Annotated in this window: 54 protein-coding genes, 2 tRNA genes, 1 pseudogene and 1 riboswitch (2 of these 58 only partly in view); of the genes and pseudogenes, 36 read left to right on the top strand and 21 right to left on the bottom strand. The window is 68.4% G+C overall.

The window, feature by feature from the left end:
• From QM841_RS32970 to QM841_RS32920, 11 genes are all read left to right on the top strand, one after another.
• Window positions 1–628, top strand: partial view of a copper transporter gene (locus QM841_RS32970; RefSeq protein WP_280784906.1) — the 3' portion only. The gene continues 323 nt to the left of window position 1, outside the view; 628 of the gene's 951 nt are visible here — the last part of the coding sequence; its start codon lies off the left edge, out of view; the stop codon is at window positions 626–628.
• A 141-nt stretch (window positions 629–769) separates the two neighbouring features.
• Window positions 770–2,545 (top strand): CTP synthase, encoded by a 1,776-nt coding sequence (gene pyrG, locus QM841_RS32965; RefSeq protein WP_283335178.1) that lies wholly within the window; start codon window positions 770–772, stop codon window positions 2,543–2,545.
• Between the two features lie 13 nt (window positions 2,546–2,558).
• Window positions 2,559–3,227 (top strand): NUDIX domain-containing protein, encoded by a 669-nt coding sequence (locus QM841_RS32960; protein WP_105422606.1) that lies wholly within the window; start codon window positions 2,559–2,561, stop codon window positions 3,225–3,227.
• Between the two features lies 1 nt (window position 3,228).
• Window positions 3,229–4,155 (top strand): site-specific tyrosine recombinase XerD, encoded by a 927-nt coding sequence (gene xerD, locus QM841_RS32955; protein ID WP_283335177.1) that lies wholly within the window; start codon window positions 3,229–3,231, stop codon window positions 4,153–4,155.
• 58 nt (window positions 4,156–4,213) lie between these two features.
• Window positions 4,214–5,218, top strand: coding sequence for a ParA family protein (locus QM841_RS32950; RefSeq protein WP_016880789.1), 1,005 nt, complete (start codon window positions 4,214–4,216; stop codon window positions 5,216–5,218).
• On the top strand, window positions 5,219–6,094 hold the full coding sequence (locus QM841_RS32945; RefSeq protein ID WP_283335176.1) for a segregation and condensation protein A: 876 nt from the start codon (window positions 5,219–5,221) through the stop codon (window positions 6,092–6,094).
• Entirely contained in the window at window positions 6,091–6,783 is a 693-nt protein-coding gene (gene scpB / locus QM841_RS32940; protein WP_283335175.1) for an SMC-Scp complex subunit ScpB, read from the top strand. The genes QM841_RS32945 and scpB overlap by 4 nt, the downstream gene beginning before the upstream one ends.
• A gap of 16 nt (window positions 6,784–6,799) precedes the next feature.
• Window positions 6,800–7,861, top strand: a complete 1,062-nt coding sequence (locus tag QM841_RS32935; RefSeq protein ID WP_280784901.1) for a pseudouridine synthase — start codon at window positions 6,800–6,802, stop codon at window positions 7,859–7,861.
• Window positions 7,858–8,547, top strand: a complete 690-nt coding sequence (cmk, locus tag QM841_RS32930; RefSeq protein WP_009473592.1) for a (d)CMP kinase — start codon at window positions 7,858–7,860, stop codon at window positions 8,545–8,547. The genes QM841_RS32935 and cmk overlap by 4 nt, the downstream gene beginning before the upstream one ends.
• Window positions 8,544–9,971, top strand: coding sequence for a ribosome biogenesis GTPase Der (gene der, locus QM841_RS32925; protein WP_011594125.1), 1,428 nt, complete (start codon window positions 8,544–8,546; stop codon window positions 9,969–9,971). Before cmk ends, der begins: the two co-directional genes overlap by 4 nt.
• An 86-nt stretch (window positions 9,972–10,057) precedes the next feature.
• Window positions 10,058–10,134: transfer RNA gene (locus QM841_RS32920), tRNA-Pro, on the top strand.
• Between the two features lie 65 nt (window positions 10,135–10,199).
• Here the strand turns inward: QM841_RS32920 and QM841_RS32915 are convergent.
• Window positions 10,200–10,961, bottom strand: a complete 762-nt coding sequence (locus QM841_RS32915; protein WP_283335190.1) for a L,D-transpeptidase — start codon at window positions 10,959–10,961, stop codon at window positions 10,200–10,202.
• A gap of 183 nt (window positions 10,962–11,144) precedes the next feature.
• Here QM841_RS32915 and QM841_RS32910 point away from each other — a divergent pair, with 183 nt between their 5' ends.
• Window positions 11,145–12,023 (top strand): sigma-70 family RNA polymerase sigma factor, encoded by an 879-nt coding sequence (locus tag QM841_RS32910; protein WP_283335174.1) that lies wholly within the window; start codon window positions 11,145–11,147, stop codon window positions 12,021–12,023.
• A 266-nt stretch (window positions 12,024–12,289) separates the two neighbouring features.
• Here QM841_RS32910 and QM841_RS32905 read toward each other — a convergent pair.
• Window positions 12,290–13,510: pseudogene (locus QM841_RS32905) on the bottom strand (MFS transporter); the annotation flags it as partial.
• A 154-nt stretch (window positions 13,511–13,664) separates the two neighbouring features.
• On the opposite strand from QM841_RS32905, the gene QM841_RS32900 reads away from it, so the two are divergent.
• Window positions 13,665–14,105: an SRPBCC family protein gene (locus QM841_RS32900; RefSeq protein WP_283335172.1), complete on the top strand. Its 441-nt coding sequence runs from the start codon at window positions 13,665–13,667 to the stop codon at window positions 14,103–14,105.
• A 6-nt stretch (window positions 14,106–14,111) separates the two neighbouring features.
• On the opposite strand, the gene QM841_RS32895 is transcribed toward QM841_RS32900, so the two are convergent.
• Window positions 14,112–14,747, bottom strand: coding sequence for a TetR/AcrR family transcriptional regulator (locus QM841_RS32895; RefSeq protein WP_280784895.1), 636 nt, complete (start codon window positions 14,745–14,747; stop codon window positions 14,112–14,114).
• A gap of 209 nt (window positions 14,748–14,956) precedes the next feature.
• On the opposite strand from QM841_RS32895, the gene QM841_RS32890 reads away from it, so the two are divergent.
• From QM841_RS32890 to gcvP, 15 genes are all read left to right on the top strand, one after another.
• Window positions 14,957–15,760, top strand: coding sequence for an SDR family NAD(P)-dependent oxidoreductase (locus QM841_RS32890; RefSeq protein ID WP_105422626.1), 804 nt, complete (start codon window positions 14,957–14,959; stop codon window positions 15,758–15,760).
• A 40-nt stretch (window positions 15,761–15,800) separates the two neighbouring features.
• A complete protein-coding gene (locus QM841_RS32885; protein ID WP_280784894.1) occupies window positions 15,801–16,922 on the top strand; it encodes a DUF5938 domain-containing protein in 1,122 nt (373 codons plus the stop codon).
• A gap of 34 nt (window positions 16,923–16,956) precedes the next feature.
• Window positions 16,957–18,477 (top strand): AMP-binding protein, encoded by a 1,521-nt coding sequence (locus QM841_RS32880; protein ID WP_283335171.1) that lies wholly within the window; start codon window positions 16,957–16,959, stop codon window positions 18,475–18,477.
• Between the two features lie 72 nt (window positions 18,478–18,549).
• Entirely contained in the window at window positions 18,550–19,167 is a 618-nt protein-coding gene (locus QM841_RS32875) for an NUDIX hydrolase (protein ID WP_025432828.1), read from the top strand.
• A 42-nt stretch (window positions 19,168–19,209) separates the two neighbouring features.
• Window positions 19,210–20,268: an SMP-30/gluconolactonase/LRE family protein gene (locus tag QM841_RS32870; protein WP_283335170.1), complete on the top strand. Its 1,059-nt coding sequence runs from the start codon at window positions 19,210–19,212 to the stop codon at window positions 20,266–20,268.
• Between the two features lie 115 nt (window positions 20,269–20,383).
• On the top strand, window positions 20,384–21,007 hold the full coding sequence (locus tag QM841_RS32865; protein ID WP_280784892.1) for a CDP-alcohol phosphatidyltransferase family protein: 624 nt from the start codon (window positions 20,384–20,386) through the stop codon (window positions 21,005–21,007).
• Window positions 21,007–21,870 carry a DUF881 domain-containing protein gene (locus QM841_RS32860; RefSeq protein ID WP_283335169.1) on the top strand — a complete coding sequence of 288 codons (864 nt, stop codon included), beginning with the start codon at window positions 21,007–21,009 and terminating at the stop codon, window positions 21,868–21,870. Before QM841_RS32865 ends, QM841_RS32860 begins: the two co-directional genes overlap by 1 nt.
• Window positions 21,871–21,902: 32 nt before the next feature.
• Entirely contained in the window at window positions 21,903–22,265 is a 363-nt protein-coding gene (locus tag QM841_RS32855) for a small basic family protein (protein ID WP_005264197.1), read from the top strand.
• Between the two features lie 7 nt (window positions 22,266–22,272).
• Window positions 22,273–23,019: a DUF881 domain-containing protein gene (locus tag QM841_RS32850; protein WP_283335168.1), complete on the top strand. Its 747-nt coding sequence runs from the start codon at window positions 22,273–22,275 to the stop codon at window positions 23,017–23,019.
• Window positions 23,020–23,061: 42 nt separating this feature from the next.
• On the top strand, window positions 23,062–23,466 hold the full coding sequence (gcvH, locus tag QM841_RS32845) for a glycine cleavage system protein GcvH (RefSeq protein WP_105422642.1): 405 nt from the start codon (window positions 23,062–23,064) through the stop codon (window positions 23,464–23,466).
• 319 nt (window positions 23,467–23,785) lie between these two features.
• Window positions 23,786–24,286, top strand: coding sequence for a glycogen accumulation regulator GarA (garA, locus tag QM841_RS32840; protein WP_280784890.1), 501 nt, complete (start codon window positions 23,786–23,788; stop codon window positions 24,284–24,286).
• Window positions 24,283–25,023, top strand: a complete 741-nt coding sequence (gene ftsR, locus QM841_RS32835; RefSeq protein ID WP_105422644.1) for a transcriptional regulator FtsR — start codon at window positions 24,283–24,285, stop codon at window positions 25,021–25,023. The genes garA and ftsR overlap by 4 nt, the downstream gene beginning before the upstream one ends.
• Window positions 25,024–25,165: 142 nt before the next feature.
• A complete protein-coding gene (locus QM841_RS32830; protein ID WP_105422646.1) occupies window positions 25,166–25,639 on the top strand; it encodes a bifunctional nuclease family protein in 474 nt (157 codons plus the stop codon).
• 284 nt (window positions 25,640–25,923) lie between these two features.
• A complete protein-coding gene (locus QM841_RS32825; RefSeq protein WP_037229402.1) occupies window positions 25,924–26,544 on the top strand; it encodes a MerR family transcriptional regulator in 621 nt (206 codons plus the stop codon).
• A 69-nt stretch (window positions 26,545–26,613) separates the two neighbouring features.
• Window positions 26,614–26,737, top strand: a riboswitch (glycine riboswitch).
• A 174-nt stretch (window positions 26,738–26,911) separates the two neighbouring features.
• The gene (gene gcvP / locus QM841_RS32820) at window positions 26,912–29,764 is read left to right on the top strand and encodes an aminomethyl-transferring glycine dehydrogenase (protein WP_283335167.1); all 2,853 of its coding nucleotides are present in this window, start codon (window positions 26,912–26,914) and stop codon (window positions 29,762–29,764) included.
• A 45-nt stretch (window positions 29,765–29,809) separates the two neighbouring features.
• Here gcvP and QM841_RS32815 read toward each other — a convergent pair whose 3' ends face one another.
• The 9 genes from QM841_RS32815 to QM841_RS32775 form a co-directional block, all read right to left on the bottom strand.
• Window positions 29,810–30,964, bottom strand: a complete 1,155-nt coding sequence (locus tag QM841_RS32815; RefSeq protein ID WP_280784888.1) for a metallophosphoesterase — start codon at window positions 30,962–30,964, stop codon at window positions 29,810–29,812.
• Window positions 30,961–32,748, bottom strand: a complete 1,788-nt coding sequence (locus QM841_RS32810; RefSeq protein WP_283335166.1) for a substrate-binding domain-containing protein — start codon at window positions 32,746–32,748, stop codon at window positions 30,961–30,963. The genes QM841_RS32815 and QM841_RS32810 overlap by 4 nt, the downstream gene beginning before the upstream one ends.
• A 135-nt stretch (window positions 32,749–32,883) precedes the next feature.
• Window positions 32,884–35,067, bottom strand: coding sequence for a malate synthase G (locus tag QM841_RS32805; RefSeq protein ID WP_283335165.1), 2,184 nt, complete (start codon window positions 35,065–35,067; stop codon window positions 32,884–32,886).
• Between the two features lie 134 nt (window positions 35,068–35,201).
• Complete coding sequence (locus QM841_RS32800) at window positions 35,202–36,167, bottom strand: sulfite exporter TauE/SafE family protein (protein WP_280780024.1); 966 nt, start codon at window positions 36,165–36,167, stop codon at window positions 35,202–35,204.
• Window positions 36,168–36,429: 262 nt separating this feature from the next.
• On the bottom strand, window positions 36,430–37,674 hold the full coding sequence (locus QM841_RS32795) for a saccharopine dehydrogenase family protein (protein WP_283335164.1): 1,245 nt from the start codon (window positions 37,672–37,674) through the stop codon (window positions 36,430–36,432).
• 35 nt (window positions 37,675–37,709) lie between these two features.
• On the bottom strand, window positions 37,710–38,114 hold the full coding sequence (locus QM841_RS32790) for a DUF2784 domain-containing protein (protein WP_283335163.1): 405 nt from the start codon (window positions 38,112–38,114) through the stop codon (window positions 37,710–37,712).
• 76 nt (window positions 38,115–38,190) lie between these two features.
• Window positions 38,191–38,607 carry a universal stress protein gene (locus QM841_RS32785; protein WP_009473568.1) on the bottom strand — a complete coding sequence of 139 codons (417 nt, stop codon included), beginning with the start codon at window positions 38,605–38,607 and terminating at the stop codon, window positions 38,191–38,193.
• Window positions 38,608–38,712: 105 nt separating this feature from the next.
• The gene (locus tag QM841_RS32780; protein ID WP_283335162.1) at window positions 38,713–40,167 is read right to left on the bottom strand and encodes an SDR family NAD(P)-dependent oxidoreductase; all 1,455 of its coding nucleotides are present in this window, start codon (window positions 40,165–40,167) and stop codon (window positions 38,713–38,715) included.
• A gap of 72 nt (window positions 40,168–40,239) precedes the next feature.
• Window positions 40,240–40,325 (bottom strand) — tRNA-Leu (locus QM841_RS32775).
• A 111-nt stretch (window positions 40,326–40,436) separates the two neighbouring features.
• Here QM841_RS32775 and QM841_RS32770 point away from each other — a divergent pair.
• Together QM841_RS32770 and QM841_RS32765 are read left to right on the top strand one after the other, a co-directional pair.
• The gene (locus tag QM841_RS32770; protein WP_283335161.1) at window positions 40,437–41,789 is read left to right on the top strand and encodes a M20/M25/M40 family metallo-hydrolase; all 1,353 of its coding nucleotides are present in this window, start codon (window positions 40,437–40,439) and stop codon (window positions 41,787–41,789) included.
• A 34-nt stretch (window positions 41,790–41,823) separates the two neighbouring features.
• Window positions 41,824–42,354 (top strand): YbhB/YbcL family Raf kinase inhibitor-like protein, encoded by a 531-nt coding sequence (locus QM841_RS32765; protein ID WP_283335160.1) that lies wholly within the window; start codon window positions 41,824–41,826, stop codon window positions 42,352–42,354.
• Window positions 42,355–42,430: 76 nt separating this feature from the next.
• On the opposite strand, the gene QM841_RS32760 is transcribed toward QM841_RS32765, so the two are convergent.
• Genes QM841_RS32760 through QM841_RS32750 form a run of 3 tightly spaced genes read right to left on the bottom strand, consistent with a single transcriptional unit; the run spans window position 42,431 to window position 44,762 of the window.
• Complete coding sequence (locus tag QM841_RS32760) at window positions 42,431–43,501, bottom strand: quinone-dependent dihydroorotate dehydrogenase (RefSeq protein WP_283335159.1); 1,071 nt, start codon at window positions 43,499–43,501, stop codon at window positions 42,431–42,433.
• A gap of 10 nt (window positions 43,502–43,511) precedes the next feature.
• Window positions 43,512–43,751 carry a DUF5703 family protein gene (locus QM841_RS32755; protein ID WP_005243088.1) on the bottom strand — a complete coding sequence of 80 codons (240 nt, stop codon included), beginning with the start codon at window positions 43,749–43,751 and terminating at the stop codon, window positions 43,512–43,514.
• Window positions 43,752–44,762 carry an NHL repeat-containing protein gene (locus QM841_RS32750; RefSeq protein ID WP_283335158.1) on the bottom strand — a complete coding sequence of 337 codons (1,011 nt, stop codon included), beginning with the start codon at window positions 44,760–44,762 and terminating at the stop codon, window positions 43,752–43,754. It abuts the gene before it with no gap.
• A 185-nt stretch (window positions 44,763–44,947) separates the two neighbouring features.
• Between QM841_RS32750 and QM841_RS32745 the strand changes: the two genes are divergently transcribed.
• Window positions 44,948–45,301, top strand: a complete 354-nt coding sequence (locus tag QM841_RS32745; protein ID WP_005243085.1) for a hypothetical protein — start codon at window positions 44,948–44,950, stop codon at window positions 45,299–45,301.
• A gap of 10 nt (window positions 45,302–45,311) precedes the next feature.
• On the opposite strand, the gene QM841_RS32740 is transcribed toward QM841_RS32745, so the two are convergent.
• The 5 genes from QM841_RS32740 to QM841_RS32720 form a co-directional block, all read right to left on the bottom strand.
• Complete coding sequence (locus QM841_RS32740) at window positions 45,312–46,190, bottom strand: heme ABC transporter ATP-binding protein (protein WP_283335157.1); 879 nt, start codon at window positions 46,188–46,190, stop codon at window positions 45,312–45,314.
• Complete coding sequence (locus QM841_RS32735) at window positions 46,187–47,260, bottom strand: FecCD family ABC transporter permease (protein WP_037229443.1); 1,074 nt, start codon at window positions 47,258–47,260, stop codon at window positions 46,187–46,189. Before QM841_RS32735 ends, QM841_RS32740 begins: the two co-directional genes overlap by 4 nt.
• Window positions 47,257–48,297: a heme/hemin ABC transporter substrate-binding protein gene (locus QM841_RS32730; RefSeq protein ID WP_283335156.1), complete on the bottom strand. Its 1,041-nt coding sequence runs from the start codon at window positions 48,295–48,297 to the stop codon at window positions 47,257–47,259. The genes QM841_RS32735 and QM841_RS32730 overlap by 4 nt, the downstream gene beginning before the upstream one ends.
• A complete protein-coding gene (locus QM841_RS32725; RefSeq protein ID WP_283335155.1) occupies window positions 48,294–48,980 on the bottom strand; it encodes a biliverdin-producing heme oxygenase in 687 nt (228 codons plus the stop codon). The genes QM841_RS32730 and QM841_RS32725 overlap by 4 nt, the downstream gene beginning before the upstream one ends.
• Before the next feature lie 98 nt (window positions 48,981–49,078).
• The gene (locus QM841_RS32720) at window positions 49,079–50,008 is read right to left on the bottom strand and encodes an aldo/keto reductase (RefSeq protein ID WP_280780035.1); all 930 of its coding nucleotides are present in this window, start codon (window positions 50,006–50,008) and stop codon (window positions 49,079–49,081) included.
• 236 nt (window positions 50,009–50,244) lie between these two features.
• Here QM841_RS32720 and QM841_RS32715 point away from each other — a divergent pair, with 236 nt between their 5' ends.
• From QM841_RS32715 to mshC, 5 genes are all read left to right on the top strand, one after another.
• Window positions 50,245–51,090 (top strand): undecaprenyl-diphosphate phosphatase, encoded by an 846-nt coding sequence (locus QM841_RS32715; RefSeq protein WP_043788485.1) that lies wholly within the window; start codon window positions 50,245–50,247, stop codon window positions 51,088–51,090.
• Between the two features lie 40 nt (window positions 51,091–51,130).
• Window positions 51,131–51,829, top strand: a complete 699-nt coding sequence (locus tag QM841_RS32710; protein WP_011594100.1) for a histidine phosphatase family protein — start codon at window positions 51,131–51,133, stop codon at window positions 51,827–51,829.
• Between the two features lie 176 nt (window positions 51,830–52,005).
• Entirely contained in the window at window positions 52,006–52,599 is a 594-nt protein-coding gene (locus QM841_RS32705; RefSeq protein ID WP_005243068.1) for a DUF3090 domain-containing protein, read from the top strand.
• A gap of 3 nt (window positions 52,600–52,602) precedes the next feature.
• Window positions 52,603–53,406 (top strand): SCO1664 family protein, encoded by an 804-nt coding sequence (locus QM841_RS32700; protein ID WP_283335154.1) that lies wholly within the window; start codon window positions 52,603–52,605, stop codon window positions 53,404–53,406.
• 73 nt (window positions 53,407–53,479) lie between these two features.
• Window positions 53,480–54,727, top strand: a complete 1,248-nt coding sequence (mshC, locus tag QM841_RS32695; RefSeq protein ID WP_283335153.1) for a cysteine--1-D-myo-inosityl 2-amino-2-deoxy-alpha-D-glucopyranoside ligase — start codon at window positions 53,480–53,482, stop codon at window positions 54,725–54,727.
• 42 nt (window positions 54,728–54,769) lie between these two features.
• Here the strand turns inward: mshC and QM841_RS32690 are convergent, their stop codons facing one another.
• A protein-coding gene (locus tag QM841_RS32690; protein ID WP_283335152.1) for a TIGR02680 family protein crosses the window boundary here: on the bottom strand, window positions 54,770–57,671 show its 3' portion. The gene runs 1,256 nt beyond the window's last position; the window shows 2,902 of its 4,158 coding nt (coding positions 1,257–4,158); its start codon lies beyond the right edge, outside the window; the stop codon is at window positions 54,770–54,772.

Here is a 57,671-nt window from a genome sequence, read left to right as displayed (position 1 = left end):
GGCAGGTGGGTCGGTGACCGGCCGGGTGTCGTTGACCGATTCGTTCGTGGACGCGACGGGCGGTGACCGGCTCCGGACGGTCGTCAACAATGTGATCCCTGCGGGTGTCACGTTGAAGACCGGGGCCGTCGACCAGGGCAGCCTCGCAGGCGACCTGCTCGGTTCGGTCCTCATGCTGGGTAAGGAGACGGGCCAGCCGCAGAGTTCCGCACAGGAGATGGCGCTCGCTCTCGAGACCCTCCGCGGTGCGGGATTTGTCAGCTACGACGACGGTGCGGTCCAACCGGCACAGGTCGCGGTGGTGCTGACCGGCGACCGCGACGTGGAGGACGGTGTCAGCGGCAACCGCGGCGCGGTGGTGGCCCGGTTCGCGGGCGCGCTGGATTCGCGCGGTGCCGGGGCGGTTCTCGCCGGGCGTCCGGCGTCGGCGCAGGGCAACGGTGCGGTCGCCGTCGCGCGGGCCGACGCGGCCCTCTCCGCGGCGCTCACGACGATCGACAACATCGACCGGGAAGCGGGCAAGATCACCGTTCCGCTCGCGCTGCAGGAGCAACTGAACGGCGGCGCCGGCCGGTACGGCACCGGGCCCGGCACGACCGGAGTCACCGTCGGGGCCACCCCGGCGTAGCGCGCGTCACATCGGGGCGGGCAATCGCGGCGCGTTGTTTCCGGGACGTACGACAAGGTGTTACCGTGAAGTCCCGTGGGTCGGCAGGCCCCAGCATTGCTCGAACAGACCAAGCCCTGCACAGTCGTCACGGGAGCCCCTTTGCCACAGTCACGCACTCATTCGCGTACCGCTACCAAGCACATCTTCGTGAGCGGCGGCGTCGCCTCCTCACTCGGCAAGGGCCTCACAGCCTCGAGCCTCGGGCAATTGCTCACCGCGCGGGGAATGCGCGTGACCATGCAGAAACTGGATCCGTATCTCAACGTCGATCCGGGCACGATGAACCCGTTCCAGCACGGTGAGGTCTTCGTCACCGAAGACGGCGCCGAGACCGACCTCGACGTCGGCCACTACGAGCGCTTCCTCGACCGCGACCTGTCCGGTCAGGCGAATGTCACCACCGGCCAGGTGTATTCGACGGTCATCGCCAAGGAGCGGCGCGGTGAATACCTCGGCGACACCGTCCAGGTCATCCCGCACATCACGGACGAGATCAAGAGCCGGATCCTCGCCATGAGCGGACCGGACCTCCAGGGACACCAGCCCGACGTCGTCATCACCGAGATCGGTGGCACCGTCGGTGACATCGAGTCGCAGCCGTTCCTCGAGGCCGCCCGTCAGGTGCGCCACGACGTCGGTCGCGACAACGTCTTCTTCCTCCACGTCTCCCTGGTTCCGTACCTGGCGCCGTCGGGTGAGCTCAAGACGAAGCCCACCCAGCACTCGGTCGCGGCCCTGCGGAACATCGGTATCCAGCCCGACGCGCTGATCCTGCGCTGCGACCGCGAGGTACCCCCCGCGCTGAAGAACAAGATCGCGCTCATGTGCGACGTCGACGTCGACGGCTGCATCTCGACCCCCGACGCGCCCTCGATCTACGACATCCCGAAGGTGCTGCACAGCGAGGGCCTCGACGCCTACGTGGTGCGTCAGCTGGGTCTGCCGTTCCGCGACGTGGACTGGACCGTGTGGGGCAACCTGCTCGAGCGCGTCCACCAGCCGCGCGAGACCGTGCGGATCGCCCTGGTCGGAAAATACGTCGACCTGCCGGACGCCTACCTGTCCGTCACCGAGGCGCTGCGCGCCGGCGGCTTCGCGAACCGCTCGAAGGTGGAAATTTCCTGGGTGCCGTCCGACGCGTGTGAGACGGAGGCGGGCGCGCAGGCCGCCCTCGGCGACGTCGACGGCGTGCTGATTCCCGGCGGCTTCGGAATCCGCGGTATCGAGGGCAAGCTCGGCGCGATCCGGTACGCCCGTCACCGGAAGATCCCGCTGCTCGGACTGTGCCTCGGCCTGCAGTGCGTCGTGATCGAGGCTGCGCGCAGCGTGGGTCTCGACGACGCCAACTCCGCCGAGTTCGAGCCTGAGACCACGCACCCCGTGATCTCCACGATGGCCGACCAGGAAGACGTCATCGCCGGCGAGGCGGACCTCGGCGGCACGATGCGCCTCGGCGCGTACCCGGCCGTCCTCACGAAGGGGTCCGTGGTGGCCCGCGCGTACGGCAGCGAAGAGGTGTCGGAACGTCACCGTCACCGCTACGAGGTCAACAACGCGTACCGCGACCGGATCGCGAAGAGCGGACTCCGGTTCAGCGGAACCTCGCCCGACGGTCACCTCGTCGAGTTCGTCGAGTACCCGGCCGACCAGCACCCGTTCTTCGTCGCGACGCAGGCGCACCCCGAGCTGAAGAGCCGTCCGACGCGTCCGCACCCGCTGTTCGCGGCGTTCGTCGACGCGGCGCTGAGGCACAAGCTCGAAGAGCGGCTTCCCGTCGACGTGCACGGTGAGGAGCGGGCCGCCGTCGCTACCGATGACGAACTCGCCGACTCCGCCGACCGCGACGAGGTCGCGTCCGTCGACAGCGCGGGATAGGGCGAGACCGACCATGACCGACACCGGCCGGCACGAATTCGAGACCCTCGACTCGCGCGCCGTCTACAGCGGCGCGATCCTCGCCCTGCGCGTGGATCACGTCGCGATGCCGGACGGCCGGACCGCCGAACGCGAGGTCGTCGAGCACCACGGCGCCGTCGCCGTCGTGGTGCTCGACGACGAGGACCGGGTGGTCCTGATCCACCAGTACCGGCACCCGGTGGGGCGCCGGTTGTGGGAGATCCCGGCGGGCTTGCTGGACGAGCCGGGGGAGGACCCGGTCGACGCGGCCGGGCGCGAGCTGGCGGAGGAGACCGGGCTCGGGGCCCGTCGCTGGTCCGTTCTCGTGGATGTCGTTCTCTCACCCGGGTTCACGGACGAGTCGGTGCGCGTGTTCCTCGCCGAGGACCTGTACGAGGTGGACCGGCCCGACCCGGAGGACGAGGAAGCCGACCTCGAGATCGAGCGGATTCCGCTCGACGAGGTCGTGTCGATGGTGCTGAACGGGACCATCGTCAACGCCACGGCCGTGGCCGGAGTGATGGCACTCGCCGCTGCCCGGTCCCGCCCGGGCGGTGTCGGCGAACTCCGCGACGTGACCGTGCCCTGGGTCGATCGCCCCGACAGGTTCAGCGAGAGGAAACGCTCGCGCGCCGGCGGGGACGAGGCCGCGCGGGCATGACATGGTGATTGCGCGGCAGGTGGATTCGTACCTCGACCACCTGTCCGTCGAGCGCGGAGCCGCCCGCAACACCCTCGGCTCGTACCGCCGCGACCTCGAGCGGTACACGCAGTTCCTCGCCGACCGGGAGGTCACCGACATCGGCCGGATCCGCGAACAGGATGTCAGCGACTTCGTGATCGCGCTGCGCACCGGCGATCCGAATCGTGAACTGCCGCCGCTGGCCGCGAGCTCCGCGGCCCGCGCCCTGATCGCGGTGCGCGGATTCCACCGGTTCGCCGCGGCCGAGGGGATGACCGCAGTGGACGTCGCCCGGGACGTGCGGCCACCGTCGCCGGCGAAACGGCTCCCCAAATCGCTGCCGGTCAACGAGGTGCTGGCGCTGCTGGAGGCGGTCGGCGGCAGCGGACCCGCCGACGGTCCGCGGGCGGTCCGTGACCGCGCGCTCCTCGAACTGCTGTATTCGACGGGCGCCCGCATCTCCGAAGCCGTGGGCCTGGACGTCGACGACGTCGACACCGAGACCCGGTCGGTGCTGCTGCGGGGCAAGGGCGGCAAGCAGCGGGTGGTGCCGGTGGGCCGGCCCGCCGTCGAATCCCTCGACGCCTACCTGATCCGGGGCCGGCCGGCGCTGGCATCACGCGGAACACCCGCGCTGTTCCTCAATGTCCGCGGCGGACGCCTGTCCCGCCAGAGCGCATGGAAGGTGCTGCAGACCGCGGCGGACGCGGCGGGCATCTCGTCGGCGGTGTCACCGCACACGCTCCGTCACTCGTTCGCGACGCATCTGCTCGACGGCGGCGCCGACGTCCGCGTCGTCCAGGAGCTGCTGGGGCATGCCTCGGTGACGACCACCCAGATATATACGCTGGTGACAGTGGGTGCGCTGCGCGAGGTGTGGGCCGGAGCGCACCCCCGGGCGAGGTGACGGAAAGCGTGTCGAGGGGAAATTTCACGGTACGAGGCGGTAGCGTTCGTATAACGATGTGGGATCGGCAGCGATCATCGAGAGAACAGGGGATCATCGGACCGTGGTGACACCGCAGCCGCCAGCGGCGGAGTCAGAGCACTCGCAACAGGAGGGCGACATGTTCGACGTGCGGCAATCCGAACCCGCAGCCTTGTTCGAGGACGCTGCCGTGGTCGTGGAGGAGGAGCTCGGGCCCACGGGACGGCCGACACGTGCGGTGCCGGAACCCGCCCCGCTGCCCTCGCACGGCCCGGCCAAGATCATCGCGATGTGCAACCAGAAGGGTGGCGTCGGCAAGACGACGTCGACCATCAACCTGGGAGCGTCGCTCGCCGAATTCGGCCGACGTGTCCTGCTCGTCGACCTCGATCCCCAGGGGGCGCTGTCCGCGGGGCTCGGCGTCGCGCATCACGACCTCGAACTGACCGTCCACAACCTGCTCGTCGAACCCCGCGTCGCGATCGACGACGTCCTGATGCGGACACGCGTCGAGGGCCTCGACCTCCTGCCGAGCAACATCGACCTGTCGGCGGCGGAGATTCAGCTCGTCACCGAGGTCGGGCGGGAACAGACGCTCGGACGGGTGCTGCATCCGGTGCTCGACCGGTACGACTACGTCCTGATCGACTGCCAGCCGTCCCTCGGTCTGCTCACCGTCAACGCGTTGGCCTGCGCGGACTCGGTGATCATTCCGATGGAGTGCGAGTACTTCAGCCTGCGCGGCCTGGCGCTGCTCAACGACACGGTCGAGAAGGTCCACGACCGGCTCAACCCGCGGCTCGAACTCGCCGGCATCGTCGTGACGATGTTCGACTCGCGGACCCTGCACGCGCGTGAAGTGATGGCCCGTGTGGTGGAGGTGTTCGGGGACCTCGTGTATGACACCGTGATCAACCGCACCGTGCGCTTCCCCGAGACCTCGGTCGCCGGGGAACCGATCACCACCTGGGCGCCGAAATCGACCGGCGCCGAGGCGTACCGTGCTCTGGCACGCGAGGTCATTCACCGGTCCGGCCGGTAAGTGGTGAATACGCAAGACATTTCGGCTCCACCGCAGACCGAGGACCCGCAGGCCCAGGTAACGCAGGCCGAGGATCAGCAGGCGCCCGCGGTCAAGCCCGGCTTCCGGGTGACGCTGCGGAATTTCGAGGGACCGTTCGACCTGCTCCTGACCCTGATCAACCAGCGACAGCTGGATGTGACGGAGGTCGCGCTGCACCAGGTGACGGACGACTTCATCGCCTACACCCGCTCGCTGGGCACGGAGATGGGTCTCGATCAGACCACGGAATTCCTGGTGGTCGCGGCGACGCTGCTCGACCTGAAGGCGGCGCGTCTACTCCCGGCGGGCCAGGTGGAGGACGCCGAGGACCTCGCGCTCCTCGAGGCGCGCGACCTGCTGTTCGCCCGGCTGCTGCAGTACCGCGCGTACAAGCAGGTGGCGCAACTCTTCGGTGAGCTCGAGGCGGCCGCGTTGCGCCGGTACCCGCGTTCGGCGGCACTGGAGGACCAGTTCACGAAATTGCTGCCGGAAGTGTTGCTCGGGGTCGACCCGCAGCGGTTCGCGGAGATCGCCGCGACCGTGTTCACACCCCGCCCGAAGCCCACCGTGGGACTCGACCATCTGCACGACATGCACGCGGTGTCGGTGCCCGAACAGGCGGCGCGGATGCTGGAACTGCTCCGCGAACGGGGAGCCGGGGAGTGGGCGACGTTCGGCGACCTGGTCGCGGAGTGCGAGGTGACCACCCTGATCGTGGCAAGATTCCTCGCGCTGCTCGAGCTGTATCGCGAGCAGTCGGTGTTGTTCGAACAGCCCGAGCCACTCGGGGAATTGCTGGTGAGCTGGACCGGGGAAGGCGCACACGCCTCGGTGACCGAGGAGGATTACGGATGAGTTCGGCCCCGTTCGACGAGTCGGACGACCTGGGCGCCCTCGACGCAGAACTCGAGCTGTCGGACACCGAACTCGAAGCTGTTCTCGAGTCGCTGCTGCTGATCGTCGACTCTCCCGCCGGAGCCGAACAGCTCGCCTCCGCGACCGGCGCTTCTGTGAATCGCATCACGGACGTGCTGAACCGCATGTCCGCCGAGCTCACCGCCCGTGGCAGTGGGTTGGACCTCCGATATGCCGGTGACGGTTGGCGTCTCTATACGCGCACCGCGTACGCGCCCTACGTGGAACGACTCCTACTCGACGGTGCGCGGTCCAAACTGACGAGGGCGGCGTTGGAAACTCTGGCCGTGGTGGCATACCGTCAACCGTTGACCCGCGCACGGATCAGTGCGGTGCGCGGCGTCAACGTGGATGGTGTGGTGCGCACACTTCTCGCTCGCGGATTGATTGCCGAAGCCGGCGTCGATCCCGATACCAACGCCACGCAGTATTCGACGACGGAGCTCTTCCTGGAACGGCTCGGCTTGGCGTCTCTCGCCGATCTTCCCGCCTTGGCTCCGCTGTTGCCGGACGTGGATCTGATAGATGACATCAGTGACAGTCTGGAATCTGATCCACGATTTGCGAGAATGAATAAAGCTACGGCTTCCACAGCAGAGTTGGACACCGGGCTGGACACCGAAGACTGACAGGGATAGTACAAAAGTGAAGAAACCCGCTCGCCGAGATGGCACACCGGATCGCAACAACAAGAAGCAGCGCCCCACCAGGTCGGAGGCCGGGGGTCGCTCGGACAGGTCGGAAGCCGGAGGGCGACCGAGCCGCTCCGAGACCGATCGGCGTCCGTCCAGGTCGGACGCCGTCAAGGGGAAGTCGGGCAGGCCCGACGCCGCGGCCGCGAAGAACAAACGCGGCAAGCCCAAGTCGGCCAAGCCGCAGCGCGCCCAGGCCCACGCGCCCAAGATCAGCAATGCCAAGCCGGCCCGGCACCAGTACGCCGACGCCGCCGATCGGCCCGCGGGCCCGCCGCAGGGCGACGGCATGCGACTGCAGAAGGTCCTCGCCCAGGCCGGCGTCGCGTCGCGCCGTGCAGCCGAGGAACTGATCTCGCAGGGTCGCGTCGAGGTCGACGGCCGCATCGTCATCGAGCAGGGCCTGCGCATCGACCCCGAGAACGCGGTGGTGCGCGTGGACGGCGTCCGGGTCGTCGTGCAGAAGGACCTTGTCCACCTCGCGCTGAACAAGCCCCGCGGCTGGCAGTCGACGATGTCGGACGACCTGGGTCGCCCGTGCGTCGGCGACATCGTCTCCGAGCGGGTCGCCGCAGGTCAGCGGTTGTTCCACGTCGGTCGCCTGGACGCGGACACCGAGGGGCTGCTGCTGCTCACCAACGACGGTGACCTGGCGCATCGGCTCATGCACCCGTCCTTCGAGGTATCGAAGACGTACCTGGCGACCGTGTCGGGTGCCCTCGAACGCGGCGTCGGAAAGAAGCTCAAGGAGGGTGTCGAGCTCGACGACGGTCCGGCGAAGGTCGACACGTTCACGCTCCTCGACATCAACGAGGGCAAGTCGCTCGTCCGCGTCACCCTGCACGAAGGCCGCAAGCACATCGTGCGGCGCCTGTTCGACGCCGTGGGACACCCCGTCATCCGGCTCGTCCGGACGGACATCGGCGCGGTCGCTCTCGGCGACCAGCGTCCCGGCACACTCCGCGTACTCGGTCGAGGCGAGGTCGGCGGTCTCTACGGGGCGGTGGGCCTGTGAGTACCTCGAAGCTGGTCGTCGCGATGGACGGCCCCTCTGGAACCGGGAAGTCGAGCGTCTCGCGGATGCTGGCGCAGCGCCTCGACGCCCGCTACCTCGACACCGGCGCCATGTACCGCATCGCGACGCTGCATGCGCTGCGCAAGGGCGTGGACCTCACCGATCCCGCCGCGATCGCCGACGCGACCGCCGGTCTGCCGTGGTCGATCGGCACCGACCCGGCGGGTGAGCAGGTCCTGCTCGACGGGGAGGACGTGGGGGAGGAGATCCGCGGCGACGCGGTGACCAAGGCCGTCTCGGCTGTCTCCGCCGTACCGGCCGTGCGTGAACTGCTCGTCGCGGCGCAGCGTCGTCTCGCGGGCGAGGCAGAACGGATCGTCGTCGAGGGCCGGGACATCGGCACCGTCGTGATCCCGGACGCCGACGTGAAGATCTACCTCACCGCCTCGGCGGAAGCCCGGGCACAGCGCAGGAATGCGCAGAATCTCGCGGAGGGGCGAGGCGACGACTACGCGGCCGTGCTGGCCGACGTGCAGCGTCGTGACCACCTCGACTCCACGCGCGCCGTGTCGCCACTGCGGCCGGCCGACGATTCCGTGCTTGTCGACACCAGCGAACTCGGAATCGACGACGTGATCGGCAGGTTGCTGCTGGTGGTAAGCGAAAGAACTGGAGCAGGGCAGTGACCGAACAATTCACCACCGAGTTCGCAGGCGACGGCACCTGGAGTGAGGAATCCGACTGGGAGGTCCTCGACCTCGAAGACGGCGGCGACGGAGAGTCCCACGTCCCGGTTCCCACCCTCGCAGTGGTCGGGCGCCCGAACGTCGGCAAGTCGACGCTCGTCAACCGGATCATCGGCCGACGCGAAGCCGTGGTCGAGGACATTCCCGGTGTCACCCGGGACCGCGTCTCCTACGAGGCGAACTGGAGTGGCCGCCGCTTCATGGTGCAGGACACCGGCGGCTGGGAACCCGACGCCAAGGGTCTGCAGCAGTCGGTGGCCCGGCAGGCGGAACTGGCGATGCAGACCGCGGACGCGATCCTCCTCGTCGTGGACGCCGTGGTCGGCGCCACCGCAACGGACGAGGCCGTGGCCAAGGTGCTGCGCCGGTCCAAGACCCCGGTTCTGCTGGTTGCCAACAAGGTGGACGACGGCCGCACCGAATCCGAGGTGGCCGCACTGTGGTCGCTCGGTCTCGGACAGCCGCACTCGGTGAGCGCGACCCACGGCCGCGGCACCGGCGATCTCCTCGACGAGGTGCTCGCCGCGCTCCCGGAGACCCCGCGTGAAGGCATCCCCGGCGGCGGGCCGCGACGCGTGGCTCTGGTCGGGAAGCCGAACGTCGGAAAGTCGAGCCTGCTGAACAAGCTGTCGGGCGACGAGCGTTCGGTGGTCCACAACGTCGCGGGCACCACCGTCGATCCGGTCGACTCGATCGTGGAGCTCGGCGGCAGGCCGTGGCGTTTCGTCGACACCGCCGGTCTGCGCAAGCGGGTCAGCCACGCCAGCGGCGCCGAGTTCTACGCGTCGCTGCGGACGAAGAGCGCCATCGAGGCCGCCGAGGTCGCGATTCTGCTGATCGACGCATCCGAGCCGATCTCGGAGCAGGACCTGCGCGTGCTGAGCATGGTGGCGGACGCCGGCCGGGCCCTCGTCATCGCGTTCAACAAGTGGGATCTCGTCGACGAGGACCGGCGCCTCCAGCTCGACCGAGAGGTCGACCGGGACCTGGTGCGGGTGCCGTGGGCGCAGCGCGTCAACATCTCGGCGCAGACGGGGCGCGCGGTGCAGAAGCTCGTCCCCGCCCTGGACACCGCACTGGAGTCCTGGGACAAGCGCATTCCCACGGGCCGGCTCAACACCTGGCTCAAGGAAGTCATTGCCGCCACTCCGCCGCCGATGCGTGGTGGCCGGCTGCCTCGCGTGATGTTCGCCACGCAGGCCGGAACACGCCCGCCGACGTTCGTGCTGTTCACGACCGGGTTCCTCGAGGCGGGCTACCGCCGGTTCCTGGAGCGGCGTTTGCGCGAGGAGTTCAATTTCGACGGCAGCCCCGTCCGCATCTCGGTGCGGGTGCGGGAAAAGCGTGAGCGGCGAAACCGTTGATCCGACAGAATGCGCTCTGACCAGGCGATTAGCGTTACGGACTGCCCCTGATGTAATCTCATCGAGCACCTGAACGAGGGTGTGGACGGGCTGTGGCGCAGCTTGGTAGCGCACTTGACTGGGGGTCAAGTGGTCGCAGGTTCAAATCCTGTCAGCCCGACCAGATGATCAGAAAAGGCGGTTTCCCGGAGACGGGAAGCCGCCTTTTCTGTGTCTCCGGCCCGCTACTCAATCGGTGACGATGACCGGGTCGCCGATCTTCGCGTTGTCGTAGAACCACCGGGCGTTCTCGGTGCTGAGATTGATGCAGCCGTGGCTGACGTTCTCGAAGCCCTGAGAGTTCACCGACCACGGTGCGGCGTGCACGAAGATCCCACCCCACGTGATGCGGGTGGCGTACTCGACGTAGAGGCGGTAGCCCTCCTCGTCATCGATCGGGACGCCGTACGTCGACGAATCCATGATCATGTCGCGGAATTGTTCGATGACGGGGAACGTCCCGAGCGGTGTCTCGTATCCGGGTTTGCCCATGGACGCCGGCATGGTCTGCACGACCTGATCGTTGATGCTGACCGTGAACTGGTGGGTCGTCGTGTTCGCGACGGCGACGAGTGCGTCACCCACCTGGAACTGCGACCTCGCGCCCGCGGTCTCGACGGTCACCCGGGTGTGGGCCGGCCAGAAGTGTGCCGGCGTCCACTGCACGGTGCGGTCGTCGATCCAGGAGAACTGCCCGGGCACCGCTGTCGACGGGGTGATCCGGACACCACGCTCGGCGAGCACGCGATCGGGCACTGGTGACGTGAACCGGACGACGACAGGATGCGCGATGCCGACGACCTGCCCGCTCGCGGGGGAGAGTGTCGGCGCGACGACCTTCCCGGTGACTGCCGGGGCGTGCGCCGACGCGGTGGCGCTCACCCCGCACACGGCCAGTGCCGCGAGTACCGAGACGAGAAACAGACGTCCGACCTGCTGCGCTTTCCACATGCCGTCCAGCCCTTCAGAGACTGTGAGCGTCATTTCAGTTAACCACGGCGATATCGGACAGCGGAACCAGGGAAACTGGATGCATTGCGCGCATCAGAGGGACACGGACGACGCGCCGTCGTCACATCGGCCGCGTTTCGCCGGTCACACAGTTGACGGACCGAGACCGAGGGGATGTGACCGATGAACGAGAACGACGTGCTGGCGCAGCAGTTCGAGTCCCATCGCACGCACCTGCGTGCAGTGGCCTACCGGATGCTCGGCTCGATCGGCGAAGCCGAGGACGCCGTGCAGGAATCCTGGCTGCGACTGAGCCGCACCGACGCCGACACCGTCGAGAACCTGGGCGGCTGGCTGACCACGGTGGTGGCGCGGGTGTGCCTGAACATGCTGCAGTCACGCAGGACACGGCGGGAAGATCCCCTGGACGCGGCGGTGCCCGACCCGATCGTGACCCGCGCGGACGGCGGCGACCCCGAACACGAGGCGGTGCTGGCCGATTCCGTGGGTCTTGCACTGCTCGTCGTTCTCGGCACGCTCGCCCCCGCGGAGCGACTGGCGTTCGTGCTGCACGACATGTTCGCGGTGCCCTTCGAGGACATCGCCCCGATCGTGGAGCGAACCCCCGCGGCCGCCCGGCAACTGGCCAGTCGCGCACGCCGGCGTCTGCAGGGAGCCCCGGTTCCCGACACCGATCCGGTCCGTCAGCGTGCGGTCGTCGACGCGTTCCTGGCGGCCGCGAGGAGCGGCGACTTCGACGCGCTCGTGGCGGTGCTCGACCCGGATGTCGTGCTCCGCGCCGATACCGGAGCATTGCCTGCAGGCGCCTCCACGATGGTGCGCGGCTCGGAGACCGTCGCGGGCCGGGTCCTGGGGTTCGCCCGGTTGGCTCGGTTCGCGCATCCGGCGCTCGTCAACGGTGCCGCCGGAGTGGTCGCGATCTCCGACGGGCAGTTGCTGTCGGTCATGGGCGTCACGATCCGGCGCGGGAAGATCGTCGAGATCGACATCCTCGCCGACCGTGAGCGCCTCGCCGGGCTCGTCGTCGAGAACCTCGACTGACGAGCCCGCCGGGGTCAGTTCGTGCGGTGCTCGCCGTCTCCGTGTGCGTTGCCGGTGCGCAGGCCGATCACGGCTGCGGCGACGAGGAAGATGCTGCCGGTCAGCAGTGCTCGCTGGAAGCCGAGGGTGAGTGCCTCGGGCACAGGCGAATTCGCCTCGAGCAGATGCTGGGAATGCGAGGTGGCGATCGCGGCGAAGATCGCGAGACCGAGTGCGCTGCCGACCTGCTGGGAGGCGTTCAGCAACGCTGCCGCGAGCCCTGCCTCGCCGGCAGGCACACCGGCGTTGGCCGCGGTCGTGACGCCGACGAAGACGGCGCCGAGACCGAACGACACGATCATCAGTCCGGGCAGCAGATCGCTGAGATAGGAGCCGTCGACGGGGATCCGGGACAGCAGGTACAGGCCGGCCGAGGCCACCAGCGCTCCCACGACGACGACGGGACGGGTTCCGGTCCGGGTCAGCAACTGGGAGCACACCCCGGCGGCGACCCCGACCCCCAGGCAGAGCGGGAGGTAGGCCGCACCGGTCTGGATGGGGGAGTAGCCGAGAACGTTCTGCATGTAGAGGGTGAGGAAGAAGAACATCGCGATGAGACCCGCAAAGGCGATCAGTCCTGTGACATTCGCGGCGGCAAGGCCCCTGACGCGGAAGATCGACAGCGGCAGCAGGGGGTGCGGGCTGCGCTGCTCGTTGATCACGAACGCCACGATCAGCACGAACGCACCGGCGAACCCGGCGATCGTGCGAGCGCTGCCCCATCCCTGGTCGGGTGCCTCCACCAGGGCGTAGACGAGCAACAGCATCCCGCCGGTGCCGAGCACACTGCCGGCGACGTCGAAGTTCGCGAACCGGGCGCGGCGCCGGTCGCCGGGAATGAGCGCGAAGACCGCCGGAAGCACGAGCGCGCACGCGACAGGGTTGACGAACAGCACCCATCGCCAGCCCGGTCCCTCGGTGAGCACGCCGCCGAGAAAGACACCGACGGCGGAAGCGAGACCGCCCACCCCGGCCCAGACGCCGAGTGCGGTGTGCCGTTCGGGGCCCTCCTCGAATGTCGTCGTCAGAATCGACAGCGCGGCCGGAAGCATCAGTGCCGCACCGACACCCTGCGCGAGTCGTGCGCCGATCAGGACCTCCGCGCTTCCGGCGAAACCGCCGATCAGCGATGATAGCCCGATCACGACGGTGCCGGTGACGAGCACGCGACGGCGACCGAGCAGGTCGGCCAGGCGGCCGCCGAGCAGCATGAAACCGCCGTAGGTGAGGAGGTAGGCGCTCGGGACCCATTGCAGTTCCTGAACCGAGATGTCCAGGTCGCTGCGCATGTCGGGCAGGGCGATGTTGACGATGGATGCGTCGACGAAGTCGAGAAATGCCACGGCGCACAACAGCGTCAGCGTGAGTGTGCCGCGGGCGGTGGAGAGAAACGGGCGTGCCGGGGTCGATCGCCCGACCCGGGAGGTGTCGCTGACCGAGATGTCCATGTCGAAGTCTTCCTGTGCGCAGGGTCCTTGCGGGGAGACGCCGCGTTGCGCGCCGTCACTTCTATGACCGTCGGCCCGGTGGCGATGTGACCGCGCCGCGGCTACGTCGCGAGTAACGTCGGAACCCGGCAGGTCACGGAAACGGGAGGCTGGCATGGCTGGACGGTTCGAAGGCACTGTTGTGATCGATCGCCCCATCGAGGAAGTGTTCGAGTACCTCGCCGCCGGGGTCAACGACCGGGACTTCAGTCCCCGGGTGCAGGAGATCGTGAAGAAGACGGACGGTCCGCCCGGTGTCGGCACCCTCTTCGTCAGCACCGTCAAGGACGCCGGGATGACCACGAAGCGGGAGTTCGAGATCACCGAATTCGAGGCGCCACAGAAGATTCGCTGGGCGGAGCGTTCGAAGAATACCGTCACCGCGAAAGAGGGTGGTTACGACCTCGAACCCTCGGGGGCAGGCACCAAGGTGACGATCTTCAACGTGCTGGAGGGCCACGGAATCGGAAAGCTGATCGCACCTCTCGCGCTTCGGGCGGCCCGGAAGGACGCACCCGATTTCGCGCAGCGAATCAAGGCCGCAGCCGAGAAGTGACCGGCCCTACCGTGCCGGAATGACGAGCGCCAGTACCTGATCGACGTTGTCCGCGAGGCTGTCCGCCGCCGTGTCGTCCCCCGACAGATACTTCGCGAGGCTCTGCTGGAACAGTCCGTCGAAGACCGCATACATGGTGGCCGGGGCGACGGTGATCGTGCGCCCCGCCAACTCCGCGTACCGGGACACGATGCGCCAGATCATGTTTTCGAGGCTCTTGTCGATCGCGGCGACGTCTGCGCGGAACGATTCCTCGAACAGCGACTGCGAGCGGAGGTCGTACCAGAGGCGATGCATGGTGGCCTCGTCGCGGAGCGAAGCCACCAGCACCCGGCCGAATCCCGCCTTCAACTCCTCGGGAGTCTGCGCCGTGGCGACCACCCCGTCGTATCGCGTGACGCACCGGGCCTTGTAGTGCCGCACGCAGTGCGTGATCAGATCGACCTTGTCGCTGAAGTAGTAGTGCAGGACGCCGTGGGAGAACTCGGAGTTCTGGGCGATCTCCCGGAGACTGGTGCGGGCGTAGCCGAGTTCAGAGAGGGTCTGCAACGCGGCCTCGGCGAGCTGATCCCGGCGCTCGGCGAACTTGTCGACCTGGCGGCGCGAGACCCGATCGGCGTTCTTCTCGGCGACGGGTGTCACGGCATTCTTCCTGTTCGGCTCGCACGGTCCAGCACGGTGAGCATCAGTCTAGCCCGCGTTCCTTGACGACTGTGTAACAAAAACTTGACAGTCGTCAAGAGAATTCTTGACAGTCGTCCAAAGTCGAATACTCTGTGATCCACACCACATCGCGGACTCGATCTCGTGACGTGGTTTCCGCGAATCGTCCCGTACGAAGGCAGGTCGGAATGAGCGTCAGTGATCTTGCAGGACGGAAAGCGCTGGTCACCGGTGGTGCGAAGGGGTTGGGCGCCGGTATGGCTGCCGCCCTCGCCGACGCCGGTGCGGCGGTCGTGATCGGCGACGTCCTCGAGGAGGAAGGGCGCGCGACTGCCGATTCCGTCGCGAAGTCCGGCGTCGACACCGGATTCGTGAAACTCGACGTCACCGACGACGGCAACTGGGAGCGCGCCGTCGCTGCCACCGTGGAGCAACTCGGCGGACTCGACCTCCTCGTCAACAACGCGGGCATCGAGATCTCGTCACTCGTGGTCGACATCGATCCCGCCGACATCCGCCGGATGTGCGAGGTCAACATTCTCGGTGTCGCGCTCGGTCTGAAGCACGGTCTGCGCGCGATGCGCCCCGGAGGCGCAGCGGGATCGGGCGGGGCGATCGTCAACGTCTCCTCGGTCGCCGCGACCATCCCGTTCCCGGGCATCGCCGGCTACTCCGCCACCAAGTCGGCCGTCGACCGGCTGACCCGGGTCGCGGCCCAGGAGGCAGGCAAACTCGGGTACGGCGTCCGCGTGAACTGCGTGTACCCCGGGCTGGTCGCCACGGAGATGGGACTCGGGCTGGCCGCCGACATGGAGCGGCTCGGACTGTGGCCCAGCGCCGACGCCGCGGTCGCCGACGTGATCGGCCTGACGCCTCTCGGGCGTCTCGGCGAGGTCGCGGACATCGCCGACACCGTCGTCTTCCTGGCCTCCGACGCCGCTCGCTTCGTCACCGGAATCGGCCTGCCGGTCGACGGTGGCATGGGCATGTAACCGATCTCCCGAACTTTTCTCACATACCGAAAGGCATCTCATGACCGACAAGAAGCCCGTCATCGTCTACGGAGTCTCCGGATACACCGGGCGCCTCGTGTGTGAATACCTGCGCGAGTTCAACATTCCGTTCGTCGCCGCGGGCCGGGACAAGAAGCGGATCCAGGAAGTGCTCGACCGGATTCCCGGCCTGGACACCGTCGACCACGAGGTGGTCGAGGTCGAGCACACCGTCCCGGCCCTGACGGAATTGTTCAGTGGTGCAAGGGTTGTCAGCAACATGGTCGGCCCGTTCATCAAGCACGGTGCCGTCGTCGTCGAGGCGGCTCTCGCCGCGGGCTGTCACTACACCGACACGACCGGTGAGCAGGACTGGGTTCTGGACGTGCAGGCGAAGTTCGGCGACAAGTTCGCGGAGAAGGGTCTGCTGCTGTCACCCGGTGTCGCGCAGATGTACACCACCGGTGAGATCGCCGCGAACATCGCGCTGGAGACGCCGGGATTGGACACCCTCGACATCCTGGTGTTGTGGAAGGGCTTTCCCACCTATGCGTCCACGCAGACGATCTTCACGATCCTCAAAGCCGACTGGTACTACCTGGAACAGAACCGGTACGCGAAGTGGGACCCAGGTACCACGTTCGAGGTCGTGGTGCCGGGGCAGCACCAGATGGCCCTCGCGCTGCCGTGGGGCGGCACCTGCCATCCCGTGTGGTTCAAGGACGATCCACGGGTGGCGAACGTGAAGGCGGCAGGCGGCGTGTTCGACCGTTCCGTGATGGAGGGTGTCGTCGCGACGCAGAAGATGGTCGAGGAGCAGATCAAGACCCTTCCCGCGGACGAGCAGGACGCGGCGCTCGCGGAGATCGCCGGCTCCGTGCAGGCGGGAATGCCGCCGCGGGAGAACCCACGGGTCAACACGTCGCTCGACTCCGTGTACGCGTCGGGGCCGCTGGGGCGGGCGCACTGTGTCATCCACGGCAACTGCAACTACAAGCAGACGGGTCTCCTGCAGGCGTACGCCGCGTACTCCCTGTTGCAGCAGCCTCCGAAGCGGACGGGTCTCGCGTCGGCGTGCCAGGCGTTCGGGCATCGCGAACTCCTGGGAGTCCTGCGGAGCTTCGGCCTCGTGATGGAGCCGGTTCTCACCGTGCAGAGCTGATCGTCCCGGCCGCGACCTCGAGGAGAACCGCACCATGCGTTTGACCGACTACCTCGACAAGGGTGCCTCGCTCGGTCCGTCGTCGCCGTGCCTGACGATGGGTGACCGGACGCTGTCGTACGCCGATGTACAGGACCTGAGCCGGCGCGTCGCGGCCGCGCTGGCCCGGTCGGGGATCGCCGCCGGTGACAAGGTGGCCGTCCTGTCCGGCAACGATCCGACCGCGTTCTCGTGCGTCTTCGGGATCAGCCGGGCGGGGGCGGTGTGGTGCCCGATCAACCCGCGGAACGAGGCGGCGGAGAATCGGGACCTGCTCGCCCTCTTCGACTGTCGCTGCTTGATCTTCCAGAAGGCGTTCGCGCCCTTGGTCGATCGGATCCGTCGGCAGTTGCCGCTGCTGACGACGCTCGTGTGTCTCGACGGCGACGAGGAGTACGCCCACCCGTTCGACGACTGGCTGGGTACCGAACGTCTCGACGTCGAGCCGGTCGACGATCTCGCACTGATCGTCGGCACCGGCGGGACGACGGGGAGGCCGAAGGGGGTGATGCTCACCGGCCGGAACATCGAGACAATGTCTGCGCTGACCCTGATGAGCTACCCGTTCGACGGCAGACCGGTCTACCTCGCCCTCGCGCCTTTGACGCACGCGGCCGGTGTCCTGTGTTTTCCAATTCTCGCCCTCGGTGGACAGGTGGTCATCATGCCCACGCCCGACCTGGGGCAGTTCCTCGCGCACATCGACCGGGACCGCGTCACCCACACCTTCCTTCCGCCGACCCTGATCTACATGCTGCTGGACCACGCCGACCTGGAGGCGACGGACCTGAGTTCGCTGCAATGCTTCTGGTATGGCGCGGCACCGATCTCGCCGACCCGGCTCGAAGAAGCGCTGACCCGGATCGGGCCCGTGATGGCCCAGCTGTTCGGGCAGAGCGAGGCGCCGATGATGATCGCGACGATGGCGCCGAAAGACCATTTCCACGCCGACGGCTCGGTCGCGACAGCCCGGCTGAGCTCCGCAGGCAGGCCCTCCCCGCTGGTCACCGTCGCCATCATGGACGGGCAGGGGGCCCTGCTGCCTGCCGGTGAGCGAGGCGAAGTGGTCGTGCGCAGCTCGCTCGTCATGACGGGGTACTACAAGAATCTTGTTGCGACGCAGGAGGCGTCGGCGCACGGCTGGCATCACACGGGCGACATCGGGTACCTCGACGACGACAACTTTCTGTACATCGTCGACCGGTCCAAGGACATGATCATCACCGGCGGATTCAACGTCTATTCCGTCGAGGTGGAACAGGCGCTCATGGCGTACCCCGGAATCCAGGACTGCGGGGTGATCGGGCTCCCCGACGAGAAATGGGGTGAACGTGTCGTCGCCGTCGTCCAGTCCCGAGCCGGAACACCGATCGAGGCCGACGCACTCACGGCGTTCGTGAAAGCGCGCATCGGCAGCGTGAAGACCCCGAAGGAAATCCTGGTCTGGCCCGATCTGCCTCGTTCCACACTGGGGAAGGTGCTCAAGAACGAGATCCGGCAGCAATTGCTCGGCTGACGGCCGGCGCGGGGTTCGAAACGCGGGGGATCGGAGCGTGGGTTTCGCCGCGACTGGCGATACTGTCGGGTGATGGTGAATGGGCACGCACTGAGCAGGGAACGGCTCGCCGACGCGCTGGCACGGTTCGAACCACGGATCGTGGACCCGACGAATCGGCGGTCCGCGGCGGTCGTGATCGCCGTGATGAACGATGGCGCCGACGGTCAGGCCGTTCCGCTGACCATGCGCCCGAGCAAGATGCGTGCGCATCCGGGGCAGTTCGCGTTGCCCGGCGGCGGAGTGGATCCGGGGGAGACCGGCGAGGACGCCGCCCGGCGCGAGCTGCACGAGGAACTCGGCCTCGACGTGGAGCCGTCCGCGGTGCTCGGCAGGCTCGACGACTACGTCACCCGCTCCGGGTACGTCATCACCCCGTTCGTCGTGTGGTCGGACCAGCCGATCACGTCGCTCGTCCCCAACCGCGAGGAAGTGGCGGAAGTGTTCTCCGTGGGCGTTCCCGAGATCGACGCGGAGCCGCGGTTCGTCGAGATCCCCGAATCGTCGAAACCGGTGATCCAATGGCCGTTCCGCCGTCACCTCGTGCATGCCCCCACCGGCGCGGTCGTGTACCAGTTCCGGGAGGTCGCGCTGCACGGGAGACACACGCGCATCGACGGATTCGACCAGCCGGTGTTCGCCTGGCGTTAGCGAGACCATATCGACCGGCGGACACGACTAATCTCACAGTTCGTGACCCTCTTCGAGTCTCTCGCCCGCAAGCTCGACCGCACCGGTGTCGACCCCGTCGTCTGGCACGCCCCGCCGCCGCCGACGCTCACGGGAGTGCTCGCTCCCAACAGGGTGCTCGACGACGCGCACCGCTGGACGCTCCCCGCCGGAGAAGGCCCGGAGGACGTCGCCGTCGATCACGACGGCCGGGTGGTCACCGGAGGCAACGACGGCCGGATCTGGCGGTTCGACAGCCACGGACACGCCACCGAACTCGCGAACACCCACGGGCGCCCCCTCGGGGTCGAGGTCCTCGACGACGGCAGGTTCCTGATCTGCGACGCCGAGCGCGGTGTGCTGCGGGTCGACGACAAGGGACGCGTCGACGTGCTCGCCGACGCCGCGGCCGGGCGCCCACTCGTGGCGTGCAACAACTCGGCGGTCGGCCGGGACGGCATCGTGTACTTCACCGACTCCTCGGCGCACTTCACGATCGCCGACCACCGCTACGACCTTCTCGAGCACCGCGGGACCGGCCGTCTGCTGCGTCTGGACCCGCGGACGGGGGAGACCGACCTCCTCGCCGAGGGACTGCAGTTCGCCAACGGTGTGGGACTGGCCTCGGACGAATCGTTCGTCCTCGTCGCCGAGACCGGCTCGTACCAGATCTCCCGCGTCGACCTGACCGGCCCGTCGCAGGGTGCGGCGTCGGTGTGGGCCGCGAATCTGCCCGGCATACCGGACAACATGACGTCCCAGACACGGGACGGCCTGTTCTGGGTGGCGCTCTACAGCCCGCGGATGCGCTTGCTCGACCTGCTCGCGCCCTATCCCACGCTGCGCATCGTCGCGGCGAATCTGCCGGAGGCCGTGCAGCCGAATCCGGAGCACGCCGGCTGGGTGATCGCCCTCGATCACCGCGGCGAGATCGTGCACAGCCTGCGCGGAGGCAAGGGCAGCTATTCCCCCGTCACAGGTGTGCGGGAGCACGACGGGTGGCTGTACCTGGGAAGTCTGACCGCGGACGCCGTCGCGCGCGTCCCGGCCCCACCGCGACCGGACGTTGCGCGGGGCGAGTGACACGGCCGGACGGACGGGACGATCGACTGAACACCATCCCGGTTGTGGAAGAGTGGCGAGAGCGGTGCGACGAGCGCCCGAAAACAGGTCCGCACTCGACGCTGGGGAGATTTTGGTGAATTCGGTGGACCGGGACACTGTGCGGTCGGACCGGATCGTGACCGTCCCGAACCTCCTGAGCGTGGTTCGACTCCTCGGCGTGCCGCTGTTCGTGTACCTGCTGCTCGTCACCCACTCCGACGGGTGGGCACTCGCGATCCTCATGATCAGCGGCTTCACCGACTGGCTCGACGGCAAGCTGGCGCGGATCCTCGACCAGTCGTCGAAGCTGGGTGCGCTGCTCGACCCCTTCGTCGATCGCCTCTACGTCGTCACGACGCTGGTGACGTTCGTCCTGCGCGGGTTCATCCCGTGGTGGGTCGCGGCGATCCTGATCGGCCGCGACGCCGTTCTCGCGCTGACGCTGATCATCTACCGACGGCGCGGGCTGCCACCCCCCGACGTGATGTACCTCGGCAAGGGTGCCACCTTCCTGCTGATGTTCGCGCTGCCGATGACCCTCGCGGCGCACGGTGACTGGAGCATCGCGACCGTGGCGCAGCCGCTCGGCGCGGCGCTCCTGATCTGGGGCACGGTGCTCTACGTGTGGACCGGGCTGCTCTACACCGTGAACGCGCTGACCGTCGCGCGCACCGTTCCCGTGCGAGGACCGGGCGGCGACGAACACGAGGTCCAGTGATGAAACGGACAGATTCCGGAATCCGCAGGAATCCGGTGCCGTCCCTGCTGCAGTCCCTGATGAACGATCATCTGGACCCCGGGTACGAGGGTGCGGCCGAGGATCGTGAACAGGGACATTCACGGCAGACACGGGTCGGTCAGCAGGTGTGGATCGCGATCGGCGCGCTGCTCGTCGGGCTCGTGCTGTCGGTCGCCTACCGCCAGGCCACCGAACGCATCCCCGGCACCGAGCAGGTGCGGTCCGAACTCCTGAGCAAGGTGCAGGACGCAGAGGATCGGGCGGGCGCCCTCGCCGCCACCCGGGACACGCTGTCGACACAGACCGACGACGCGCGCGCCACCGCGCTGGCCGGCGACGCCCGAGGCGCGGCACTGCTCGACGAGCTTCGCGGCCTCGAGGGGGATGCCGGAGTCGAGGCCGTGCACGGTCCCGGCCTGACCGTGACGTTGACGGACCCCGCAGCCAAGCCCAACCTCTCCGACTCGTCCCAGCGCAGTGTCGGGGGGAAGGCCGTGGTGCTCGACCGCGACCTCCAGTCGGTCGTCAATTCGCTGTGGGCGAGCGGCGCCGAGGCCATCGCGGTCGGCGACGTGCGGATCGGCCCGTCGGTGACGATCCGCCAGGCGGGTGGCGCGATGCTCGTGGACAACCAGCCGGTGTTCTCGCCGTACGTGGTCTCCGCGATCGGCCCGCAGGGACCGATGCAGACCGGATTCGTGGTGAGCGACGCCTATCTGCGGATGTCCAGCGTGGCGCAGCTGTACGGCATCGGCTTCGCGGTGGCGGAGGCCGACGATCTCCACTTGCCCGCCGCCCCGGCGCGGGAAGTGCGGGCAGCCCGGGAAGTGGGAACACGATGACAACGGCGGAGTCGAATGGAGGAGTCACACGAATGAAGGCAGCACTGAAGGGCGGATCCGCGATCTACGGGGTGCTCGCCCTGATCGTGGGCATCGTGCTGGGCGTGGTGTTCAGCCCGCAAGTGCCCGACGCCGTGCAGCCCTACCTGCCCATCGCCGTCGTCGCCGCGCTCGACGCGGTGTTCGGCGGACTGCGCGCGTACCTCGACGAGATCTTCGACTCGAAGGTGTTCGTCGTCTCGTTCGTGTTCAACGTCCTGGTGGCCGCCCTGATCGTGTGGCTCGGTGACCAACTCGGTGTCGGAACCCAGCTGTCCACCGCGATCGTCGTCGTGCTGGGCATCCGCATCTTCGGCAACGCGGCCGCGCTCCGGCGACGTCTGTTCGGGGCGTGATCGCGGCGTGAGCGGACACGAGGGCAGACACGAACTGCACGGGAACGAACCGGCGACGTCGCAGCGATCGCACGTCGTCTTCGCGCTGCTGGCCGCGCTCCTGCTCGGTGGGCTGGGAATCGCGATCGTCACGCAGGTGAAGAACACCGGGTCCGGTGACACCCTCGACTCGGCGAGCCCGGCCGATCTCCTGGTCGTCCTGGACACGCTGAACCAGCGGGAGGCGGCCCTGCGGCAGGAGATCGCATCGCTGGAACAGACCTTGGCAACGTTGCAACAGAGCGGCAGTTCCGGAGCGGCGCTCGACGAGGCGCAGGCCCGGTTGACGGCGCTGTCGATCCAGGTCGGCAGCGCACCGGCCACCGGTCCCGGGGTGACGATGCGCATCACCGACCCCAACAAGGGAGTCGGCTCCGAGGTCCTGCTCGACCTCGTGCAGGAATTGCGTGCCGCCGGTGCCGAAGCCGTCCAGATCCAGGGTGCGGACAGCCCGCCCATCCGGATCGGCGTCGACTCCTGGGTGTCCGGTTCGGCCGGCGGCGTGTCGGTGGACGGCCGGAAGGTGAACGCCCCCTACGGCGTGGTCGCCATCGGTGATCCGCCGACTCTGGCGGCGGCCCTGAACATTCCCGGCGGGGTGGTCGACACGGTCGCGCGCAGCGGCGGACAGCTGACGATCGAACAATCGCAGCAGGTCACGATCGCCGCCTTGCGGGAGGCGAAACCTCGCCAATACGCTCAGCCCGGAAATTGATCTTCGCATCCGCCCGCGGATTGCCATCGAAAGGAAGCCACTGTGAGTGAGCTCGAAATCCCCGCCGATCGTCGGTACACCGCCGAACACGAGTGGGTCGAGCGGACGGGGCCCACGACGGTACGCGTCGGCATCACCGATTTCGCGCAGTCCCAGCTCGGCGACGTCGTGTTCGTCCAGCTTCCGGCGGTCGACGAGGCCGTGACGGCGGGCGAATCGTTCGGCGAGGTGGAATCCACCAAGAGCGTCTCCGACATCTTCGCCCCGCTGACGGCGAAAGTCGTTGCCGCCAATGCCGATCTGGACGGCAACCCGGAACTCGTGAACTCCGCGCCCTACGGGCAGGGGTGGCTGGTGGACCTCGGTGTCGACGACGAGGCGACCCTCGACGCGGCACTGGCCGAAATGCTGGACGCCGCCGGCTATGCAGAGATCACGGCAGGATAATTTCCCGAGAACACGCGAGGCGGTAATCGGATGGTTTCGGAAGGTGCCGACAGCCCGGAAACCGGGTTGCCGGAAAAATCCGCTGTCGGAATACCGGTTCGTAATGTGCTGGCGGCCTGTCTCACTACACGCACCGGCGTGCGCAGGGTACGGTCGATGTTGAACGCATGTGCCGTGTCGGGGCGCAGGTCCGTAGTTTGAATGTGATCGTGGGAGTTTGCACAGAAGTTAATGTGCACGGGAACCGAATTATGTAGTACCGAGTGGCATTGCGTAGTCCAGCGAATCTTGCTGGATGATCGAACTAGGAGGAGAAACGGTGAGCGAGAACGGCAACGACGCGGTCTATGGGGAGACGCCGGCGGAAACCACGTCGGTCTTCCGCGCGGACTTTCTCAATGAGCTCGACAACTCCTCGGCAACCCAGGCTCCGGAAGCTCCGGTGTCGGGTGTGGAGGGACTGCCCGCAGGCTCTGCTCTGCTCGTCGTCAAGCGTGGACCGAACGCAGGGTCGCGCTTCCTGCTCGACCAGCCGACGACGTCCGCGGGACGGCATCCCGACAGCGACATCTTCCTCGACGACGTGACCGTCAGCCGTCGTCATGCGGAGTTCCGTCAGGAGGACGACGAGTTCCAGGTGGTCGACGTCGGCAGCCTCAACGGCACCTACGTCAACCGGGAGCCGGTCGACTCGGCTGTCCTGGCGAACGGTGACGAGGTCCAGATCGGCAAGTTCCGACTGGTCTTCCTGACCGGACCCCGGACCGCTGCCGGTGGCTCGCAGATCGGTGAGACGTCAGCTGGTGCGGGTAGCCAATGACCGCGGTGCGGCAGCAGCAGGCGCAATCGGGGATGTCGATCGGCTCCGTGCTGGATCGACTCCGCCCCGATTTTCCTGATGTGACGATCTCGAAGATCCGATTCCTCGAAGCCGAGGGTCTCATCAGCCCCCAGCGCACTCCCTCGGGGTATCGGCGATTCTCGATCGCCGACTGTGAACGACTGCGCTACGTCCTCACTGCGCAGCGCGATCAGTATCTGCCGCTGAAGGTCATCAAGGAGCAGCTCGAGGCCATCGACAGAGGTGTGGCCACGGTCGGCGCAGGCGATTCTTCGCCGCGCCGGCCGCGCGCGCTCACGGTGGCCCCGGGCGAGGTGTCCCCGGAGGAGTTCCTCACCGACCGCGAGGTGCGGATCAGCCGCGACGATCTGATCGCCCGGGCAGGGATCGACGAGAAGTTCCTCGGCGAACTGACCCGCGGAGGCCTGGTCGTTCCCGGGCCGGCGGGATTCTTCGACGAGGACGCGGTGACACTGGCGCGCACCGCGAGGGCGATGTCCGAGTTCGGACTCGAGGTGCGGCACCTGAGGGCGTTCAAGCTGGCGGCCGACCGCGAGGCCGGGCTGGTCGCGCAGATCGCCGGGCCTGTCGCCAAGGGCCGCGACGCCGGCGCCCGTGATCGCGCCGAGGAGATGGTGCGCGAACTGGCCGCCCTGTCTCTGACGTTGCACACCTGCCTGGTGAAGTCGGCAGTCCGGGGTGCGCTCGATCGGTGAGGTGAACTCGCCGACCGTCCCCACTTCCCAACGACGCTGCGCTCGAACGGCTGTACGGTCGAAGAGCAGACACGAATCGAATAGAATCCTGGTACGGCATTGTGTGCCGCGGACGGACCATTGCAGGGTGGAGGCAGACGCGATGAGCGAAATGCACGTGATCGGAGTTCGTGTCGAGCAACCCCAAAGTCAACCTGTTCTGCTGTTGCGTGAAACCGACGGCGAGCGGTACCTGCCCATCTGGATCGGCCAGACCGAGGCCACCGCGATCGCACTCGAACAGCAGGGCGTCGAGCCTGCGCGTCCGCTGACCCACGATCTCATCAAGAACCTGATCGAAGCCTTCGGTCGCACCCTGAAGGAAGTTCGCATCGTGGACCTGCGCGAGGGCACGTTCTATGCCGACCTCGTGTTCGACCAGAACACCCGCGTCTCGGCCCGCCCGTCCGACTCCATCGCCATCGCACTGCGAATCGGGGTGCCGATCTTCGCCGAGGAAGCCGTACTCACGGAGGCCGGTCTGGTTATGCCCGACGAGCGCGAGGACGAGGTCGAGAAGTTCAAGGAATTCCTCGAGTCCGTGTCGCCGGACGATTTCAAGGCAACCGACGGCTAGTTTGCGCCGTCGGAAAAGCCTCGGGCGCGGAGTAACGGTTGAGGTTCCTCCGGCGCGTTGCGTTGACCCCGTCTCTTCGGAGTCATAGCGTTCAGTGCAGTGATTTTCTGCCCTGCAGATTGTATCGGGCGTACGCTGAGTAGGTTCAGGGTACGGACTTGCTCGATGTCACTGGTGGCGCTTGCGCCGCTCGATGTGCTGTGGCTGTGCCGCGGGCACTGGCGACGCGCGTCACAGGCGCACTGATCGTCGGGTTCAGTGCAACATGCGAGAGGGAGTAGTCAGTGGGAGATCGGCCGCAGGAGAATGCGCTGAATCTTGCGCCCGGCGACAACGTTGCCGAGTCCGAATTCAGCTCCGAGGAGATCCAACCGGGCCTCTTCCCGGACGATTCCGTGCCCGACGACCTCGTCGGATACCGCGTCCCCATCGCCTGCCAGATCGCGGGAATCACCTACCGCCAGCTCGATTACTGGGCTCGCACGTCGCTCGTCGTGCCGTCCATTCGTGGCGCAGCAGGTTCGGGCAGCCAACGGCTGTACTCGTTCAAAGACATCCTCGTCCTCAAGATTGTCAAGCGTCTGCTCGACACCGGAATATCCTTGCAGAACATCCGAGTGGCCGTCGACCACCTCCGTAAGCGCGGAGTGCGGGACTTGGCCAAGATCACACTTTTCTCGGACGGGACCACGGTCTACGAGTGCACGTCCCCCGAAGAGGTCGTCGATCTGCTCCAGGGCGGGCAGGGTGTCTTCGGTATCGCGGTGAGCGGTGCGATGCGCGAACTGACCGGCACCATCGCCGATTTCCCGGCCGAGCGCGCCGATGGCGGCGAGAGCGAACAGAGCCCCGAGGACGAACTGGCGTCGCGACGCAAGAACCGCGCGAGCCGCAAGACGGGCTAGCCCGCATCCATCGGAGCGCGGCGCTGCCTGCGCCGCCATCTGCAGCCGTGACATAGACTGGCGGTGCGTCGACGCCGTGCGGGAGAGTTCCGGGCACCGCAAGCACAGAAACATCGTGTGTGCGGGAGTTCGGGCGCCGAAGGAGCAACACCTCCCCGTCAATCTCTCAGGCAGACAGGACCGTGCGGGCTCCGACGTCTCTGGAAAGCGGTGGGAGCACCCACCCGCCCACGGGGAAAGGGCCGTCTTCACACCCGAATGACGGTACCGAATCTCTCAGGCGCTCGATTCGAGCAGGCGACAGAGGGGGAGGGACGTTCCGCTACGCGGGGCGTGTCCTGATCCTCCGAACTGCTTGGGAGTTGTCGTGATCGACGCTGGAAGCCGTACATTCGCCGATCGTCATGTCGGCCCGAACGCTGCGGAACTCGCGCACATTCTCGAACTGGTCGGAGCCGATTCGCTCGACGACCTCGCGTCGAAGGCCGTCCCCGCCGTCATCCTGGACGGGGTGACGGGCGGCATCGCCGACGGCCTCGACGCGCTGCCTGCACCGGTGTCCGAGCACGAAGCGCTCGCCGAACTGTCCGCACTCGCCGCGCAGAACACCGTGGCGACGTCCATGATCGGTCTCGGCTACTACGACACCCTCACCCCGCCGGTACTGATCCGGAACATCATCGAGAACCCGGCCTGGTACACGGCCTACACGCCGTACCAGCCCGAGATCAGCCAGGGCCGCCTCGAAGCGCTCCTCAACTTCCAGACGATGGTCGCCGACCTGACCGGCATGGAGGTCGCCAACTCGTCGATGCTCGACGAAGCCACCGCCGCCGCCGAGGCGATGACGCTGCTGCGCCGGGCGAGCAAGAGCAAGTCCCCGCGGTTCGTCGTCGACGCCGACCTGTTCCCGCAGACGCTGGCCGTCGTCGAAACCCGGGCCGAGCCGCTCGGCATCGAGATCGTGGTGGCCGACCTGTCCGCCGGCCTTCCGGACGGTGACTTCTTCGGCGTCCTCGCGCAGATGCCTGGCGGGTCCGGCCGCATCGTCGACTACACCGACGTGATCGCCGCCGCCCACGAGCGCGGCGCACTGGTCGCGGTCGGGGCGGATCTGCTGGCACTCACGCTCCTCACCCCACCCGGCGAGATCGGGGCCGACGCCTGCTTCGGCACCACCCAGCGGTTCGGTGTCCCCATGGGCTTCGGTGGCCCGCACGCCGGTTACCTCGCCGTGCACACCAAGCATGCACGTCAGCTCCCCGGCCGTCTGGTGGGCGTCTCCGTCGACGCCGACGGTGACAAGGCGTACCGGCTGGCGCTGCAGACCCGCGAGCAGCACATTCGCCGCGAGAAGGCGACGTCGAACATCTGCACCGCCCAGGTGCTGCTGGCGATTCTGGCGGCCATGTACGCCAGCTACCACGGCGCCGAGGGACTGAAGGCGATCGCCCTGCGCGTGGCGAACACGGCGCACTCCCTGGCCGCCGCGCTCCGCAGGACCGGGGCCGTCGTCGTACACGAGCACTTCTTCGACACGATCCTCGTTCGAGTCGCCGGCCGAGCCGCGGACGTGGTGGCGAAGGCGAAGGACGCCGGCATCAACCTGCGGTTCGTCGACGCGGATCACGTCGCCATCGCCTGTGACGAGGCCACCACCGCCGACGACGTCGCCCAGGTGCTGGCGGCGTTCGGCGGCGAAGGCGCCGTGACCGAGGAAGCGGGCACGTCCGTCCCCGACGCGCAGCTCCGCGGATCCGACTACTTGCAGCACGAGGCCTTCACCCGGTATCGCACCGAGACGGCGATGCTGCGCTACCTGCGGGCGTTGTCCGACAAGGACATCGCACTCGACCGCAGCATGATCCCCCTCGGTTCGTGCACGATGAAGCTCAATGCCACCGCCGAGATGGAAGCGATCACCTGGCCCGCGTTCGCCGGACTGCACCCGTTCGCGCCGACCGGGGACACACCGGGAATCCTCCGCATCATCAAGGACCTCGAGAACTGGCTCGTGGCCGTCACCGGCTACGACGCGGTCAGCCTGCAGCCGAATGCCGGTAGCCAGGGCGAGTACGCGGGGCTGCTCGCGATCCGTAACTACCACCTCAGCCGCGGAGACGACCACCGCGACACCTGCCTCATCCCGTCGAGCGCCCACGGCACCAACGCCGCATCCGCGGTCATGGCCGGGATGCGCGTCGAGGTCGTCGCCTGCCGCCCGAACGGTGACGTGGATCTGGACGACCTGCGGGCGAAGATCGCCGACCATGCCGAGCGCCTCGCGGCGATCATGATCACCTACCCGTCCACACACGGTGTGTACGAGCACGAGATCGCCGACATCTGCGCCGCCGTCCACGACGCCGGCGGCCAGGTGTACGTCGACGGCGCCAACCTCAACGCCCTGGTCGGCCTGGCCCGTCCCGGCCGGTTCGGCGGCGACGTGAGCCACCTCAACCTGCACAAGACGTTCTGCATCCCGCACGGTGGCGGTGGCCCCGGCGTCGGTCCGATCGGTGTGCGGTCCCACCTCACGCCGTTCCTGCCCGGACATCCGCTCGCACCGGAACTCGGCACAGCCGGACCGATCTCCGCGGCCCCCTACGGCAGTGCGTCGATCCTCCCGATCACGTGGGCGTACATCCGGATGATGGGCGCCGTCGGGCTGCGCCGCGCAAGCCTGACCGCCATCGCCTCGGCCAACTACATCGCGCGCCGCCTGGACGAGTACTTCCCGGTCCTCTACACCGGCGAGGGCGGAATGGTGGCACACGAGTGCATCCTCGACCTCCGGCCGATCACCAAGGACACCGGTGTGACCGTGGACGACGTCGCAAAGCGCCTCGCCGACTACGGTTTCCACGCACCGACGATGAGCTTCCCGGTGGCGGGCACCCTGATGGTGGAGCCCACCGAGAGCGAGAACCTCGAAGAGATCGACGCCTTCTGCGAGGCGATGATCGCGATCCGCGCCGAGATCGACCGCGTGGGCGCGGGGGAGTGGCCGGTGGACGACAACCCGCTGCGCGGTGCCCCGCACACGTCCGGTTGCCTGGTCGCGGAGTGGAACCACCCCTACACCCGTGAGACGGCGGTCTTCCCCCGAGGCAAGGCACGGCCGAAGGTGTGGCCGGCGGTGCGGCGCATCGACGGTGCACACGGCGACCGCAATCTCGTGTGCTCCTGCCCGCCGATCTCCGCATTCGAAGACGCCTGACACAGCCGATGCCCGTCCCGCTCACGCGGGGCGGGCATCGCTCGCTCAGTCCTCGCGCACCAGCTCGAGGATCGTGATCTCCGGTGGGGCGCCCACCCGCACGGGCGGACCCCACGTGCCCACACCACGGGTCGTGTAGAGGACGGTGTTCCCGATGCGGTCCAGTCCCGTCACCGACGGCTGCTGCAGCGGCACCAGATAACGCAGCGGCCACATCTGCCCGCCGTGCGTGTGCCCCGACAGTTGCAGGTCGACACCGAGGTCGGACGCTTCCAGTGCCTGCCGCGGTTCGTGCGCGAGCAGCACGACGAACGTCGACGGGTCGCGTCCGGCGAGCGCGGCCGGAAGGTCGGGTTCGTACGGGGCCGGCGAGGAATAGTCGTGGATGCCCGCGACGTCGAGGGTGGCGCCGCCCCGGGTGATCGTCGCGCGCTCGTTGCGCAGCGTCCGGATGCCCAGCCGGTCCCACACATCCAGCCAGCGACCACCGTCGTCGGCGTAGAACTCGTGATTGCCACTGACACCGAACACCCCGAGCGGGGCCTCGAGGTCGCCGAGCGGTTGCAGATCGGGCGACACCTTGGCGACGGTCCCGTCGACCAGATCGCCCGCGATCGCGACGAGATCCGGCTGCTGCGCGTTCACCAGGTCGACGACCCGCCGGGTGAAATCCACTCCCCGCGCCGGGCCGACGTGAAGGTCGGACACGAGCGCCACACGCACACCGTCGAACTCGGCGGGCAGACGCTTCAGCGGCACCCGAACCCGCACGATCCGCGGCCGCGCGGCCTCCGACACCCCGTAGCCGGCGGCGCCGACGGCACCCACCACCACGACGGCGGTGGCGATGCGCAGGCTTCGCCGCCGCGACAGATCGACCTGTTCGTCGTTCCCGGTGCCGCGCAGGCGGCCGAACAGCCGCGTCAGCAGCGACACCAACGCGACCAGGAGAAGCCCGAGCACCAGATAGAACATCGCGCCGAGCCACACCCAGCCCACCCATCCCGGGGGACGCGCCCATCCCGGATCGAAGGCTTCGCCGCTGCCGACGCCGATGACCGCGAGAACCCACAGGACCACGAGGGTCACGTCGACGACCACCGACCAGGGCCGGCCCAGCCCGGTGGCCCGCACGAGTCGCCGATGGAGCCACCATGTGACGAGTGCGAGGAAGACCGCGAAGACCAGGAGCCTCGTCACGACAGCAGCTTGCTGATCGCGGTCGGCAGTGCCGCTCCGTCCGAGGACGCGACCTTCTCCAGCGACCCGCCGGTGCGATCGGCCAACGCCTGCAACGTGTTGAGGTCGGAGTTCTCGCCGATCGTCACCACGTCGATGCGCACCGGCTTCGACGTGCTCGAGGCCGCAGCGATGGCGGACAGCAGATCCGCGCGGGCAACGGAGTCGTCGTTGGCCCCGTCGGTGACGAGCAGCACCGAGTTGGTGCGGCCCGGCGTGTATCCGTCCACCGCGCTCTTGTAGGCCGCTTCGAGCGACGTGTACGTCGAAGACCCGGTGGCGGGTGTCGCCTTGGCGAGCCGGGCGTCGAGTGCCTGCCTGCGGGTGCCCTCCGTGAAACCGCCCGCCGAGAGGGGACCGGTCGCGACCACGGTCGTGTACGGCCGCGACCCGTCGAGCGTCGTGCTGTACTCCCACAGCCCGAGGTTCGACGAGTCCGGAGAACGGTCGACGTGGGCTGTGAGCGCTGCCGTCGTGTTCGCCAGGCGCGTCGCCGTCCCCTCGCGCTCTCCCATCGAGCTGGAAACGTCGAGCAGGACGGTGGAGGTGCGGGGGGTGATCGGATTCCGGATCACCTGCATCAGCTCGGCCGCAGCGGCCGCATCGGCGGGAACGAGGGTGGATTCGAAACCGGGAAAGGCCAGCGCGGTGTCGTCGGGCCGGGCGAGTCCCTCGACGCGGAACCCGGCGTCGGCCAGGACCTGTGCCTGTTCGGGTCGACGGACGAACTCCGCGAACTGCGCGGCGGCGCGGCTCTGTGTCTCGTCGACGGACGGGCCGGCCAGAACGGCCGCGGGGTGATCTGCCACGGGTGTCGGGCCTTTCGGCATCGATGTGGTGATGTCGGCTCCGGGTGCGTCGCGCAGGGCCTGGTAGACCTGCTGTTCGGTGGCCGCGACCGCGTGGATGCCGGAGGTGGCGGGATCGCCCTGCTCGGCCAGCGCGGTGAGCGCCTCCCGCGTCGTCGCGGGCTTCGTCCCCGACGACGCCTCGTAGCCGAGCGCCAGACCGGTGAGTGCCGACGTGACGGGAGCAGAACGAGCCTGCTCCTCCGTCACCGGACCCGTGGGGCTTCCCGCGACCGCGGCTGCAACCGCTTCGACTGCCATCTCCGTGCTCTCGGCGCCGGGGCCGACGGGGAGCGCCATCCCCAGGCTGCCCCAGCCCGGCAGGCCGAGAGTCGCGAGGGAGTCGCGGCCGGTCTGCAGCGACGGCAAGTCCTTCCAGTCGATCGCCGGCGTGCCCGGCGCGTTCGCGAACGCCGTCCGGACCGCGAGCACGACGGGGCTGGTCGCCACGGGACGCGCTTCGCCGCTGATGACGCCGGTCGCCGACACCTGCTTGACGGAATGCGAGCTCGACGGAATCCACAGAGCGGGGCGAGGCCCGAGCGCCGCTGCGTCCCACGGGCCGTCCGGCCCCGCGGACAAGGCGTCGCGCACGGTGTCGGACGCGACGGCGGTGACCGTCACCGACACGCACTGATCGCGGATCACCGGAGCGGTCTCCGTGAAATGGTCGGCGAGAGTCTGGAGCTGGGGTGCGATGTCGGGATCCGCCGCGACCGCGAGCACGGATTCGCCTTCCACGCAGGCGCCCGCGGCAGCCACGCCCTGATCGGTGATCCGGTCACGCAACTGGAACCAGCCCACGACACCTGCCGCGATCACGACGACGAGACCGAGCACGATCAAAGGCCCCCTGCTGATACCCCTGGCGCGCGATTCGCCGCGATGCTGCCCCACGTGCTTTCCAGCCCCTGTCCGACGAGTTCGACGTTGACCCTCGCAGTGTAGTGATGCGCAGGATCAACCCGACCTGACACGTGAGTGGCAAAGCGTGCGCGAGCACGCTTTGCCACTCACGTGGGGGGCGACCGGTCAGGCGTTGGCTGCTTTGTATTCGCGGCGGCGGCGGTGCAGGATCGGTTCGGTGTAGCCCGACGGCTGCTTGGTGCCGTCGAGGATCAGTTCCTTCGCGGCCTGGAAGGCGATGTTGGTGTCGAAGTCGGGGGCCAGCGGCCGGTAGGTGGGGTCGTTCTGGTTCTGCCGGTCCACGACCGGGGCCATCCGTTGCAGCGACTGCACGACCTGGTCGGCGGTGACCACTGCGTGCCGGATCCAGTTCGCCAGCAGCTGGGAGGAGATGCGGAGGGTGGCGCGGTCTTCCATCAGGGCGACGTCGTGGATGTCGGGGACCTTGGAGCAGCCGACGCCGGCGTCGATCCAGCGGACCACGTACCCGAGGATGGACTGGCAGTTGTTGTCGAGTTCTTCCTGCTTCTCGGCCTCGGACCAGTCGGTGTTCGGGGCGAGGGGGATGGTGAGGATCTCGTCGAGGGTGGCCCGCCGGGTCCCCGTCAGCTGGTTTTGGACGGCGACGACGTCGACCTGGTGGTAGTGGGTGGCGTGCAGGGTGGCCCCGGTCGGGGACGGCACCCATGCGGTGTTCGCGCCGGCCTTGGGGTGGCCGATCTTCTGCTCGAGCATCTCGGCCATCAGCTCGGTCATCGCCCACATGCCCTTGCCGATCTGCGCTTTGCCCTGCAACCCGCAGGCCAGACCGGTGTCGACGTTCCAGTCCTCGTAGGCGGTGATCCAGGTCTGCTTCTTCATCTCGGCCTTGCGGATCATCGGCCCGGCCTCCATCGAGGTGTGGATCTCGTCGCCGGTGCGGTCGAGGAACCCGGTGTTGATGAACACCACCCGCTCACGGGCTTCGTTGATGCAGGCGGCGAGGTTGACGGTGGTGCGGCGTTCCTCGTCCATGATGCCGACCTTGAGGGTGTTGGCGGGCAGCCCCAACACCTGCTCGACGCGGCCGAACAGTTCGGTGGTGAACGCGACCTCGTCGGGGCCGTGCTGTTTGGGTTTGACGATGTAGATCGACCCGGTGCGGGAGTTGACCAACGGCCCCGTCTGATCGCCCGTGCTGAGTCCGTGGACGGCGCACAGGGAGGTGATCAGGGCGTCGAGGATGCCCTCGGGGATTTCGGTGCCGTCGCCGTGCAGGATCGCCGGGGTGGTCATCAGATGCCCGACGTTGCGGACGAACAGCAGCGACCGCCCGTGCAGGGTGAGCTCGGACCCGTCCGCGGCGGTGTAGGTGCGGTCGCCGTTGAGGCGGCGGGTGAAACTTTTGCCGCCCTTGGTCATCTCCTCGGTCAGGTCGCCGCGGTTGAGGCCCAGCCAGTTGCGGTAGCCGATCACCTTGTCGTCGGCGTCGACGGCGGCGACGGAGTCCTCGAAGTCCATGATGGTGGTGACCGCGGACTCGAGCACCACATCCTTGACCCCGGCCGCGTCGGTGGACCCGATCGGGGAGGTGGGGTCGATCTGGATTTCCGCGTGCAACCCGTGATTGCGCAGCAGCACACTGGTCGGGGCGGCCGGGTCGCCGAGGTAGCCGACGAACTTGCCCGGCTCCGCGAGCCCGCTGATGGTGCCGTCGGCGAGCTGCACGGTCAGGGTGGTGCCGTCGACGGTGTAGCGGGCGGCGTCGGCGTGCGACCCGGTCGTCAGGGGGGCGGCGGTGTCGAGGAAGGTGCGGGCCCAGGCGATGACCTTGTCGCCGCGGACCTTGTTGTAGGAGGCACCGGCCTCCGCGCCGCCGTCGTCGGGGATGGCGTTGGTGCCGTACAGGGCGTCGTACAACGACCCCCACCTCGCGTTGGAGGCGTTCAGCGCGAAGCGGGCGTTGAGGACCGGGACCACCAGCTGCGGGCCGGCGGTCGAGGTGATCTCGGTGTCCACGTTCGCCGTGGACACCTCGAACGGGGCCGGTTCGGGCACCAGGTACCCGATCTCGGTCAGGAACGCCTTGTACTCGGCCGGGTCGATCACGGTACCGGCCCGGTCGCGGTGCCAGCCGTCGATCCGGGCCTGCAGGTCGTCGCGGGTGGACAGCAGGGCCTTGTTCTTCGGCGCCAGCTCGTCGATCACCTTGGCCGCACCCGACCAGAACCCGTCGGCGTCCACCCCGGTCCCCGGCAGCGCCTCCTCGTTCACGAAGTCGTAGAGCACCTTCGCGACCTGCAGACCGCCGACCTCAACACGCTCAGTCATGAAATGCCTCACTGTTCCGCACTTGGAGCACCGGACGGGTGCCATGAACCGCAGCCAATGTTACCCGCTGGTAAGGATGCGGTGGGCCGGATGCCCTGCGGAGGTGTGCCCCGAGGTGAGGGCGGGAAGTGAGGTCAGGCCTTCTCGCCGGTGGACGGCTCCAGAGACGGGGCCTCCGACTCGACGGGCGTGTCGTTCTCGGCGTCGATCCGGTGCAGATCGCCTGCGGCCTCTGCCGCGCTGAGACGCGAACGACGCCAGGCGACGACCAGCAGTCCGGCCCACACCGCAACGAGAGCGAGGTACCCGAGGGTGGCGGCGACGCCGGCGACGTCGAACGTCTTGAACAGCTTCTGCGCGTTGGTGATGATGATGATGCCGCCGACACCGGTTCCCAGAAGGGTCGCGGGCACCCGGCTGACGAGCCAGGCGGCGAGCGGTGCGGCGATGATGCCGCCGAGAGCCAGCCCCGCGATGATGGGGATGTTGTCGAAGAAGTCGCTGCCGAGACCGAAGATGAACCCGATGCTGGCCGCGGCGGACACCAGGAACTCCGACGCGCTGACCGAACCGATGACGGTGCGCGGTGCGGTCTTGCCGCGCGAGAGCAGCGTGCTGGTGGTGATCGGCCCCCAGCCGCCGCCGCCGCTCGCGTCGATGAATCCACCGAACAGGCCGAGCGGTGACAGGAACTTCGCCGTGTGCGGCGACGTCCGGGCGTCGTTGACGGCGGGAGGGCGGATCGAGAAGCGGAGCAGGACGTACACACCGATCGCCAGCAGGATCGTCGACGTCACGGGGACGGCGGCGGCCGTCGACAACTGGGACAGCACCGTCGCACCGAGGAACGCGCCGATGGCGCCGGGGACACCCAGGCGCAGTACGAGGGCCCAGTCGATGTTGCGGAACCGCCAGTGCGACGCGCCGGAGGCGAGCGTGGTGCCGACCTCGGCGAAATGCACTGCTGCGCTGGCGTGTGCCGGTCCGACGCCGCTGAACACGAGCAGGGTGGTCGCAGTCACGCCGAAGGCCATGCCGAGAGCGCCGTCGACCAGCTGGGCACCCACGCCGACCAGCGTGAAAATCAAGAGCTTGAACATCGAGACTCCGACCGAGAGAGCGAACCGTCAGGGCAGCAAAGACCAGCGAGCAGGCTGGTCAGCAACATCCCTGGTCGAAGGCATGGCCTCGGCGGGAGGGCCAGAAGGGCATGAGGGCGAGCGAGGCCGCGGGGCCTGCCTGCGCGCTCGTGCCGTTCACTCGGACTCCCACATCTCTCGTCGCGTGCGCAGCCGTCCGCGCACAAGGCTCGACACTAGCTGGAGGGGTGGGCGCGTGTCATCTTCACACGCGCCCAACCGCTCACAGTTTTCGCGCAGAGATCTCGAAGCCCGCGTCGCGCAGCCGTGTCACCAGGACGTCGCCGAGTGCCGTCGCGGGGGTGAGGACGCCGGCCGAATCCGGCAGTGCATCGCCGCCGAGGACGAGGCTCAGCGCGGATTCGCCGAGCATCACCGCGGTGGCGCTGTATCCGGGGTCGCCCTTCGCCTTCACCCGCGACGTGTAGCGCGCGCCCGTGGTGGTGGTCGTGTACACGTCGATGGTGAAGTGGCCCTTGCTCTGCGCCTCTTCGCTGGGGCCGTCGCCCGGTGAGGGCAGAACGCGGTCGAGGACGTACCGGGTGGGCGGGAGGGCCATTCCGACGATCAACCCGCCGAGGCCGGCCGCCACCGCACCCGCGATCACCGGTGTGATCGGGGAGCTTCCGACGTTCATGACCTCGCGGTACTTGAATTCGCGACCGTAGGCCCAGTCGCGGAGCGCGTTACTGCGCCGCACGACCCGGGTGTTGTAGGGGCCCATGAAGAAGGGGGCCTTCCACCCATTCAGGCCGGGTGCGATGTCCTCGCCGTTGACCACGCTCATGTCGGACTGCTTGCCGAGGTCCGGTTCCTTCGAGCGGTCGGGGCTCAGCGAATACGGCGAAGCCGCGAGACGCCGCGACGCCGGATTCTTCTTCGACACGTCCACCTGCGTGCGCAGCGAATCGATCGTGCCGCCGCTGACGCCGCCGCGCACGGACGTGACCACCAGGGTGGTGTCGGTGAGTTCGCCGGCGCCGTCCTCCCGGACCTTCTCGTGCAGGACGTGCACCCCGAGGTCGGACGGAATGGAGTCGAACCCGCAGGAGTGGACGATCCGGGCGCCGGTCTCGCGGGCCCGATCGTGGTTGGCGTCGATGCTCTCGCGGGCGAACAGCACCTCTCCGGTGAGGTCGACGTAGTCGGTGCCCGCCTCGGCGCACGCCGACGCGAGGGCGTGTCCGTACTTGGCGTACGGCCCGACCGTCGTCGCGACCACCCGGGTGCGTCCCGCCAGGGCTGCGAGCGACGGGGCGTCGTCGGAGTTCGCGACGATGAGGGGCCACTGCGCCGCGCGCGGACCGAGCGAGGACCGCACCGCTTCGAGTTTGGCGGCTGTCCGCCCCGCGAGCGCGATCCGCACGCCGTCCGGGGCGTGCTGTGCGAGATAGTTGGCGAGAAGTGTGCCGACGAAGCCGGTGGCCCCGTAGACGACGAGATCCAATTCACGTGCGCTGTCTGTCATGGCACGACCCTACTCGGCGGTAGGGAAGCGGGAGCTCAGACTCCGGTACCGGGGTGGGTGGGTGCGAGGGGTATCCGGGTGCGGAGCCGCAGGACGACGTAGCCGACCCACGAGGTGACGACACCGAGCGCGACGAGAGTTTGGATCGCTCCCGCGGCGGATTCCGGGTAGACAACCCCGGTGAGGTAGTGGGAGATGAACCCGGACGAGGGGAGTGGGTCCTGCCCGGCGCGGACCCGGGCCCAGCTCTCCACATGTGTCAGCGGACAGTCGATGCCGACGAGGAGGCCGGTGAATCCCCAGGCCACCGCGGCGAGGTGGAGGGCGATGGTGCGCGGCCAGTGCCAGGCGAGAAACCCGCCGCACACGACGTAGAGGATGAAGATCAGGTGCGCGACGGCAGTGGCGTCGGCGACGACCTCGAAGAAGACGTTCCCCATCGATGCACCCCTGACATCCGAAGTTCCCCCTACGCCATCGTAGGCGTCGCCCGGCCGGGTCCGCCGGGTAACGGGCTCAGGCGGTGCCGCGCACGTCTTCCTTGACCACCAGGATCGGAATGTCGACCTCGAGCAGGAGGCGCTGCAGCCACCGTTCCAGGAGGAACTTGCCGATCGGGGACATGCGCCGGGTACCCACGACGAGCAGATCCGCACCGCTGCTGTCGACCAGCGCGCACAGTGCACTCACCTGATCTCCGTCGTGTTCGTTGGTGCGCAGTTCCCACGACGACTCGCCGACCCCGCCGCCCTCGAGCGTCGCCTGGATCTCGGCGCGCAAGGCGGACCGGTCGGACTCGGCGTCCTGCCCGGGGTCGTCGTCGAGGACGTGGAGGACGAGCAGCTGTTCCCGTCGTTGCACAGCCTCGCGGGCGGCGTGGACGATGGCCGCCCGGCCTTCCGGGCTGTCTCGGTGGACAACGGCTATCGCCATGAAGCGCCTCCATTTGCAGGTATCGGTACGACCCCTATTATCCCCGTGCCGGAGAGTGCTCCGGCTGTGTCGATGCTCTCGTAGGCGGATCCGAGCGGTGTTCGATCACCAGGGTGAGGGCTCGTAGTCCTTCAGGAAGCAGCCGTGCAGATCGACGCCCTGCTCGCCCTGGACGATCGGGTCGTAGACGCGGGCGGCGCCGTCGACGAGGTCGAGGGGGGCGTGGAAACCCTCGTCGGCCAGGCGCATCTTGGTGTAATGCGGCCGCTCGTCGGTGATCCACCCGGTGTCCACCGCGGTCATGAGGATGCCGTCCTCGAGCATCTCCTTGGCGCTGGTGCGGGTGAGCATGTTCAGCGCGGCCTTCGCCATGTTGGTGTGCGGATGCCCCGGACCCTTGTAGGCGCGGCTGAACTGGCCCTCCATCGCGGAGACGTTCACCACGTACTTGCGGCGGGCGCCTGCCGCCGCCATCGCGGGGCGCAGCCGGGACACGAGGATGAACGGGGCGACCGAGTTGCACAACTGCACCTCGAGCAGCTCGATCGGGTCGACTTCCTCGACCGTCTGGACCCAGCTGTTCGTGTGCGCGAGGTCGGGCAGGAGTCCGCCGGCGTCGATCGCCAGACCCTTGTCGATGCGATCGGGGGATGCCGACTTCGCGACCAGGGCGAGCGAACTCACCGCGTCGGGGGACAGTGCGGCGCCCGCCATCGCGGACACGTCGGACAGTGAACCGGCGAGTGCCGCCGGGTGGGCGTCGCTCGTCTTGCCGAACGTCAGGACGTCGGGCAGGTCGCCGGAGGGAAGGGCACCGGACTCGGCATCCGCGAGCGCGCTGTAGGCGCCGGGCGAGCGTCGCACCGTCTGCGCGGCGTTGTTGATCAGGATGTCCAGCGGGCCCTGCGCGGCAACGGAGTCGGCCAGCGCGACGACCTGCGCCGGGTCGCGCAGATCGATACCGACGACGCGCAGCCGGTGGATCCACTCGCTGCTGTCCTCCATCGCCTTGAACCGGCGGATGGCGTCGTTGGGGAAGCGTGTCGTGATCGTCGTGTGGGCTCCGTCGCGGAGCAACCGCAGCGCGATGTACATGCCGATCTTGGCGCGGCCGCCGGTCAGCAGCGCCCGGCGTCCGGTGAGGTCGGCGCGCGCGTCCCGCTTGGCGCGGCTCTTCGCCGCGCAGTCGGGGCACAGCTGGTGGTAGAAGGCGTCGACCCGGGTGTACCGCTGCTTGCAGATGTAGCACGGGCGGGGCCGGATCAGGGTGCCCGCGGACGCCCCGTCGGCGTTCGACGTGAGGGGGATGCCTGCGGTCTCGTCGTCGATCCGATCGGGGGAACCCGTGGCGGTCGCGGCGACGACCTGACGGTCGGCCTCGGAGACGGCGTCGCGGGCCGCGATCCGCCTGCGCTTCTTCAACTTCTTGAAGAGGTGACCGACGGCGCGCTGGACCGTGACGGAATCGGGATCCGCGTCGTCGAGTTCCGCCGCCTGATCGAGAACCTTCAAGCAGATCTCGAGCTCCGACGGATCGATCGTCGTCGTTGTTTCACCCATCGAACTTCGCCCTCTCACGAAGAAGGCCCCGGTTCGATGAACCGGGGCCTTTTCGTCTGTCTCAACTCAGAGTGTCCGAGGGGGGACTTGAACCCCCACGTCCGTTAATAGGACACTAGCACCTCAAGCTAGCGCGTCTGCCATTCCGCCACTCGGACTTGCTTGCCCCCATTTCCTGGGTGCTGCAAAAGATTAACCGATGAACCGCCACGGCCCAAATCGCCCCTCTCACCTGAGCGTTTCCGCTGCTGCGGTGGTAGGAAAGTGGAGTGCCAACTACACAGGAAACCCCAGGCCAGGGTCGCGCCGATGCCGAAGTCGTGGATCTCGTCAGTTCACTGATCCGCTTCGACACGTCCAACACCGGAGAGCTCGCCACGACGAAGGGCGAACGCGAGTGTGCGGAGTGGGTGGCGGCCCAGCTGCAGGAAGTGGGTTACGAGACCGAGTACGTGGAGTCGGGTGCACCGGGCCGCGGCAACGTATTCGCGCGGCTGAAGGGGTCGAACCCCGACCGCGGCGCCCTCATGCTGCACGGCCACCTCGACGTCGTTCCCGCCGAGCCGGCGGACTGGCGCGTCCACCCGTTCTCCGGAGCCGTCGAGGACGGATACGTGTGGGGTCGCGGCGCCGTCGACATGAAGGACATGGTCGGGATGATCCTGGCGGTGGCCCGCCAGTTCAAGGCCGAGGGAATCGTTCCTCCCCGCGATCTCGTGTTCGCCTTCGTCGCCGACGAAGAGGCCGGTGGCAAGTACGGCTGCCAGTGGCTGGTCGAGAATCGCCCTGACCTGTTCGAGGGTGTGACGGAAGCGGTCGGTGAGGTCGGTGGTTTCTCCCTGACCGTTCCGCGACCGGACGGCACCGACCGCAGGCTCTATCTCGTCGAGACCGCCGAGAAGGGCCTCGGATGGATGCGGCTGACGGCCAAGGGCCGGGCCGGGCACGGTTCGTTCCTGCACACCGACAACGCCGTCACCATCCTGGCGCAGGCAGTCGCCCGGCTGGGTGCGCACACCTTCCCGTTGGTCATCTCCGATTCGGTGGCCGAATTCCTCGCAGCGGCGGGTGAGGAGACCGGACTCGACTTCGACCCGAAGTCGCCCGACCTCGACGGCACCCTCGCGAAACTCGGCACCATCGCCAACATCATCGGTGCCACCCTGCGCGACACCGCGAACCCGACCATGCTCTCTGCCGGCTACAAGGCCAACGTCATCCCGCAGACCGCGGAGGCCGTCGTCGACTGCCGGATCCTGCCCGGCAGGCAGGCCGAGTTCGAGGCGACGGTCGACGAGCTCATCGGGCCGGACGTCCAGCGTGAATGGATCACGAAACTCGATTCCTACGAGACGACGTTCGACGGGCATCTGGTCGACGCCATGAACGACGCGATCCTCGCGCACGATCCCGGTGCCCGGACCGTGCCCTACATGCTGTCGGGTGGAACCGACGCCAAGGCGTTCGCGAAGCTCGGCGTCCGGTGCTTCGGGTTCGCTCCGCTGCAGCTGCCCGCCGACCTGGATTTCAGCGCGCTGTTCCACGGTGTCGACGAACGGGTACCGGTCGACGCACTACTGTTCGGTACACGCGTGCTGGAACATTTTCTGCTCCACAGCTGATCCGAGAACCGATACGCGACACGAGAGGAAACGCATGTCACACGACCCGTACGAGGCACTTCCCGACCTGCCGAGTTTCGAGCTGACCTCCACCGACGTCACCGACGGGCAGCCGCTGAACAAGGAACAGGTCAGCGGAATCTTCGGCGCCGGCGGCTACGACAACTCACCGCAGCTGTCGTGGTCGGGATTCCCCGCCGAGACCAAGAGCTTCGCGGTGACGGTGTACGACCCCGACGCGCCGACGGCGTCCGGATTCTGGCACTGGGCTGTTGCCAACATTCCGGCCGTCACGACCACGCTGGTGAGCGGTGCAGGCGACGACGACGGAACCGGGCTGCCGAGCGGTGCGATCACGCTGAAGAACGACGCCGGATTGCGTCGCTTCCTCGGTGCGGCACCGCCGGAAGGACACGGTCCGCACCGCTACATCTTCGTGGTCCACGCGCTCGACGTGGAGACCCTCGACGGGGTCACGGCCGATTCGACGCCGGCGTTCCTGGGTTTCAACCTGTTCTCGCATGCGATCGCTCGCGCGAAGATCCAGGGGACGTACGAGCAGTAGCCCGGTAGCTCCGGAAAGACTTAGGTGGCCGGCGAATCCTCGGATTCGCCGGCCACCTGTCTGTGTGCGGTCGGTGTCAGCGCACGGCGCCTGCGCCGACCGCATCGGCGACGGAGGAGTAGCCGGCCTCGCGCACCTTCCGGGCCAGCCCCTTGTGGATGCGGCGTGCCCAGAACGGCCCACCGTAGATGAATCCGGTGTAACCCTGCACGAGGGACGCCCCGGCCAGGATCCTCTCCCACGCCTGGTCGACGGTCTCGATGCCGCCGACGGAGATCAGCACCAGGCGATCACCCACCCGCGCGTGCAGGCGGCGGAGGACCTCGAGGGATCGTTCGGCGACCGGAGGTCCCGACAACCCGCCCGCGCCGATCGCCGCCACCGCGTCGTCCGGGGTGTTCAGCCCGTCTCGGCGGATCGTCGTGTTGGTCGCGACGATGCCCGCCAGGCCGAGTTCGAGCGCGAGATCCGCGACCGCGTCGACGTCGTCGTCGGACAGGTCGGGTGCGATCTTCACCAGAACCGGGACGGTCACGCAGTCGAGAACGGCACGCAGGAGAGGTCGGAGAGATTCGACGGCCTGCAGGTCCCGCAGTCCCGGGGTGTTCGGGGAGCTGACGTTGACCACCATGAAATCGGCCAGCGGACCGAGCAGTTGCGCGCTCGCCGTGTAATCGGCCGGGGCGTCCGCGGCGTCGACGATCTTGGTCTTGCCGATGTTCGCGCCGATCGGCACACCGGCCCGGCGCTGACGGAGATGATTGGCGGCATTGCCTGCACCGTGATTGTTGAAACCCATCCGGTTGATCAGGGCGCGGTCCGCGGGCAGCCGGAACAGGCGGGGAGACGGGTTGCCGGGCTGGGCCTGGGCGGTGACGGTGCCCACCTCGGCGAAACCGAAGCCGAGGGGGCCCCACGCGTCGACGCCGGTCGCATCCTTGTCGAACCCGGCGGCGAGTCCGAGCGGCGCCGGGAAGTCGAGTCCGAACACGGTGTTCCGCAGTACCGGATCGTCCACGACGAGAACCTTGCCGACGAGCTGGCGCAGCGGCGAGAACCGCGTGACCAGGCGCATCGCGGCGAAGGCCAGGTGATGGATCCGCTCCGGCGGAACGCGGAACATCACCCGTAACAGCAGGTGGTACAAGGAGGTCTCCCTAGATTGCGGGGTCGGGGACATGGTGAGCGGTCTTCCTTCGTTTGAGCAGCACACGGCGGCTTCCGTCGGAGTACAGGCGGACTCGGGACAGCTCCCAGCCACCGAATTCCGCCTGGATGGCCAACCTCATCGAAGCGCTGATGCGGGTGACGTCGGGTGGCAGCCGAAGCGGCACGTACTCGAAGTCCTCGGATTCGATCTCCCACCCGGAGGGGAGTCGACGTGAATGCGATGCCATCTACGAACTCCTCGTCGGGATCTGCTGTAGGCCGTCTCCCGTCGCGGAACCGATCAGGAGGTCACCGTTCACGGTATCCACAGTGACAGAGTTCGGCTGCCGGACGGTGGGATACCGCGCCGTTTCCACGCCGACACCACTCGACAGGTCGAATCCGACCACTTCGTTGGTCTCGGTCAGCGTGACCCACGCGCGGTCGGCGGTGTCGTCGTAGGCGACGGCGTACGGAGCGAGCCCGGCGGGGAACCGCTGACGGAGCATCAGTGTGTCGGTGGTGTAGGCGAGCAGTTCGTCGCCGGTGGTGTCGGTGACGAGGATTCGGCCGTAATGATCGGTCGTGAGTTGAGTCGCGCCTTCCCCGGCGCGCAGCGCGACACCGAGCGCGGCAGCGGGGACGTCGATGGCGGTGACGGACGTCTGACCACGATCGAGAGCGGTGAGCGAGTCGCCGACGACGGCAAGTCCGTCGACAGACGTGAGACCGCCGATCACCTGTGACTCGTTCGTCTCGGTGTTCACGATGTGAATCTCGCCATTGCCCAGGCCCATCGCCAGCCGCCCGTCGGGCAGTTGGGCGACCGACCGGACGTCGCCGTCGGCGGGGACGAACGTCACCTCACCCGTCCGCAGGTCCAGGCGTCCTACCTGGGTGTTCATGGCGAGTAGCGCCACACCACCGGGGGCAAGGGAGACCTGGGCGACGGTGTCGTCCAGCGGAATCACCCGCGGAGGCGCCGTGAAATCCCCCGCCGGGAACAGCAGGACCTGGTTGCCTTCGCCTCCCAGCACGACGGTCGTGCGGGTCTCGGGGTCGAATGTGGTGGACTCGATCGGCACGCCGACAGGGTGGACGACACCGGCAGGCGTGGTGTTCTGGGCCGGGGACTGCGCGGCACTCGCGGGCGCGATCGTGATCGCCTGATCCTCGTCGGAGTTCGACGAACAGCCCGTGACCAGTAGAAATGCCACTCCGATACACGAGGCGACGACGCGCGCTCCCGGTCTACCCATGTGCTGCTCCTCGGGGTTCTCTCATCGACCTACACCTGTACAACTGCCCACAAGCATCCCTGATCCGCGAAACGCCCACGAAATGCGGTCGGTGCCGAGCGGGTGCCGAGGCGATACCGTGAGAAACATCGACCCCGCGCCCGGCGGTCTCCCGATCGCCGGCCCAGGTCATCGAGGAGAAGACCGTGGAAATACCCGAAACACCGACGTTCACCGTCGAAGACATCTCGGTAGGACCGCACGCACACGGCTTCGGCCGGACCGCAGAAGGTAACTCCTACGCATTCCGGGTGCGCAAGAGCACGATGCACGTCGAGGTCTACCGCGCCGACGTGGAAACCGAGGTCCCGGCTCCGGACGACATCGTCGCGTCGGCGCGGCGCTCGGTGCGGGAGATCGACCTGACCGATGAACGCAGCATCGTCGCCGTCGTGAGAGATGCCGTGTCCGATCCCGATTCCCACGTGGCAGGGCCGGAGGACGGGATCACCGTCCGTGCGGTCCTCAGCCGTCTCGGGGCGGTCATCGACGGGCTGTGAACCCCGCGGTCTAGCGCCGGTCGCGGCGGGGGAGGACGAGGGTCGCACCGGTCACCGGGTGCTCGATGACCTCGACGGGGTGCCCGTACACCCGGGTCAGCAATGCCTCGGACAGAACGTCGGCGGGCGGGCCGTCGGCGGCGACACGTCCCTGCTCGAGGACCACGATCCGGTCCGCATATGCGGCGGCGAGCGCGAGGTCGTGGAGGACGACCACCACCGCGGTACCCTGCTCCGCGCGGGAGCGGGCGAGACGCATCACGGTCTCCTGGTGCCCGAGGTCGAGGGCGGCGGTGGGCTCGTCGAGCAGGATCGTCTCGGTGCGCTGCGCCAGCACCCGCGCCAGGGCCACCCGGGCACGTTCGCCACCCGACAGCGCGGTGAACGGCCGGTCGGCGAATGCCACGACGTCGCAGATCCGCATGGCCTCGGCGATCGCGGCGGCGTCGTCGTCGGAGCGGGGGGTGCGCGCCCACGGTGAGCGGCCCATCGTGATCACCTGACGTGCGGTGAACGAGAATCCGACCGTGTTCTGCTGGGGAAGGACCGCCCGGCGCTGGGCCATCTCGAGCGCCGTCCACTCGCCGAGGTCCCGGTCGTCGAGGTGCACGGTTCCCGTGTGCACGTCCTGATCGCCCGACAGCGCCGCGAGGAGGGTCGACTTGCCTGCCCCGTTGGGGCCGACGAGAACGAGGACCTCGCCGATCCGCACGTCCACGGACACGTCGTCGAGCACGGGCCTGCCCCCGCGGGTGACGGCGATGCCGTCCGCCCGCAGCGTCACGGCCCCCGAGGAGCGCGGCGGGGGCACCGGGTCGGTCCGTCGGAACAGGCTCTGCTCGATGGCCTCGCCGACCCGGGTGCGGAGCGGGTGGAATGCCGGACTCATGCCCACCCGCCCTGACTGGCCCGGGTGCGGCGCAACAACCAGAAGAAGAACGGCCCGCCGACCAGGGCCGTCAGCATGCCGAGCGGAAGGTCCGCGTTCGCCACGAGGGACCGGGCGCCCAGGTCGGCGAGGAGCAGCACGAGCGAGCCGCACAGCGCGCTCGCCGGAATCAGGGCCCGGTGGCCCGGCCCGACGGCGATGCGCATCAGGTGCGGGACCACCAGGCCGACGAACAGGATGATGCCGGTGAAGGCCACGCTGGACGAGACGAGCAGGGCGACGATCAGCACGGCGATCTGACGCAGTCGCTCGACGTCGAGGCCGAGGTGCCGGGCCGCGCTCTCGCCGAGAGACAGCAGGTCGAGTTTCCCGGCGATCATCATCGTGGCGGCGATCCCGGCGACGGTCATCGGCGCCACCACCGCGACGGCGTTCCAGGTGGCCCCGTTGAGGCTGCCCAGTTGCCAGAACACGATCTGATCGCGCGCCGCGGGGGACGCGACGAACGTGAAGAAGGCGATGAGGCCGCCGGCGAACGCGTTGACCGCCACCCCGGTGAGGACGAGGGTGACCACCTCGGTGCGGCCCTCGTGCCGGGCGAGGACGTACACGGCGACGGTGGTGATCAGGCCCGCGACGAATGCGGCCGCGGCCACCGTCCACCCGGCCGCGAACGCGCCGCCGACCACGATGGCGGCGCTGGCGCCGACCGCGGCGCCTGCCGACACCCCGATGACGCCGGGTTCGGCGAGCGGGTTGGCGAACACACCCTGCAGCAGCGCTCCCGCGCATCCGAGCGCCGCCCCGACCAGGATGGCGAGGACCACGCGCGGGAACCGAACCTCCCACAGCGTCACCTCACCACTGGGATGCGCGGGCATCGGTCCGAGATCCAGTCCGATTCGGTGCAGGATGCTGCCGAGAACCTCTCCGGGTCCGGTCGGCACCTGCCCAATGCAGGCCGAGAAGACGGCGGCGACAGCAAGGGCGATCAGCAGACCGCCGAGAACGGCACCGGTTCGAGTGCGTGAGGAAGGCTTACCCGGAGCGTGGAGGTCTTCGACGGTCATGGATTGGCGGTCGGGTAGACGGCGTCGGCCAGCGCGCCGAGAACACGGCCCGTGTTGGGGCCGAAGCTGAGCAGCACCCCGTCCTGCATGTCGACGACGCGCTGGTTCTTGCCCGCCGGAGTCTGCGCCACCCCGGGGATCTTCTCGAGTCCCTCGATGCCGCCGATCGATTCGAGCCCGCCCGTCATCATCAGGAGGACGTCGGGAGCGGCGGCGATCAGAGCCTCGCTGGTGATCGGCGCGAACTGCTGCGTGATGCCCGATGCGGTGCCGGCGTCGACTGCGCCGAGCGCGTCGATCAGCGAGTCGGCGCCCGACCCGGGGCCGCCGATCATGGTGATCGCGGTGCCGCGCAGATAGAGGAACGCGATCTTCAGGGGATCGTCGCCCTGGGGGGCGCGACTCCGGGCGGCGGCGATCTCACTCTCGGTGCGGGCCGCGAGTTCGCGGCCCTGCTCGGGCACGCCGAGCGCATTCGCCACCGCCGTGATCTGATCGGGCACGCCCTCGAGGGTCCGCGTCGGATCGAAGAAGACGACGGGAACACCGGCTGCCCGCAGCTGATCCTGCACGGCCTGCGGTCCGATGCTGGTGTCGGTGAGGATCACCGTCGGCGCCAGGTCGAGGATGGCCTCGGCGTTGAGGGACTGCCCGCCCGGTGTCACCACCGGCACGTCCTGTGCGGCCGGGAACTCGGAGGCGATGTCCCGGCCCACCACGTTGTCGCCGAGTCCGAGTGCGAAGACCGTCTCGGTGAGCGTTCCGTAGCGGTCCGCGGTCACGATCCTGCTCGCGTCCGTGATCGTCACGTCCACCCCGTCGAAACTGCGGACCGTGACGGGCAGCACCGGCGTGGCAGGGGAATCGAGGGGTTCGGGATTCAGGTCGTCGAGGACCGCCGTGCGCGCACCGCCGGTGCCGCCGGCGCTGTCACCGGCGCCGGAAGTGCACGCCGTCACCGCTATCGCCGACACGAGAAGCAGGACGAGAACGGCGAACAGCGACCTGTCCGTGCGGGTCCGGAACACCGATCTCATCGTGCGAGGTACCGGTCGATGTCCGCTTCGAGGGCGGCGAACAGGTCGCCGTTGAGCCGGTAGGCGAGGTTGACCTCGTCGATCACCCGCTGCTGGTCCGCCGGAGTCAGGGGCGCGGCGTCGAGTTTCGCGCGGTAGGTGTCCTTGAACACCTTCGGTTTCGGGATCTCGTCGAAGATGTAGAACTGCAGGCCGTCGGTGGTGTACCCGTAGGCGCGTTCGAGCATGCGCCGGATGATCTGCCCGCCGGACAGGTCTCCCAGGTACCGGATGTAGTGGTGCGCAACGAAACCGGCGGGCCACTCGTACGCCACCTCGCGGAGCCGCTCCACGTAACGGGTGGTGGCGGGCAGTGCGGCCACCGTCTCGCGCCACGACGGCCCGCGCAGGAACTCGAGATCCGCTTCCAGCGACGGAACCCGCAGCAGTTCGTCGTGGAGAAACGGCGACGCGACGGGGTTGCCGGTGTGGGTGCGCCCGGCGTCCTCGAGTTCGCAGTAGACGAGGTACGTCTGCGCGAGCAGTTCGGCGTAGCCGTCCGAGGTGAGTTCACCGGCGAGGAGGGCCCCGACGAAGCGGGACTGCTCCGTCTCCCGGTGAGCGGCGTCCGTCCCCGCCTTGATGCGCTCGGCGAAGCCGACGGTTCGGCGATCGGCCGCGTCGGCCTCGTTCAGCGTGGTCATGGACTCTCCTGCAGATCTACGGGCGTCGGCCGGTGGGCACCAGGTTAGCCTGCCCTGCACGTGAACTGCAGGTGCATGTCTGCCTGCTCCTGCACACGCTAGGCGCTGACGTCGTCGAGCGCCGCCGCGATCGCGGCGGGCAACTCCAGTTCCTCGGCGACGAGCACCCCGGTCAGCTGTGCGATGTCCCTCGCCCCGACGACCGCGCTCGCAACACCCGGACGGTCGCGCGCCCACGCGAGCGCGACGGCCAGCGGGGACGTGCCGAGCCCGTCGGCCGCGGTCACGACCGCGTCGACCACCCGGACGGAGGAGTCGCCGAGGTAACTCTGGACGTCCTGCGCGTGCGCGTCGTCGGCACCGCGGGAATCGACGGGGATGCCGTTGCGGTATTTGCCGGTCAGGACTCCGCGGGCGAGCGGCACCGCAGCGAACACACCGATGCCGTGATGTACCGCGGCCGGAACCAGTTCTTCCTCGACTCCCCGGGCGAGCAGCGAGTACTCCACCTGGGTGGCGACGAGCGTGGTGCCGCGGGACGCGCCTGCCGCGGTGGCCAGCTGCCACCCGAGGTAACCCCGCGCCCCGACGTACCGGACCCGGCCGCTCGCCACCGCGAAATCGAGTGTGGCGGCGACCTCGTCGACCGGCGTGAACGGATCCCAGGTGGCGACCTGCCACATGTCCAGGTAGTCGGTGCCGAGTTCGCGCAGAGTGGCGTCGAGCTGGGCGACGAGACCGCGCCGCGAGCAGTCGATTCGTGACGGACCCGACGGGTTGATCCCGGAACTCGAGCTCAGGACGAGTTCCGTTCGCGGCACCACGTCGTCGAGCAGTTCCGCCAGGATCCGCTGCGCCACACCGTCGCCGTACGCGGGCGAGGTGTCGACGAGCGTTCCGCCCGCATCGACGAACGCCGCGATCTGCGCCGCGGCCTCGTCGCCGTCCGTGTCCCGACCCCAGGTGAGCGTGCCCAGGCCGAGTCGTGACACTCGCAACCCGCTTGCTCCGACCGATCTCTGTTCCATAACCGCCTGCGTCTCGTACCGTAGCTGCAACCCCGGCGTCACCCCCGAAGATGCTGGTGCCCCCCGGAACCGGCCACCACAGGTGCAGAGTAGTGGGGTATCGCGGGGCAGGGGGTCCTGCCACGCCGGATTCTGCCGGAGGTCGCCCTCCCCGGTACCGTGGCGCCGGTGAATTACGAACGCGACATGGGAAATTGGCGTCAGAGCGGCACATTCGACCTCGGGACCGGTGAGTGATGGGCGAGGCGATGTCCTGGCTCCAGGCGATTGTCCTCGGTGCGGTCCAGGGATTGACCGAGTTCCTGCCGATCTCCTCGTCCGGCCATCTCCGGATCGTGTCGGAGATCTTCTTCGGTGACGACGCCGGTGCGTCCTTCACCGCCGTCACCCAGCTCGGCACGGAAGCCGCGGTGCTCATCTACTTCGCCCGCGACATCGGACGGATCATCGCCGGATGGTTCCGGGGACTGTTCCATCCCGAGCATCGCAGTGATCTCGATTACCGGATGGGCTGGTATGTGATCATCGGCACGATCCCGGTGGGTGTGCTCGGGTTCCTGTTCAAGGACCAGATCCGCACCGGTGCCCGCAACCTGTGGCTGATCGCCACCATGCTGATCGTGTTCGCGTTGGTCATCGCGGCGGCCGAGTACTACGGGCGGAAGGTGCGTCCCGTCGAGGACCTGCGTGCCAAGGACGGCATCATCATGGGTTCCGCCCAGGCGCTCGCACTGATCCCGGGCGTCTCGCGGTCGGGCGGCACGATCAGCGCAGGCCTCTTCCTCGGACTCACCCGTGAAGCCGCGGCGCGCTACTCCTTCCTCCTCGCGATCCCCGCGGTCGTCGCGTCCGGGCTGTTCAGCCTGCCGGACGCGTTCGAACCGGCCGGTGAGGGTCTCAACGCGAGCGGCCCGCAGCTTCTCGTCGCCACCGCGATCGCGTTCGCCATCGGCTACGCGTCGATCGCGTGGCTGCTCCGTTTCGTCGTCGACCACTCGATGTACTGGTTCGTCGGCTACCGCATCATCCTCGGCGTGATCGTCCTGTCGCTTCTCGCGACCGGCGTCGTGTCGGCCACCTGAGATCGGGCAGCCGGGGAGTGCACGACACTAGGCTGGGCCAATGACAGTTGTGCTGCTGCGCCACGGGCGGTCGACCTCGAACACTGCACACACGCTTGCCGGCCGGTCACCGGGAGTCGAACTCGACGACCGCGGCCGCGAGCAGGCGCAAGCCATCGTGTCCCGGCTCGCCGACGTGGCCATCGAGGAGATCGTGCATTCGCCGCTCGTGCGGTGCGAGCAGACAGTGGAACCGCTCGCCCGGGCCCGGGGCCTGACCCCCGTGGTGGAACATCGGCTGGTCGAGGTCGACTACGGCGAGTGGACCGGTCGCGAGCTGAAGGTCCTGCTCGAGGAACCGCTGTGGAAGATCGTGCAACAGCACGCGTCCGCCGCGGTGTTCCCGGGGGGAGAAGGTCTGGCGCAGGTCCAGGCCCGGGCCGTCGCCGCGGTCCGCGAGCACGACGCACGGCTCGCGGAACTGCACGGCCGCGACGTCGTGTGGGTGGCGTGCTCACACGGCGACGTCATCAAGTCGGTCCTCGCGGACGCCCTCGGCGCGCACCTCGACGGATTCCAGCGGATCGTCGCCGAGCCGGCCTCGATCAGCGTCGTCCGGTACACCTCCACCCGTCCGTACGTGCTGAAGATGAACGACACCGGCGCCGATCTGTCCGGAGTCAACACGCCACCGGTGTCCGGAGACGGCGCCCGCGCCGAAGTATCCGGATCGGTGCCCGGCGGGGAGGTCCGCCTGTGAGGATTAGGCGGACCCCGCCGGTGACGATTAGGCGGACCCCGCCGGTGACGATTAGGCGGACCCCGCCGGTGACGATTGACGGATAATGAACGCAACATGCTGCGAGGAACAGTCCGAGACGGAACAACGAGTGGGCAGCGCCGCAGTAGGGCCCGGCTCCAGCCGAAGGAGGTGCAATGTCACGCGCAATTCACGTATTCCGCACTCCTGACCGATTCATTGCCGGGACGGTGGGTGAGCCCGGCGACAGGTCGTTCTATCTCCAGGCAGTACACGAGGCGCGAGTGATCAGCGTCCTGCTGGAGAAACAGCAGGTCCAGGTACTGGCCGACCGGATGGGGCTCCTCCTCGAGGAAGTGCACCGCCGGTTCGGGACGGAGGTTCCCCCGGAGGGGGCCGAACTCGACGACGCGAGCCCCCTCGTCACCCCGATCGACGCCGAGTTCCGGGTCGGCACGATGGGCCTGGGCTGGGACGCGGACGCCGGAGCCGTCGTGGTGGAACTGCTCGCCGTCAGCGAGACGGAGTTCGACGAGTCCGTCGTTCTCGACGACTCCGAGGACGGACCGGACGCCGTGCGCGTCTTCCTCACCCCGTTGCAGGCGCGGGACTTCTCGTTGCGGTCCGAACGGGTCATCGCCGCCGGACGCGCGCCGTGCCCGCTGTGCGGTGAGCCACTGGCGCCGGAGGGGCACATCTGCATCCGGACCAACGGGTACCGCCGTGGCCAGAGCTTCGGCCTCACCCCGGAGATGGACGAGGAGGACTGACGGGTGTCTGCCGAGGAGTCCGATCCTCTGGAGTCCGGCGAGCTGACCCTCATCGGCCAGATCACCCACGCCAGTAACGCCACCCTGGTGTGCGACGCGATCGAGGGTGAGACCACCGTCCGCTGCGTGTACAAGCCGGTCCGCGGGGAGCGTCCGTTGTGGGACTTCCCCGACGGCACGCTCGCCGGACGTGAATACGCGTCGTATCTCGTATCCGAGCAGCTCGGGTGGGGTGTGATTCCCCGCACTCTCCTGCGGGACGGTCCGTTCGGCCCGGGGATGGTGCAGCGGTGGGTCGACACCCCCGACCGGCACGCCGACGACACCGGCGGTCTCGACCTGGTCGACATCTGCGCTCCCGACGCCGTTCCCGAGGGGTGGTTCGAAATCCTGCGCGCCACCGACATGGACGGAGAACCGGTCGCGCTCATCCACGCCGACGACCCGCGGCTACAGCGGATGGCGGTCCTCGACGTGCTGATCAACAACGCCGACCGCAAGGGCGGCCACGCACTCGAGGGGCTCGACGGGTCCGTCTACGGCGTCGACCACGGCATCTGCCTGCACACGGAGAACAAGCTGCGGACCGTGTTGTGGGGGTGGGCCGGGACGGAGGTGCCGGGCGCCCTCGTCGTCGACATCGCCGAACTGATCTCCTCGCTCGAGGGCGACTTCGGTACGCGACTGGGTGAGCACATCACGTCCGGCGAGGTCGCCGCGCTGTACGAGCGTGCCGTGGACCTCCTCGCGGCACCGGTGATGCCCCGGCCGAACGGCCACCGGCCGATTCCGTGGCCCGCGTTCTGACGGAACCGTTCGGTGCCCGTGGGGGCGGCGGCTCCCTCCGAGGCGGAAATGCGGGTCCACTAGGCTCGCTCTCATGCAGTCTTGGTCCGAAACCGCTGTCCCGTCCGTTCCAGGCCAGGGGCCTCCGCTGCGGTTGTTCGACACCGCTGACCGGCAGGTACGTCCCGTCACTCCCGGACGCACGGCCACGATGTACGTGTGCGGTATCACCCCCTACGACGCCACCCACCTCGGTCACGCGGCCACGTACCTGACGTTCGATCTGGTGAACCGGATCTGGCGTGACGCCGGGCACGACGTGCACTACGTCCAGAACGTCACCGACGTCGACGACCCGCTGTTCGAGCGCGCCAACCGCGACGGCGAGGACTGGGTCGTCCTCGGCATGCGCGAGACCGCGCTGTTCCGCGAAGACATGGAAGCCCTCCGGGTGCTGCCCCCGCGCGACTACATCGGCGCGGTGGAGTCGATCGGCGAAGTGATCGAGATGGTCGAGAAGTTCGTCGCGTCCGGCGCCGCCTACGTCGTCGACGACCCCGAATTCCCCGACGTGTACTTCCGCGCCAATGCGACCGAGCAGTTCGGGTACGAGTCCGGCTACGACCGCGAGACGATGGACAAGTTCTTCGCCGAGCGCGGCGGCGACCCCGACCGCCCCGGCAAGGAAGATCCCCTCGACGCGCTGGTGTGGCGTGCGGTCCGCCCGGGGGAGCCGTCGTGGCCGTCGCCGTTCGGTCCCGGGCGCCCCGGCTGGCACATCGAGTGTTCGGCCATCGCCCTCAACCGCATCGGCTCGGGTTTCGACGTGCAAGGCGGCGGCAGCGACCTGATCTTCCCGCACCACGAGTACTCCGCGGCGCACGCCGAGTCGGCCACGGGCGACCGTCGCTTCGCCCGCCACTACGTGCACACCGGCATGATCGGTCTCGACGGCGAGAAGATGTCGAAGAGCCGCGGCAACCTCGTGTTCGTGTCGAAGCTGCGCGGCGAGGGTGTCGACCCGGCCGCCATCCGCCTCGGACTGCTGTCCGGGCACTACCGACAGGACCGCCCGTGGACCGAGCAGGTTCTCGCCGACGCCTACACCCGGCTGCAGCTGTGGAAGGACGCCGCCGCACTCGAGTCGGCGCAGTCGGCCACCGACACGATCGCCCGCCTGCGTCAGCATCTCGCGGACGATCTCGACACCCCGAAGGCGCTCGACGCCCTCGACGGCTGGGCCCGTCGCGCCCTCGACAACGGTGGCTCGGACACGAACGCGCCGGGCGAATTCGCCGCCGCCGTGGACGCCCTGCTCGGTGTGCGCCTCCGGCGCCCGTGAGTACTTGTTAACCACCGCCCGCGGTTAACAAGTACTCACGGGTCAGGCGAACTCGAGGGCACCCTCCGCGGGCGTCGGGACGCGCCTGCGGAGGGGCGAACCGAGCGCCTGCGCCAGGTCGGTGCCGTCGTGTTCGGCGAGTAGTTCGCCATCCGACCACACGAGCAGCGTGGCGCTGACGCTCTGCTCGGCTGTCGAGTGCGCCAGATCGTAGTGCGCGCACCCCGGCACGCCGCCGTACGTGATCCACAGGTCGAACCCGGTCATGAACAGGTCGAGGTCGAATTGCACGCTGAGGCCGAGCAGTTCGGCCCGGCCGTTGTCGTCGACGCCGGCGAACGCCTCGTCCAGCGCCAGCAGTCGCGGTGCATGGGGGTCGGCGGAATCGAGCATGACGTGCGCTGCGGCGAACAACGGCAGGTGCAGCGAGACGGACTGCTCGCCGCCGGAGAGTGCGCTGTGCCGGGCGACGGTCAGCCGGTCTTCGTTGCCGTTGCCGCTGATCAGGGTGAACGAGAACACCCGCCACCGCCGGTAGTCGAGGGCGGACGCCAGGATCTCCGGGTACGAACGCTCCGGGTGGGCTGCGCGGGCAGTCCTGATCTGATGGGCGAAGTGGGCGCGCATCGTGGCGAGCTCGTCCGGCCCCAGCGCCGAGGTGTCGCGCTCGAGCAGTTTGGAGATCGCCTTCGCGCTGTCGTCGAGGTTGTCGGCGAGCACCCAGTGGACCCCGATGGTGTTGCCGGACGACATCCGGCGCTCCCGCATCTCGGTGCCCATCCGGGCGATGAGTTCGCGGGCGTCGACGGTCCGTTCGTGGATCTGCTGTGCGAGACCCGTGAGCAGCGCGTCCTCCAGGATGCGACGCTCGGATTCGGTGAGCAGCAGTTCCTGATCGGAGCGAGCGGACGCGATGCGGGCGGCGAACTCGCCGATCGACGAGTAACCCTCGTCGTCCTGCACCTGCACCACGGTCACGCCGTCCGGGGCGTCCCACTGCAACCGGTAGTCCTGGCCGGCGGCCGCCAATTGTGCGTCGAAATCCTGCAGCGCGGTGGTGAGCGCGGTGCGCGTCGACTTGCGCGCCGAGTCGCTGACCCGCACCGATTCGGTGGCGCCGTCCAGTGCGCGGAACAGTGCGTCCACTTCGGGCGGCAGGATCGGGGTGTCGTCTTCGGCGTTCTGGATTCGATACACCAGCTGTTCGGCACTCATCCACGCCGCCGAGCTCGCCGGCCAGGTGTGGCCGCCGTCGACGCCGAGGAGTTCGAGTAGGTCGCGCCGGGCGTACGGCGCGAGGCGGGCGGCGTCGGCGTGCGTTTCGGTGAGCGCCAGCCGGAGCGTCTGGACGGCGGTGTTGTACGCGCCCTCGGCTTTACCGATGGCCTCACCCGCGTCCTTGTCGGCCTTGCGGGCGTCGCGCTGCTCCTTCTTGCATGCCTCGATCCGCGCGTGCGCCTCCTCGAGTTGCCGGTCCAACTGCTCGGCCCCCGCTCCCAGCGTGTCGCGCAGCGTCTCGAGGCGTTGGACCTGTTGCGCGAGAACCTCTTCGGCGATGGCAGCTTCTTCCGCGAACTCCTCCGCGCTGCCGCGCGCCTCGTGCAGTCGGTCCTCGGACTCGCGGGTGTGCTCCACCTCCTTGGCGTGTTCGCGCCTGCACCGCTGCACCATCTCGCCCTGCTTCTCGAAATGCCGGACGGCCGCGGCGAGCGAGTCGATCTCGCGGGCGACGTGGGGAGTCCGGTGCGTGGACGCAGTGGCCCGGAGCTGCTTCTCCTTCGCGGACAGGTCGGCAATGGCCTGGTCGAGTTCGCGACCGACCGCTGTCGCCGTGTCGGAGCGGCTGCGGAGTGCGCCTGCGGATTCAGTGACCTTCTTCAGCGCCGTGAGGATCGATCCGGTGCGGGGCAGGGCCTGCGCCGCCGCGGTGGTCCGCGACAGCAGCGCCGCTGCCGCATCCGCGGCCGCCCGGGTCTCGTCGAGGGTCGCCCGCGTTTCCTCGAGGATCCTGTCGAGTTCGGCGATACGGGTGGCGCGCCTGCGGGCCCGTGCGGTGGTTCCGATGTACTCGGCGTCCGATTTCGTGTGGCGTCCGCGCTGGATTCCCTGCCGGTACGCACCGTCTTCGGCGACACCGACCGGACCTTCGGACAGGTCGAGGGATTCGAGGGCGATGGACTCGAGGATCCCGCGCACGCGATCGTCGGGAACGCCCGTGTCCTGTTCGACCTCGAGAACGTCGGCGAGGGTCGTGCCGGTGGGCCGATCCCCGGCCGGAAGGGCCACGAGGAACTGTTCGGATTCGACGTCGGGGAGTGCGTCGTCGACGGGCACCCAGCCGTCGAGGAGATTCGCGGCCTGCAGTGCGGCTTCGATTCCTGCCGCCGCGGCGACGTCGACACCGTCGGCGAAGCGGACGAGGCGCCACAGCGGTGCACCGGTCAGCCGGGACCGGGCGTCCTGCCGGGCGGTCGAGAGCGGCGGGGCGTCGTCGTGCTCGGATTCGATGGCCGCGCGGGCGGATTCGTGTTCGGCGATCGCCTCCTCGGCGGCGGTGGCGTCGCGGTCGCACTGCTGACGACGCAGCCGGAGCGCGTCGACGGTGTCCGTCGTCTGTTCGGTCAGCGTCTCCGACAGGGTGGCGGCGTCGTCGTCGCCGATCCGGCCGAGGGCGGTGTCCAGGGCCTCGAACAGTGAAGCGGGCGTGTCGATCTCGGCGTAGAGGGACGACTGTTCCGTCCACCAGGACCGGAGTTCGCCGGCGCAGCGGCTGCGGGCCGACTCGACCGCGGTCTCGGCCTCGAGTACGGCCACCGTCGCGGTGTCGAGTTGCTCTTGGCCGCGGCGTGCCGCCTCGTCGGCGCGGGTCCGCTCGGTGGCGGCCCTCTCGACGGTGGCGAGCGCGGCCCGGACCGCGCGGATGTCGCCGTCGCGTTCTTCGGTG

This window comes from Rhodococcus sp. IEGM 1307, from assembly GCF_030056915.1.
Taxonomy (GTDB): Bacteria; Actinomycetota; Actinomycetes; order Mycobacteriales; family Mycobacteriaceae; genus Rhodococcus_F; species Rhodococcus_F opacus_D.
The sequence above is the reverse complement of the archived record's forward strand: the minus strand, read 5'-3'. Positions and strand labels throughout refer to the sequence as shown.

What these genes read in the sequence shown, in the direction of transcription:
- QM841_RS32800 (WP_280780024.1), bottom strand. Translation starts at nt 36,167, where the DNA reads ATGTTCAAGCTCTTGATTTTCACGCTGGTCGGCGTGGGTGCCCAGCTG.
- QM841_RS32880 (WP_283335171.1), top strand. Translation starts at nt 16,957, where the DNA reads ATGCGTTTGACCGACTACCTCGACAAGGGTGCCTCGCTCGGTCCGTCG.
- QM841_RS32750 (WP_283335158.1), bottom strand. Translation starts at nt 44,762, where the DNA reads ATGGGTAGACCGGGAGCGCGCGTCGTCGCCTCGTGTATCGGAGTGGCA.
- QM841_RS32855 (WP_005264197.1), top strand. Translation starts at nt 21,903, where the DNA reads ATGAAGGCAGCACTGAAGGGCGGATCCGCGATCTACGGGGTGCTCGCC.
- QM841_RS32785 (WP_009473568.1), bottom strand. Translation starts at nt 38,607, where the DNA reads ATGGCGATAGCCGTTGTCCACCGAGACAGCCCGGAAGGCCGGGCGGCC.
- scpB (WP_283335175.1), top strand. Translation starts at nt 6,091, where the DNA reads ATGAGTTCGGCCCCGTTCGACGAGTCGGACGACCTGGGCGCCCTCGAC.
- QM841_RS32730 (WP_283335156.1), bottom strand. Translation starts at nt 48,297, where the DNA reads ATGAGATCGGTGTTCCGGACCCGCACGGACAGGTCGCTGTTCGCCGTT.
- QM841_RS32805 (WP_283335165.1), bottom strand. Translation starts at nt 35,067, where the DNA reads ATGACTGAGCGTGTTGAGGTCGGCGGTCTGCAGGTCGCGAAGGTGCTC.
- QM841_RS32790 (WP_283335163.1), bottom strand. Translation starts at nt 38,114, where the DNA reads ATGGGGAACGTCTTCTTCGAGGTCGTCGCCGACGCCACTGCCGTCGCG.
- QM841_RS32725 (WP_283335155.1), bottom strand. Translation starts at nt 48,980, where the DNA reads ATGACCACGCTGAACGAGGCCGACGCGGCCGATCGCCGAACCGTCGGC.
- QM841_RS32705 (WP_005243068.1), top strand. Translation starts at nt 52,006, where the DNA reads ATGTCACGCGCAATTCACGTATTCCGCACTCCTGACCGATTCATTGCC.
- QM841_RS32910 (WP_283335174.1), top strand. Translation starts at nt 11,145, where the DNA reads ATGAACGAGAACGACGTGCTGGCGCAGCAGTTCGAGTCCCATCGCACG.
- QM841_RS32755 (WP_005243088.1), bottom strand. Translation starts at nt 43,751, where the DNA reads ATGGCATCGCATTCACGTCGACTCCCCTCCGGGTGGGAGATCGAATCC.
- ftsR (WP_105422644.1), top strand. Translation starts at nt 24,283, where the DNA reads ATGACCGCGGTGCGGCAGCAGCAGGCGCAATCGGGGATGTCGATCGGC.
- QM841_RS32795 (WP_283335164.1), bottom strand. Translation starts at nt 37,674, where the DNA reads ATGACAGACAGCGCACGTGAATTGGATCTCGTCGTCTACGGGGCCACC.
- QM841_RS32900 (WP_283335172.1), top strand. Translation starts at nt 13,665, where the DNA reads ATGGCTGGACGGTTCGAAGGCACTGTTGTGATCGATCGCCCCATCGAG.
- QM841_RS32875 (WP_025432828.1), top strand. Translation starts at nt 18,550, where the DNA reads ATGGTGAATGGGCACGCACTGAGCAGGGAACGGCTCGCCGACGCGCTG.
- QM841_RS32720 (WP_280780035.1), bottom strand. Translation starts at nt 50,008, where the DNA reads ATGGAACAGAGATCGGTCGGAGCAAGCGGGTTGCGAGTGTCACGACTC.
- QM841_RS32915 (WP_283335190.1), bottom strand. Translation starts at nt 10,961, where the DNA reads ATGTGGAAAGCGCAGCAGGTCGGACGTCTGTTTCTCGTCTCGGTACTC.
- QM841_RS32740 (WP_283335157.1), bottom strand. Translation starts at nt 46,190, where the DNA reads ATGAGTCCGGCATTCCACCCGCTCCGCACCCGGGTCGGCGAGGCCATC.
- xerD (WP_283335177.1), top strand. Translation starts at nt 3,229, where the DNA reads ATGGTGATTGCGCGGCAGGTGGATTCGTACCTCGACCACCTGTCCGTC.
- QM841_RS32715 (WP_043788485.1), top strand. Translation starts at nt 50,245, where the DNA reads ATGGGCGAGGCGATGTCCTGGCTCCAGGCGATTGTCCTCGGTGCGGTC.
- QM841_RS32960 (WP_105422606.1), top strand. Translation starts at nt 2,559, where the DNA reads ATGACCGACACCGGCCGGCACGAATTCGAGACCCTCGACTCGCGCGCC.
- QM841_RS32710 (WP_011594100.1), top strand. Translation starts at nt 51,131, where the DNA reads ATGACAGTTGTGCTGCTGCGCCACGGGCGGTCGACCTCGAACACTGCA.
- QM841_RS32890 (WP_105422626.1), top strand. Translation starts at nt 14,957, where the DNA reads ATGAGCGTCAGTGATCTTGCAGGACGGAAAGCGCTGGTCACCGGTGGT.
- mshC (WP_283335153.1), top strand. Translation starts at nt 53,480, where the DNA reads ATGCAGTCTTGGTCCGAAACCGCTGTCCCGTCCGTTCCAGGCCAGGGG.
- QM841_RS32765 (WP_283335160.1), top strand. Translation starts at nt 41,824, where the DNA reads ATGTCACACGACCCGTACGAGGCACTTCCCGACCTGCCGAGTTTCGAG.
- QM841_RS32735 (WP_037229443.1), bottom strand. Translation starts at nt 47,260, where the DNA reads ATGACCGTCGAAGACCTCCACGCTCCGGGTAAGCCTTCCTCACGCACT.
- QM841_RS32780 (WP_283335162.1), bottom strand. Translation starts at nt 40,167, where the DNA reads ATGGGTGAAACAACGACGACGATCGATCCGTCGGAGCTCGAGATCTGC.
- QM841_RS32860 (WP_283335169.1), top strand. Translation starts at nt 21,007, where the DNA reads ATGAAACGGACAGATTCCGGAATCCGCAGGAATCCGGTGCCGTCCCTG.
- QM841_RS32830 (WP_105422646.1), top strand. Translation starts at nt 25,166, where the DNA reads ATGAGCGAAATGCACGTGATCGGAGTTCGTGTCGAGCAACCCCAAAGT.
- QM841_RS32885 (WP_280784894.1), top strand. Translation starts at nt 15,801, where the DNA reads ATGACCGACAAGAAGCCCGTCATCGTCTACGGAGTCTCCGGATACACC.